Source organism: Tenacibaculum tangerinum (assembly GCF_029853675.1).
In the GTDB taxonomy this organism is placed as follows: Bacteria; Bacteroidota; Bacteroidia; order Flavobacteriales; family Flavobacteriaceae; genus Polaribacter; species Polaribacter tangerinum_A.
This window is the reverse complement of sequence record NZ_CP122539.1, coordinates 1,273,358-1,331,028: the sequence shown is the minus strand read 5'-3', so window position 1 is coordinate 1,331,028 and position 57,671 is coordinate 1,273,358. Positions and strand designations below refer to the sequence as shown.

49 protein-coding genes and 1 pseudogene (2 of these 50 running past the window's edge) are annotated in these 57,671 nt (G+C 37.3%); 18 read left to right on the top strand and 32 right to left on the bottom strand.

All coding sequences use genetic code 11. The features are described 5' to 3' along the window. Window positions 1–1,186, bottom strand: partial view of a RecQ family ATP-dependent DNA helicase gene (locus P8625_RS05610; RefSeq protein WP_279652500.1) — the 5' portion only. It extends 422 nt beyond the left edge of the window; the window shows 1,186 of its 1,608 coding nt (coding positions 1–1,186); the start codon lies at window positions 1,184–1,186; its stop codon lies off the left edge, out of view. Next, entirely contained in the window at window positions 1,179–1,721 is a 543-nt protein-coding gene (locus tag P8625_RS05605; RefSeq protein WP_279652499.1) for an ATP-binding protein, read from the bottom strand. Before P8625_RS05605 ends, P8625_RS05610 begins: the two co-directional genes overlap by 8 nt. 107 nt (window positions 1,722–1,828) lie before the next feature. Here P8625_RS05605 and P8625_RS05600 point away from each other — a divergent pair, with 107 nt between their 5' ends. From P8625_RS05600 to P8625_RS05580, 5 genes are all read left to right on the top strand, one after another. Further along, on the top strand, window positions 1,829–2,110 hold the full coding sequence (locus P8625_RS05600; RefSeq protein WP_279652498.1) for a DUF493 family protein: 282 nt from the start codon (window positions 1,829–1,831) through the stop codon (window positions 2,108–2,110). Between the two features lie 69 nt (window positions 2,111–2,179). Continuing rightward, window positions 2,180–3,037 carry a hypothetical protein gene (locus P8625_RS05595; RefSeq protein ID WP_279652497.1) on the top strand — a complete coding sequence of 286 codons (858 nt, stop codon included), beginning with the start codon at window positions 2,180–2,182 and terminating at the stop codon, window positions 3,035–3,037. Continuing rightward, the gene (locus tag P8625_RS05590) at window positions 3,000–4,373 is read left to right on the top strand and encodes a peptidylprolyl isomerase (protein ID WP_279652496.1); all 1,374 of its coding nucleotides are present in this window, start codon (window positions 3,000–3,002) and stop codon (window positions 4,371–4,373) included. Before P8625_RS05595 ends, P8625_RS05590 begins: the two co-directional genes overlap by 38 nt. Before the next feature lie 98 nt (window positions 4,374–4,471). Then, a complete protein-coding gene (locus P8625_RS05585; RefSeq protein ID WP_279652495.1) occupies window positions 4,472–5,425 on the top strand; it encodes an AAA family ATPase in 954 nt (317 codons plus the stop codon). Window position 5,426: 1 nt separating this feature from the next. Beyond that, entirely contained in the window at window positions 5,427–5,861 is a 435-nt protein-coding gene (locus P8625_RS05580; protein ID WP_279652494.1) for a YybH family protein, read from the top strand. Between the two features lie 81 nt (window positions 5,862–5,942). Here P8625_RS05580 and P8625_RS05575 read toward each other — a convergent pair whose 3' ends face one another. The 5 genes from P8625_RS05575 to ruvX all read right to left on the bottom strand — a co-directional run bounded on the left by P8625_RS05575 (window position 5,943) and on the right by ruvX (window position 9,366). Continuing rightward, window positions 5,943–6,668 (bottom strand): (S)-benzoin forming benzil reductase, encoded by a 726-nt coding sequence (locus tag P8625_RS05575; RefSeq protein WP_279652493.1) that lies wholly within the window; start codon window positions 6,666–6,668, stop codon window positions 5,943–5,945. A gap of 370 nt (window positions 6,669–7,038) precedes the next feature. After that, window positions 7,039–7,818: a nucleoside triphosphate pyrophosphohydrolase gene (gene mazG, locus P8625_RS05570; protein WP_279652492.1), complete on the bottom strand. Its 780-nt coding sequence runs from the start codon at window positions 7,816–7,818 to the stop codon at window positions 7,039–7,041. 3 nt (window positions 7,819–7,821) lie between these two features. Then, a complete protein-coding gene (locus P8625_RS05565) occupies window positions 7,822–8,250 on the bottom strand; it encodes a DUF5606 family protein (RefSeq protein WP_279652491.1) in 429 nt (142 codons plus the stop codon). Between the two features lie 37 nt (window positions 8,251–8,287). Further along, the gene (gene def / locus P8625_RS05560; protein WP_279652490.1) at window positions 8,288–8,872 is read right to left on the bottom strand and encodes a peptide deformylase; all 585 of its coding nucleotides are present in this window, start codon (window positions 8,870–8,872) and stop codon (window positions 8,288–8,290) included. Window positions 8,873–8,952: 80 nt separating this feature from the next. Then, a complete protein-coding gene (ruvX, locus tag P8625_RS05555) occupies window positions 8,953–9,366 on the bottom strand; it encodes a Holliday junction resolvase RuvX (RefSeq protein WP_279652489.1) in 414 nt (137 codons plus the stop codon). Between the two features lie 119 nt (window positions 9,367–9,485). On the opposite strand from ruvX, the gene P8625_RS05550 reads away from it, so the two are divergent. The 4 genes from P8625_RS05550 to P8625_RS05535 are packed head-to-tail and all read left to right on the top strand — an operon-like array spanning window position 9,486 to window position 13,263. Beyond that, the gene (locus tag P8625_RS05550) at window positions 9,486–10,301 is read left to right on the top strand and encodes a 2,3,4,5-tetrahydropyridine-2,6-dicarboxylate N-succinyltransferase (RefSeq protein WP_279652488.1); all 816 of its coding nucleotides are present in this window, start codon (window positions 9,486–9,488) and stop codon (window positions 10,299–10,301) included. 11 nt (window positions 10,302–10,312) lie between these two features. Continuing rightward, window positions 10,313–11,293: a Stealth CR1 domain-containing protein gene (locus P8625_RS05545; RefSeq protein WP_279652487.1), complete on the top strand. Its 981-nt coding sequence runs from the start codon at window positions 10,313–10,315 to the stop codon at window positions 11,291–11,293. Then, window positions 11,283–11,834: an L-threonylcarbamoyladenylate synthase gene (locus tag P8625_RS05540; RefSeq protein ID WP_279652486.1), complete on the top strand. Its 552-nt coding sequence runs from the start codon at window positions 11,283–11,285 to the stop codon at window positions 11,832–11,834. The genes P8625_RS05545 and P8625_RS05540 overlap by 11 nt, the downstream gene beginning before the upstream one ends. A 4-nt stretch (window positions 11,835–11,838) precedes the next feature. Further along, window positions 11,839–13,263 (top strand): CCA tRNA nucleotidyltransferase, encoded by a 1,425-nt coding sequence (locus P8625_RS05535; protein WP_279652485.1) that lies wholly within the window; start codon window positions 11,839–11,841, stop codon window positions 13,261–13,263. Window positions 13,264–13,649: 386 nt separating this feature from the next. Here the strand turns inward: P8625_RS05535 and P8625_RS05530 are convergent, their stop codons facing one another. From P8625_RS05530 to P8625_RS05500, 7 genes and pseudogenes are all read right to left on the bottom strand, one after another. Next, window positions 13,650–13,907, bottom strand: coding sequence for a DUF3781 domain-containing protein (locus P8625_RS05530; protein ID WP_279652484.1), 258 nt, complete (start codon window positions 13,905–13,907; stop codon window positions 13,650–13,652). A gap of 43 nt (window positions 13,908–13,950) precedes the next feature. Next, a complete protein-coding gene (locus P8625_RS05525) occupies window positions 13,951–14,385 on the bottom strand; it encodes a GNAT family N-acetyltransferase (protein ID WP_279652483.1) in 435 nt (144 codons plus the stop codon). Window positions 14,386–14,455: 70 nt separating this feature from the next. Then, window positions 14,456–15,349, bottom strand: a pseudogene (locus tag P8625_RS05520) (IS982 family transposase). 475 nt (window positions 15,350–15,824) lie between these two features. Further along, window positions 15,825–16,382: a hypothetical protein gene (locus P8625_RS05515; RefSeq protein WP_279652482.1), complete on the bottom strand. Its 558-nt coding sequence runs from the start codon at window positions 16,380–16,382 to the stop codon at window positions 15,825–15,827. An 82-nt stretch (window positions 16,383–16,464) separates the two neighbouring features. Beyond that, window positions 16,465–16,839: a hypothetical protein gene (locus P8625_RS05510; RefSeq protein ID WP_279652481.1), complete on the bottom strand. Its 375-nt coding sequence runs from the start codon at window positions 16,837–16,839 to the stop codon at window positions 16,465–16,467. A 285-nt stretch (window positions 16,840–17,124) separates the two neighbouring features. Next, complete coding sequence (locus tag P8625_RS05505) at window positions 17,125–17,541, bottom strand: hypothetical protein (protein WP_279652480.1); 417 nt, start codon at window positions 17,539–17,541, stop codon at window positions 17,125–17,127. A 10-nt stretch (window positions 17,542–17,551) separates the two neighbouring features. Beyond that, window positions 17,552–18,019, bottom strand: a complete 468-nt coding sequence (locus tag P8625_RS05500) for a barstar family protein (protein WP_279652479.1) — start codon at window positions 18,017–18,019, stop codon at window positions 17,552–17,554. A 136-nt stretch (window positions 18,020–18,155) separates the two neighbouring features. Here P8625_RS05500 and P8625_RS05495 point away from each other — a divergent pair, with 136 nt between their 5' ends. Further along, entirely contained in the window at window positions 18,156–18,611 is a 456-nt protein-coding gene (locus P8625_RS05495; protein ID WP_279652478.1) for a transposase, read from the top strand. A 46-nt stretch (window positions 18,612–18,657) separates the two neighbouring features. Here the strand turns inward: P8625_RS05495 and P8625_RS05490 are convergent, their stop codons facing one another. The 6 genes from P8625_RS05490 to P8625_RS05465 all read right to left on the bottom strand — a co-directional run bounded on the left by P8625_RS05490 (window position 18,658) and on the right by P8625_RS05465 (window position 22,992). Continuing rightward, complete coding sequence (locus tag P8625_RS05490; RefSeq protein WP_279652477.1) at window positions 18,658–19,521, bottom strand: hypothetical protein; 864 nt, start codon at window positions 19,519–19,521, stop codon at window positions 18,658–18,660. Between the two features lie 88 nt (window positions 19,522–19,609). After that, window positions 19,610–20,020: a hypothetical protein gene (locus P8625_RS05485; protein ID WP_279652476.1), complete on the bottom strand. Its 411-nt coding sequence runs from the start codon at window positions 20,018–20,020 to the stop codon at window positions 19,610–19,612. A gap of 469 nt (window positions 20,021–20,489) precedes the next feature. Beyond that, window positions 20,490–20,873, bottom strand: a complete 384-nt coding sequence (locus P8625_RS05480) for a hypothetical protein (RefSeq protein ID WP_279652475.1) — start codon at window positions 20,871–20,873, stop codon at window positions 20,490–20,492. Window positions 20,874–21,383: 510 nt separating this feature from the next. Beyond that, window positions 21,384–21,923, bottom strand: a complete 540-nt coding sequence (locus tag P8625_RS05475) for a hypothetical protein (protein WP_279652474.1) — start codon at window positions 21,921–21,923, stop codon at window positions 21,384–21,386. A gap of 481 nt (window positions 21,924–22,404) precedes the next feature. Next, the gene (locus P8625_RS05470) at window positions 22,405–22,806 is read right to left on the bottom strand and encodes a 2OG-Fe(II) oxygenase (RefSeq protein WP_279652473.1); all 402 of its coding nucleotides are present in this window, start codon (window positions 22,804–22,806) and stop codon (window positions 22,405–22,407) included. Window positions 22,807–22,869: 63 nt separating this feature from the next. Continuing rightward, on the bottom strand, window positions 22,870–22,992 hold the full coding sequence (locus P8625_RS05465; protein ID WP_279652472.1) for a hypothetical protein: 123 nt from the start codon (window positions 22,990–22,992) through the stop codon (window positions 22,870–22,872). A 99-nt stretch (window positions 22,993–23,091) separates the two neighbouring features. Here P8625_RS05465 and P8625_RS05460 point away from each other — a divergent pair, with 99 nt between their 5' ends. The 8 genes from P8625_RS05460 to folE all read left to right on the top strand — a co-directional run bounded on the left by P8625_RS05460 (window position 23,092) and on the right by folE (window position 30,868). Next, window positions 23,092–23,220 (top strand): hypothetical protein, encoded by a 129-nt coding sequence (locus P8625_RS05460; RefSeq protein ID WP_279652471.1) that lies wholly within the window; start codon window positions 23,092–23,094, stop codon window positions 23,218–23,220. Between the two features lie 217 nt (window positions 23,221–23,437). Next, window positions 23,438–24,298, top strand: a complete 861-nt coding sequence (gene nadC / locus P8625_RS05455) for a carboxylating nicotinate-nucleotide diphosphorylase (RefSeq protein ID WP_279652470.1) — start codon at window positions 23,438–23,440, stop codon at window positions 24,296–24,298. Between the two features lie 183 nt (window positions 24,299–24,481). Further along, the gene (locus P8625_RS05450) at window positions 24,482–26,584 is read left to right on the top strand and encodes a M3 family metallopeptidase (protein WP_279652469.1); all 2,103 of its coding nucleotides are present in this window, start codon (window positions 24,482–24,484) and stop codon (window positions 26,582–26,584) included. Then, window positions 26,585–27,154, top strand: coding sequence for a pentapeptide repeat-containing protein (locus P8625_RS05445; protein WP_279652468.1), 570 nt, complete (start codon window positions 26,585–26,587; stop codon window positions 27,152–27,154). It begins immediately after the preceding gene. Between the two features lie 135 nt (window positions 27,155–27,289). Then, entirely contained in the window at window positions 27,290–27,667 is a 378-nt protein-coding gene (locus P8625_RS05440; protein ID WP_279652467.1) for a four helix bundle protein, read from the top strand. A gap of 72 nt (window positions 27,668–27,739) precedes the next feature. Beyond that, window positions 27,740–28,675, top strand: a complete 936-nt coding sequence (locus P8625_RS05435) for a YihY/virulence factor BrkB family protein (protein WP_279652466.1) — start codon at window positions 27,740–27,742, stop codon at window positions 28,673–28,675. Between the two features lie 88 nt (window positions 28,676–28,763). Beyond that, a complete protein-coding gene (hisS, locus tag P8625_RS05430; protein WP_279652465.1) occupies window positions 28,764–30,128 on the top strand; it encodes a histidine--tRNA ligase in 1,365 nt (454 codons plus the stop codon). A gap of 47 nt (window positions 30,129–30,175) precedes the next feature. Further along, window positions 30,176–30,868, top strand: a complete 693-nt coding sequence (folE, locus tag P8625_RS05425; protein ID WP_279652464.1) for a GTP cyclohydrolase I FolE — start codon at window positions 30,176–30,178, stop codon at window positions 30,866–30,868. Between the two features lie 65 nt (window positions 30,869–30,933). Here folE and P8625_RS05420 read toward each other — a convergent pair whose 3' ends face one another. From P8625_RS05420 to P8625_RS05365, 12 genes are all read right to left on the bottom strand, one after another. Then, the gene (locus P8625_RS05420; protein ID WP_279652463.1) at window positions 30,934–31,734 is read right to left on the bottom strand and encodes an OmpA family protein; all 801 of its coding nucleotides are present in this window, start codon (window positions 31,732–31,734) and stop codon (window positions 30,934–30,936) included. Beyond that, window positions 31,727–32,914, bottom strand: coding sequence for a hypothetical protein (locus P8625_RS05415; RefSeq protein WP_279652462.1), 1,188 nt, complete (start codon window positions 32,912–32,914; stop codon window positions 31,727–31,729). The genes P8625_RS05420 and P8625_RS05415 overlap by 8 nt, the downstream gene beginning before the upstream one ends. A gap of 11 nt (window positions 32,915–32,925) precedes the next feature. Beyond that, on the bottom strand, window positions 32,926–33,858 hold the full coding sequence (locus P8625_RS05410; protein WP_279652461.1) for a PorP/SprF family type IX secretion system membrane protein: 933 nt from the start codon (window positions 33,856–33,858) through the stop codon (window positions 32,926–32,928). Between the two features lie 29 nt (window positions 33,859–33,887). Next, on the bottom strand, window positions 33,888–49,112 hold the full coding sequence (locus tag P8625_RS05405) for a DUF7507 domain-containing protein (RefSeq protein WP_279652460.1): 15,225 nt from the start codon (window positions 49,110–49,112) through the stop codon (window positions 33,888–33,890). A gap of 857 nt (window positions 49,113–49,969) precedes the next feature. Beyond that, window positions 49,970–50,188 carry a hypothetical protein gene (locus tag P8625_RS05400; RefSeq protein WP_279652459.1) on the bottom strand — a complete coding sequence of 73 codons (219 nt, stop codon included), beginning with the start codon at window positions 50,186–50,188 and terminating at the stop codon, window positions 49,970–49,972. Further along, window positions 50,188–51,090 (bottom strand): lytic transglycosylase domain-containing protein, encoded by a 903-nt coding sequence (locus P8625_RS05395; protein WP_279652458.1) that lies wholly within the window; start codon window positions 51,088–51,090, stop codon window positions 50,188–50,190. Before P8625_RS05395 ends, P8625_RS05400 begins: the two co-directional genes overlap by 1 nt. A 35-nt stretch (window positions 51,091–51,125) precedes the next feature. Then, complete coding sequence (locus tag P8625_RS05390; protein WP_279652457.1) at window positions 51,126–51,791, bottom strand: alpha/beta hydrolase family protein; 666 nt, start codon at window positions 51,789–51,791, stop codon at window positions 51,126–51,128. A gap of 1 nt (window position 51,792) precedes the next feature. Continuing rightward, window positions 51,793–52,533, bottom strand: coding sequence for a DUF6438 domain-containing protein (locus P8625_RS05385; RefSeq protein WP_279652456.1), 741 nt, complete (start codon window positions 52,531–52,533; stop codon window positions 51,793–51,795). A 270-nt stretch (window positions 52,534–52,803) separates the two neighbouring features. After that, window positions 52,804–53,604 (bottom strand): OmpA family protein, encoded by an 801-nt coding sequence (locus P8625_RS05380; RefSeq protein WP_279652455.1) that lies wholly within the window; start codon window positions 53,602–53,604, stop codon window positions 52,804–52,806. A 32-nt stretch (window positions 53,605–53,636) separates the two neighbouring features. Further along, a complete protein-coding gene (locus P8625_RS05375; protein ID WP_279652454.1) occupies window positions 53,637–54,785 on the bottom strand; it encodes a hypothetical protein in 1,149 nt (382 codons plus the stop codon). 61 nt (window positions 54,786–54,846) lie between these two features. Continuing rightward, window positions 54,847–55,728, bottom strand: a complete 882-nt coding sequence (locus tag P8625_RS05370) for a PorP/SprF family type IX secretion system membrane protein (RefSeq protein ID WP_279652453.1) — start codon at window positions 55,726–55,728, stop codon at window positions 54,847–54,849. A 29-nt stretch (window positions 55,729–55,757) separates the two neighbouring features. Continuing rightward, window positions 55,758–57,671: the 3' end of a DUF7507 domain-containing protein gene (locus tag P8625_RS05365; protein ID WP_279652452.1), read on the bottom strand. The gene runs 15,387 nt beyond the window's last position; the window shows 1,914 of its 17,301 coding nt (coding positions 15,388–17,301); the start codon falls outside the window, past its right edge; it ends in the stop codon at window positions 55,758–55,760.

Below are 57,671 nucleotides of genomic sequence, written 5' to 3'. Positions count from 1 at the left end.
TGAAGGTTTTGTTAGGAATAAATTGGTATTGATTGCAAAAGTCTAAAAAGTTAAAATCAAACCCAGTTTCTACCAATTCTCCTTTTGCAATTTGCACATATTGATATAGTTTTTGATGTACAGTTTTTACTTCTTGAATAGAAGGTAAAGATTTTTCTAGCAATGTACTGCTCAAAGAAATATCGCTATTATTGGTTAGCATAACAGCAAAAGACTTCACTCCATCACGTCCGCCACGACCCGCTTCTTGAATATAGTTTTCAATAGAAGAAGGTACGTTTAAATGAACTACGAGACGAACATTGGGTTTGTCGATTCCCATACCAAAGGCATTGGTGGCAACCATAATGGGTGTTTTTTCAGACATCCAGTTATCAAAGGCGAGTTTTTTTTTTATAGTAGAAAGTCCGCCATGATAAAAAGAACTTTTGTACCCCTGCGCATTCAAATAACGGCTAATTTCTTGCGTTTTCTTTCGTGTATTTACATATACGATTGCAGGGGCTTTTGTTTTGGTAAAAATCTGATTTAGTTTACCGAGTTTGTCTTCTGTTTTTATTACTTGATAAGCCAAATTTTCTCTAAAAAATGACTTTCGAAATAGGGTTGGGTTCTCTAATTCAAGAGAAGAAACAATGTCTGTAATTACTTTTTGGGTAGCGGTAGCCGTCAATGCAATTACTGGAGCCGCTGGTTGGAGCTCTTTTAAAATGGTAATATTTCGATAAGAAGGTCGAAAATCATGTCCCCATTCCGAAATACAATGCGCTTCATCAATCGCAATTAAATTTACATGTAGTTGTTTTATTTTTTCTTGAATAAATTGTGATTGTAGTCGTTCGGGCGAAATGTATAAAAACTTGATGTTTCCAAATCTGATATTATCAAAAAGCGTTATCATTTCATCTTGTGTACTTCCTGATGGTAGCAGGGTTGCTTTGATACCTTTCTGAATTAAGTTAGAAACTTGATCTTCCATCAGGGCAATTAAAGGAGAAACAACAATACAAACTCCGTCTTTAACCAATGCAGGTATTTGAAAACAAATCGATTTTCCGCCACCAGTGGGTAGTAAGGCAACAACGTTTTTATTGTTTAAAACTGAGGTAATAATTTCTTGTTGAGGTTCTCTAAAAGAAGGGTGTCCCCAATAATGGGTCAATATTTTTAGAGCGGTGTCATACATTGTTTTTTAACGAATGTAAAATAAAATCACAACGCTCTTGTACAGAACCGAAAGGCACCTCAATTATATGGTATCCAATTTCTTCGTACGCTTCTTTTAAGAAAGTATCAATTTTAACAGATTGTTCAAAAGTTTCGTAGCGTTCGTTATCAGATTTGTAAATATCTTTCCACGGAGCGCACATAAAAACTTTCGTATATAGGTATTGATTGCTCTTTTCTTTGAATACAGGAGGATAGTCTGAGCCTAAATAATTCATATACGCGTGCACATCGGGAATTCCTCTATCAAAAAAAATGATTTCTTCATTGCTTTGATGAGCTTCCAAATATTGTTGTTCTCTACCTTCTAACAGTAGTTGACTAAATAATAGGGGTTGTTCTAAAAAAAGCTGATCGATTCCTTCTTTTTGAGCTTTTAAGGTAACTTCTCTCGATATTTCGGGCATGCACTTGTACCCACGCTTTATAAATTCTTTTAAAATTGAAGATTTACCAGTGCCAGGACCACCTATTAAGACTATTTTTTGTTGCATGGGGCAAAAATAGAAGTTTCAATTTATAAATATAATAAATAGTGTAATTTTGTACTCCATTGTAAAAACGATATTTTATCAATGGTTTTAATAGAAATTATTGAATTATGCAAGATAGAGAAGCTTTTTATAGCAAGTTAAAATCACAATTAGAAGACACCACAACATTTCCTGCTAAATATTTATATAAATTTATTGTTCCTACCGACGGTAATCAGGTGCAAGAAGTTCAAGACTTATTTAATAATGGTGGGGCAGTTATCAATACAAAGAAATCTAAAACAGGAAAGTACGTAAGTGTATCTATACATTTAACCGTAAAGAGTTCAGACGAAGTTATTTCCTATTATAAAAAAGCAGAGTCAATTAAAGGCATTATTTCATTGTAAGATTAAAAAAAAATTAAGAATAAAAAGAGGAACCCTAAGTTTTTTAAAAATCCTCATAAATAATTCAAAGTGAAAAAATACATATTTGTAGTAGTAATATTGTTTATAGTTTCTTGCGACCTTATAACCTTAAAAACTAAAAAGGTAACGTATGAACGCCCCATAGCTACCGTTTACAACAAGCATTTATATAAAAAAGATATTACGGGTTTGCTACCTAAAAACCTTTCTAAAAAAGATAGTTTAGTTATCGTAAAAGGACTGATTAATTCATGGGCAAAGCAAGAGTTGTTATATATAAAAGCGGAAGAGAATATAACGGAAGCACAAAGCGAGGAAATTCAAAATTTAGTTAATGATTATAAAAAAAGCTTGTACATCAATGGGTACAAGGAACGTTTAATAAAACAACAATTAGATACTATTGTAACTGGTGAAGAAATTGCTTCATACTACAACAAAAACAAAGAAAATTTTAAAGTAAATGAAGAATTGTTACAGTTTGAGTATGTGTACTTTGGTACAAATTATTTAGAAAAAACAGAAACTATTAGAGAATTCAAGTCAGATAAAGAAGAAGATAAAGAAGACTTAGAGCGACATTTGTTAAATTTTAAATCGTATCGTTTGCAAGATTCAACTTGGGTTACTCTTGATTTTTTAAAGAAAGAAATACCGCCTTTGCGTACTGAAACCAATGAAAATTTGTTAAAAATATCAAAATTCATACAAAAAGAAGATAGTTTAGGAGTATATTTGGTCGCTGTAAAAAATATGTTACCTAAAAACGCTACGGCTCCGTTGAGTTATGTTAGTCCTAGAATAAAACAAATTATTTTACATAAAAGAAAATTAGAATTAATACGAGATATTGAAAAAAAGCTGATTAATGATGCAATTCAAAATAAAAACTTTAAAGAATATTAGCATAGTATTTACCTTGTTTTTGGGGTTAACCACGCTAAATGCACAGCAAACAAAAATTGATGGGGTTGCTGTTGTAGTGGGGAAAAATATAGTGTTACATTCTGATATCGATAAATTTAAGCAAGAAATTGAGCAACGTAATGAAGGAAGAGTTACAATTTCAGACTGTGAGATGTTAGAAGAATTAATGCAACTAAAATTATTAGCGCATCATGCAATTATTGATAGTGTTACCATCTCTCAATCAGAAATTGATAGCAGGGTAAGTAGAAGTATCGCTTATTTTACACGAGAATATGGAAGTGAAGAAAAAGTGGTGGAAGCTTACGGATTCAATGATATGGAAGATTTAAAGAAAGAGTTAGGCAGAGTTCAACGAGAAAATGTATTAATTGAAAAAGAACAACAAAAAATTACAGAAAACATCGATGTAACTCCAGAGGAAATACGAATTTACTATAAAGGATTAGAGGAAAAAGGAGAACTTCCAGAAATTCCTGCTGAGGTCGAGTTACAACAAATAATACTTAAAGCAGAACCAGCGAAAGAAGAAGAAGAACGTATTATAAATAAACTAAACGAAATAAAAAAAGAGGTAGAAAACGGTGCTAGTTTTAAACTGAAAGCAATTATTAATTCTAACGATCCAGCAGTAGCTCAAAACGGAGGGAAATATATTATTACCAAAGATAGTCAGTTCATTAAAGAGTTTAAAGAAACAGCTTTCTCACTAGATGAAGGGCAAATTTCAGAGCCTATCAAGTCAGTTTTTGGATATCATATCATTCAGCTACATAAAGTAAAGGGGAATCAACGTGAAGTTTCTCATATTTTAATGCAACCAGAAGTATCTGATGAAAAATTAAACGAGACCAAAGAACAAATAGAAAAAATTGTAGCCGATCTTAAGGCAGAAAAAATAACTTTTGAAGAAGCAGTTAAAAAGTATTCTGAAGATGAGGAAACAAAAAATAGTGGAGGCTTAATTATGAATCCTTACACACAAGAACCAAATTTTGAACTCACAAGAATGCCCCCAGAGTTATTTGCTAGAATTAGTGAATTGAAAAAAGGCGAATTGTCTGATGTGTTTTACGATGAAACTCGTGAAGGAGAAAAGATGTATGGAGTAATTTTAATGAAAAACAAAACAGAAACGCATAAGGCAGATTTAGTACAAGATTATGTAAGAATGCAAGAATTTGCATTGGCAAAGAAAAAAGAGGAAGAAATAACGAAATGGACTAAGGAAAAAATACAAGAAACATACTTAAAGCTAAGTAGCGACTATAAGAAATGCAATTTTAATAAAGATTGGAAGAAAGAAAACAAATAAAAACTAATAATTTAGTATATTGTCATTCCCGCGAGAGCGGGAATTTCATTTTACAAAAGTTTGTAATTAATTTTTTAGAATAAAGAAAAACATAATATATGTCTGATGTAAAAGCAGTAAACACGCTAGTAGAAAAATACAGCCAACTACAACAAGAAATAGGTAAGGTTATAATCGGTCAGCAAGAAGCTGTAAATTATACGCTTCTTTCAATTTTTTGTGGCGGACATTCGTTGTTAATAGGAGTGCCAGGATTGGCAAAAACATTATTGGTAAACACTATTTCAAGTGCTTTAGGATTACACTTTAACCGAATTCAGTTTACACCCGATTTAATGCCCTCTGATATTTTAGGGAGTGAGATACTAGACGAAACACGTCACTTTAAATTTATAAAAGGACCTATTTTTTCGAATATCATTTTAGCAGATGAAATAAACCGTACACCACCTAAAACTCAAGCAGCGTTGTTAGAAGCAATGCAAGAAAAATCGGTAACCATAGCAGGGCATCATTACAAGTTAGAACTTCCGTTCTTTGTGCTGGCTACCCAAAACCCTATTGAACAAGAAGGAACCTATCCGTTGCCAGAAGCGCAGTTAGATCGTTTTATGTTTTCGATTTATTTAGAATACCCAAGTTTTGAAGAAGAGGTGCAAGTAGTAAAAAACACAACATCCATAACTGAGCAAACCGTAAATCCGATTTTTTCTTCGGATGAAATTCTTGAAATTCAAAAATTAATCCGTAAAATTCCTGTAGCAGACAATGTAGTTGAGTATGCCGTAGGTTTGGTTGGTAAAACACGTCCTAATTCAGATAAAGCAACCGATTTCATCAACAAATATATTGATTGGGGAGCAGGACCAAGGGCTTCACAAAACTTAATATTAGCAGCCAAAGCACACGCAGCTGTACATGGAAAATACTCACCAGATATTGAAGATGTGCAAGCAGTAGCCATTCCTATTTTATCGCATAGAATTGTAAAAAATTACAAGGCAGAAGCCGAAGGAGTTACTGTAAAAGACATTATTAGCTCATTATTTTAATATGAAGAAACTATTCAGTATTGTTTTTTTAGGAATACTACTCGTTTCGTGTAAGCAAGAAATTTCAGAAGAAACAGAAAAACAACAGATTTTATCGGTGATGGAAAAGCAAGAAAAAGCCTGGTTTAACCACGATTTAGAAGGTTTCATGCAAGGGTATTGGAAAAGTGATTCTTTAAAGTTTTACGGACGTAACGGAATTACTTTTGGTTGGCAGAAAACCTTAGATAACTATAAAAAAGGCTATCCTACAAAAGCACACACAGGTACGTTAACTTTTAAAGTTAATGATATTTCTAAAATTACTGAAGGATCCTACTCTGTAATGGGAGCATATCACTTAAAAAGAACGGTAGGAGATGCTGAGGGAGTGTTTATGATTATTTTTAAAAGGATACGAGGTGAATGGAAAATCATTGCAGATACTTCGTGTTAAATTAAAGCAAAATCAATGAATAAAAAAGCTACCGAAAATAACTTTATGGGCAGCTTAAACAAGATTCACGTTAATTTCAAATTAAAAATCCCGAATGTCTACAATATCCCCATTCTGTAGTTTGTTTTGGGTGTCGATGTTAAAAATGGTTTCCGCGACATATTTTGGGGTATAGAGTTGGTCGTTTTCTTTTAAATCGATAAAACGTTGTAGGTTCTTAAAATCTTTTTTATCGGTGCTTCTAATATGGGTTTGCATGTTGGTATCTACCACACCCGGGTAAATGGCATTGCATTGTACACCATGTTCAAGTTCGTTTTGTTCCGAAGCAATGGTTTTGGTCATCATGTCAATCGCTGCTTTTGAGGTGCAATATACACTCCAACCTTCATACGGTTTTACCGCTGCACCTGAGGAAATACTAATGATTTGTTTTTTACAGATTAGGTGCTGGGTACCTTCTATAAACAAACTCGATAAAATCAGTGGTGTAGTGGTGTTTAGATGGATGCTTTTGGCAATATCTTCCGAAGAAATGTTTTCTAAATTCGCTATCGTACCCAGTCTTCCTGCGTTATTCACTAAGGTAATAGAAGTAACTTCTAGTTTTTTAATGTCATCTAACAACATTTTAAAAGTGTTGTGAGTGGCTTTGGTATCGGATAAATCTACAGAAATTTGTGTCACATTTTGCAAATCTACAATACTCCTAGACAATGAATACACTTTGTAGTCCTCTTGTGCATATTTTTCAGCCAAGGCTTTCCCAATTCCTTTACTTCCTCCGGTGATAATGATGATGTTCATAGAGTAAAAATACGGAAATTCTATGGTATTTGTGCTAAAGAGGATGAGATTCCTATCTAACGTTCTCAATGACAGGGAGCTTCATTGCATGATGTTCATTGAGCGTAGTCGAAATGAACGAAAGGTGTCATTGCGAGTGGTAACGAAGCAATTTTTATATTTATAGTTAGAAATAAACAGATTACTTCAGTCGTTCCTCCTTCGTAATGACGGTAGCGACGAGTGGTGATTTCGAAAATCGTCATTGCGAGTGGTAACTATGCAATCTTTGTATTTATAGTTTGAGAAAAACAGATTACTTCAGTCGTTCCTCCTTCGTAATGACAGAAAGTTTATTTGAAAAATTCCTTTGAATTTTCCCAATTTTATATTATTTGAAAAACTCTTTTGAATTTTCCCAATGCACATCCATTTCAGCGAGGGTCATGTCAGAAAGTTGTTTTCCTTCTTTTTTAACAGCTTCTTCCAAATACTGAAAACGATTGATGAATTTTTTATTGGTTTTTTCCAACGCATTTTCAGGATTCACGCCAATAAAACGAGCGTAATTAATCATAGAGAACAACACGTCTCCAAACTCTTTTTCTATTTTCTCTTGATTGTTGTTGTTGATTTCCTCATTCAATTCAGAAAGCTCTTCTTGAACTTTTTCCCATACTTGGTGTGGTTCTTCCCAATCAAAACCAACTCCCGCTACTTTATCTTGAATACGGTTGGCTTTTATAACCGCGGGCAAACTTTTAGGAACCCCCTCTAAAACCGATTTTTTTCCTTCTTTCAGTTTGAGTTTTTCCCAGTTTTGCTTTACTTGTTCTTCATTTTCAACCACCACATCTCCATAAATATGCGGATGACGGTCGATCAATTTATCTGAAATTGAATTGGCAACGTCGGCAATATCAAAAGCTTGTTTTTCACTACCTATTTTAGCATAAAAGACGATGTGCAAAAGCACATCGCCTAATTCTTTTTTTATTTCTTCTAAATCGTTGTCTAAAATAGCATCTGCTAACTCGTAGGTTTCTTCAATAGTTAAATGACGTAGACTTTGTAAGGTTTGTTTTTTATCCCACGGACATTGCTCACGAAGGTCATTCATGATATCTAACAAACGATTAAAGGCAGCTAACTGTTGTTTACGAGTATTCACGATTTAAGCTTCTTCGGTAGTTGTTTCTTCTGCTTCAGCTTCCGTTAAGGTACTAAAGTCAAAATTAGCTTTTGCTAAGATATTGTACCATTGTATTACTTTTTTAATGTTGGAAGCATATACACGTTCTTCGTCGTAACCAGGTAAAGCTTCAGCAAAATAAGCAGTCAATTTATTGGCACTTTCTTTATGAGAAATCGCTTCTTTACCCTCTTCTTTATCAGCAATGTTCTTGAATACACGTGCTAGAGGCACTTCTTCTTCGTAGGTATAAATAGCGATGTTTTCTAATAAGCTTACATTATGTGTAGCAGTAATAGGAAAACGTTTATCATCAACAATAGATTTTACGATAACTCCTGTTTTAGTTTGTGATAAAATTTCATACAAACCTGGTTTCCCTGTTACAGCTATAATTTTGTTAAATTCCATATTTTAATGTCTTTTTAGTGTATAACTAATTCAATTATTATTTCTTCGCATTAGGAAAACGCATACGATATCCTGCGTTTACTTTTCCTTTTGAAATATTTTCTAATTTCTTTTTAATCAATCGTTTTTTTAATGAAGAAAGCTTGTCGGTAAATAAAATTCCTTCAATATGGTCGTATTCATGCTGAAAAATACGAGCAGGCAATCCGCTTAAAGTCTCTGTGTGCTTTTCAAAGTTTTCATCTTGGTATTCAATAGTCACTTTTTCTTGACGAAAAACATCTTCATTAACGGTAGGAATACTTAAACAACCTTCATTAAAAGCCCATTCATCACCTTCTTCCTTAATGATTTTAGCGTTGATAAAAACACGATTAAAGTTTTTGAAAGCTTCTTTTTCCGCTTCACTTAAATCTTCATCTTCAGCAAAAGGAGAAGCATCAATCACAAACAAACGAATGTCTTTTCCTATTTGTGGAGCTGCCAAACCAAGTCCGTTAGCATTGTACATGGTTTCTCTCATATCGGCAATTAGTTTTTCTAACTGCGGATAATCTTTGTCGATTTCTTTTCCTACTTTACGTAATACAGGATCTCCGTATGCTACAATGGGTAAAATCATCTAATTTTTATTTTTAAAAAGTGCAAAAATACAATATAGAATGACGAATTACGAATTTTGAATTACAATTTTGTGCAAAATTAGTCTTGAGAATATAAATAAGATTGTAGAATAATCGTTGCACTAATTTCATCGACCAATGCTTTGTTTCGACGTTGTTTTTTCTTTAAACCACTATCGATCATGGTTTGAAAAGCCATTTTAGAGGTAAATCGCTCATCGACACGCTTTATGGGAATAGCAGGAATGGTTTTTTCGAGTTTTTGCAAAAAAGGAAGAATAAGCACTTCACTTTCGCTATCTGAATTGTCCATTTGCTTTGGTTTTCCCACTAAAAAGAGGTCAACATTTTCTTTTTGTGTGTATTCTTTTAAAAAAGTCAATAACTCAGAAGTATCAACTGTTGTCAATCCTGAAGCAATGATTTGTAACTCATCAGTTACTGCAATTCCTGTTCTCTTTTTTCCAAAATCTATGGCTACTATTCTGCCCATTAAAAAAGTTTTTGGCAAAGGTAGCTAAATTAAACAAGGAAGAAATATCTGTTTAAAAAATGTATCTTCGCAGTATATTCTTTGAAGCAATTTTATTTTTGCTGAAAAATATTTTTAATATGACAGAATTACAATCAATTATAGAAAAAGCGTGGGATAACCGCGAGTTGTTAAAAGAAGAAACTACGATTAATGCCATTAGAAAAGTGGTTGCTTTATTAGACACCGGAGATTTACGTGTTGCCGAACCAACAAAGAACGGATGGCAGGTAAATGAGTGGGTAAAAAAGGCCGTAGTATTGTATTTTCCGATTCAAAAAATGGAAACTCTAGAAGCAGGCATTTTTGAATATCATGATAAAATTCCATTAAAGCGAGGCTATGAAGCAAAAGGAATACGTGTAGTGCCCAATGCGGTAGCACGTCATGGAGCCTATATTTCGGCAGGCACTATTTTAATGCCTAGTTATGTAAATATTGGTGCGTATGTTGATGAGGGTACGATGGTAGATACGTGGGCAACTGTGGGTTCTTGTGCTCAAATTGGTAAGAATGTACACTTGTCTGGAGGAGTAGGAATCGGTGGCGTTCTAGAGCCTTTACAAGCTGCCCCGGTAATTATTGAAGACGGAGCTTTTATAGGTTCTCGTTGTATTGTTGTAGAGGGAGTTAGAGTAGAGAAGGAAGCTGTTTTAGGAGCGAATGTGGTATTAACGATGAGTACTAAAATTATTGACGTAACAGGGGAGGAGCCAGTTGAAATGAAAGGAGTTGTTCCTGCACGTTCGGTAGTAATTCCTGGAAGTTATACTAAGAAATTTGCTGCAGGTGAGTACCAAGTTCCTTGTGCCTTAATTATAGGAAAACGTAAGGAAAGTACGAATAAAAAAACTTCGTTAAACGATGCTCTTAGAGAGTATGATGTAGCTGTTTAAATACTACTTTTATGCAAATAGATGCCGTAATTACTTGGGTTGATAGTTCTGATGAACTATGGAGAAAGAAGATTAATCAGTATTTAGAGAAAAAAATTGATTGGAGTAATAAAAAGGAGTCTACTCGTTATAATTCCATTAACGAAATAGAAATAACTATTTTATCAATACTTAAGTTTGCGGTATATATAAAAAATATTTACGTGGTTACTGATAATCAGCAACCACGTAATTTCCTTGAACTTAAAGAAAAGGCTTTGAGTAAAGAAGTGAATTTAGAGTTGGTGGATCATACAGTTATTTTTAGAGGTTATGAAGATTTTCTTCCAACCTTTAACTCATGTTCTATAATTTCAATGTTATTTAGAATACCCAACCTTTCAAATAATTTTGTTGTTTTTAATGATGATACTTTTTTAATGAGAGAGACAAAAGAGGAAGATTTTTTCATAGATAATAAACCAGTTATTAGAGGAAGATGGGATTCTTATTATGAAGACAAATTTTTTAGAAACTTGTTTCAAAAAGTAAAAGGAATCTTTAAGAAGAACGATCCAAAGAAAACAGGATATAAATTGGCACAACAAAAGAGTGCCAAATTGTTAGGATTTAAAAAATACATAAGAAGAGATCATACACCAGTATCTATAAAGAAATCTGGACTTGAGAACTACTTTTTGGAGAATCCAAGTTTTTTAGGAAATAACATTAAATATAGATTTAGAGATAACACACAGTTCATAATATCTTCGTTGTCTAACCATATTCAAATAAAGAATAATGATTACGTTTTGGATAGGGATTTTAAGTTAAGTTATTTTCAATCTTATAAAAAGGTATTAATATGGTTAAAGTTATTAATTTTTTCAATTGATAAGAGTAAGCTCTTTATGTGCTTTCAAAGTTTAGAAACAGCAGAAAAGGAGAAACAAAAGTATATTTTAGAATGGATAGATAAAAGACTTAATTCAAATTTTGCTGATGAACTATAAAGAAATTGTAAAACATATCAAGCAAGGTAACACAATTCTTTACCCAACCGACACAGTGTGGGGATTGGGTTGTGATGCTACGAATGAAGAAGCTGTAAAAAAAATATATGAATTAAAGAATAGAGAAGAATCTAAGAGTTTGATTATTCTGGTGGCGTCTATTGAAATGTTACAAGAGCATGTTGAAAATATACCCGAAAAAGCTTTAGAACTTCTGAAAAACGCTGAAAAACCCACGACTATTATTTATAGCAATCCGAATAATTTAGCCGCTAACACGATAGCAACTGACAATACGATTGCGATACGAATTCCACAAGATGATTTTTGTATTCAGCTAATTGAAGAGTTTGGAAAACCTATAGTTTCTACTTCAGCCAATGTAAGTGGAGAATCCACACCCAAATCATTTTCAGAAATAAGTGAAGCAATTTTAAAGAATGTAGATTATGTGGTAAATTTGCATCAAGAGAAAGTAGCAGAAAAGTCTTCAACCATATTAAAAATAGAAGATGACGCTATTATAGTGATAAGAGAATAATGGTATGCAAGAACAATATTTTAAGGAAGCAATTTCCGCAGAAATATTTCAATATATATCCCAAGCAGCAAAAGAGTTACAACTAAAAAGCTATGTAATTGGTGGGTTTGTACGTGATTTCATGTTACAGCGTGGTACCGCTAAAGATATAGATGTAGTCGCTGTAGGCAGTGGTATTGCGTTGGCAACAAAAGTTGCTGAGTTACTGCCCAATAAGCCAAAAGTTCAGGTGTTTAAAACTTACGGAACAGCAATGTTGCGTTTTCAAGATATTGAAATTGAGTTTGTTGGGGCGCGTAAAGAATCGTATTCTGAAGAAAGTAGAAATCCCAAAGTTTCTGAAGGAACTTTGCAAGACGACCAAAATCGTAGAGATTTTACGATTAATGCACTAGCATTGAGTTTAAATGAAGATGATTTTGGGTTGTTATTAGATCCTTTTGGAGGAATTACAGACTTAGAAGCGAAAATTATTCGAACACCATTAGACCCTGATATTACCTATTCAGACGATCCGTTACGTATGATGCGTGCCATCCGATTTGCTACCCAATTGAATTTTGAAATAGAAAAAGAATCGTTGCATGCAATTACTAAGAACGCTTCGAGAATCGATATTATTACTCGTGAGCGTATTGTGGTTGAATTGCATAAAATTTTAGCAGCTCCAGTTCCATCAATTGGATTCTTATTACTTGAAAAAACAGGCTTGTTAAAACGAATCATTCCTGAATTAACAGCTTTAAAAGGTGTTGAAGAGGTAGAAGGGCAACGACATAAAGACAATTTTTACCATACGTTAGAAGTGGTTGATAATATTGCTCAAAATACGAACGATGTTTGGCTTCGCTGGGCAGCATTATTACATGATATAGGCAAGGCACCGACGAAACGTTATCATAAAAAAATAGGGTGGACGTTTCATGCACACGAATTCGTAGGCTCTAAAATGGTGTATAAGTTGTTTAAGCGCTTAAAAATGCCACTGAATAATAAGGTGAAATTTGTTCAAAAAATGGTACTATTGAGTTCTCGCCCGATTGTTCTAGCAAGTGAGGTAACTGACTCTGCGGTAAGACGCTTGATTTTTGATGCTGGTGACGATGTAGAATCACTCATGACCTTGTGTGAAGCAGATATCACAACCAAAAACACAAAGAAATTTAAGCGCTATCACAAAAACTTTGAAATCGTTCGCGAGAAGATTAAAGAAGTAGAAGAACGCGATAGAGTACGTAATTTTCAACCACCAATAACTGGTGAGGAAATTATGAAAACGTTTAATTTACAGCCGTGTAGAGAAATAGGTCAGATTAAAGAAGCTATTAAAGAAGCCATTCTAGACGGTAAAATACCCAATGAACACGATGCTTCTTATCAGTTTATGTTAGAAAAAGGAAGACAGTTGGGGTTGGAAAAAGTAAGTTGATTATTTACTGTATTCTTTTCCCATCTATATTTTTCTTTAAATTAACGTGAGTTCGGGATACAACATCAAATTTAATTTGCTAAAAATCAAAATATTGTCATGTCGATAGAATGAAGTATGAGTAATTATACATCTCAATAACATGATTTACTTGTCTGCATGAGATTCCTCCCTCTGGTCGGAATGACATTTTTAAATAGGATTTAGAGATAAAAATCTTAAAATCAACATAATGATATCCCGAATTCACGTTAAAAGAACAAAATCAGGAGTTAAAATTTTGGTTTAGTTCAAAATAAAGCCTTTATATAGCTTTAAAATGAATTCCATTTTTTGAAATTTGGGGTTCTGCATCAGCTACCAATGTTAGCGGCGGGTATTGTTTTTTATTTAATTCTATCTACTGTAATAATCCTGAATGTATTGGAGTTTATAGTTATTCTAATATTGTTTTCTGTATTTGTTACATAATAGTTTTTACCGATTTTTGCAAAAAAAAATACATCTGTCTCTTTTAAAATGCTAAGTATATAATTTTCTATTTCCTTTTTTGAAAATTTGATATTCAATTTTTTATTTATTCTCTCGTAAACAAGCTCTGTATAACAAATACTTTCTACTATTTCCTGTTTGTTGATATTCATATTATGCCGGTTTTTGAATTTTTATAGTTAATATTCGGCTTGTCTATCTTAGGTTTAACAACATCAGGTAATCTTCATTATTCTCGCTGATTGTTTCAAAGCCAAGTTTCTGATACACTCTAAATGCATAATTGTTTTTTTGAACACTCAAAGACGTTTGTTTGTATCCTTTTTCCCTCAAATCTGAAATCATATTTTTCATTAGTAATGTTCCTATTCCTTGATTCCTATATTCTTTGTACAACGAAATCGCAAATTCAGGCGTTTTATCATCAACATTTCCGAACCCTTTAATTTTGCCTGCTAATACCCTAGTCCAAGCGGCTCCAATTATTTTATTATTCAAATCCGCAACCAAACAATAATCATTCTCTTTTTGCCCAAAATTGTCAATATATAGGCTAATTTCTGGAAGCCTAATTACATCTCTTGAAATGGAATTTGTTTCATCTGGTTGATAAATTGCTTCATAAAGCATATCTTCAAGAACTGATATTTCGTTTGATTTTAATTCTCGAATTATTATTTTAACGTGAGTTCGGGATAGTTTATCCTATTCTTTGTAAGTTATCGATATTGATATTAGGTTTAGTTGGATAAAACGAATAAGCGATTAACCCTGCGACTAAATTTAAGATAAAATTATCGAAGCTTCTGTGTCTTGTGTGCTCTATTTGACATACGTTTTTCAAAATATCATTCACACTTTAAATAACAGCCCTTTTTCTAAGCATAATTTTATCATAGATATGCATAAGAGTATTTTTCATATTCTTTCTAATTTTTGTAACCAAATGTATTCCATCTACAAAAAGCTGTTCAAACAGTTCTTTACCTACATACCCTCTGTCGGCAAATATTTTTCCGAACACACGATTATGAAAGGCTTTATCTTTAAGTGGTTGCCTGTCATCTATATTACCTTGCGTAATTAAAAAGTCAACGATATCGCCCTTTTCATTGATAATAATATGAAGTTTAAAACCAAAGAACCACCCCATGGTTCCTTTCCCTTTTTTTGCGGTGTTTTTAAAAACTTTGTTCTGCTTTTCTCTTTTATAATGACATACTTTAATAGTGGTAGAATCTAAAAAGGAGATCCCTGTACATTGACCTAAACAGTGCATTTGAAGAAACAGTATCATAGGCACTGAACAACGCTTTTTCAATTCAACAAATCGGTTATAGGAAACTAAATCTGGAAATTCTTTTGACAAGTGTTTGCTAACATATTCGATATAAAAGTGTTTAAAACACCTAAAACCACTAAAATGGAAAAGCACCATAATTGTGATTATTTCACTTTGGGTGAGTTTAGGCTTTCTTCGTCTAACTATCTTTGAACAGGTTTCTAAAGCATTTTTATCAATAACTTGATTAATTTCGGCACAAAAATCATCAATTAAACAGAAAAATTCAGTAATTTTAAAATCAGAAATCATAGTGGAAAATTTAGTTATACAATTAAAAATCAGTACTTTAATTTACTAAATTTTTCGCTTTTTTTCGTGTAATTAAAAAACTTTTTTATCCCGAACTCACGTTATTTTATCAATTTCTTTCATAAATCAGATACTATTTTTAGATCTTGTTTGCTGGCCGCTAACGTCTCGGCTATGACTAGTTGCGTGTTGTAGCACCTAATTCTGTAAGTACACACCAAACTGAAAATTTGTTAGGATTTTCAGAAGTAGGCGAGAATAAGCAATTGTTTATAGTCATTGTGCCTGTTGCACAACTCCAATATACGATTTTATTTTTTTCAACAAACGAGCGATTTTCACGTTAAGTAATAAAAGTAGTTTTTTGTCATAAACGATTTGTATATCGCTGTTGGGTGGCTACTATTTGGGCATGTTTTAGTTTGTCTCTTTCGTATCAACCACTTTTCATAGAATACAGTGTTGTATGTAGGTTTTATTCAGTTAAATTTGCTATACATTTTTCTCTTATTTGCCAAATCTGCTCAAATTCAAATTTCGATTTGGTTTCGTTTAACCAAAGTTTTATAAAATTTTTGTGATAATCAACTTTAAATTCCGCAACTTGGTTTGGTTCGATTAGTTTTTCTTTAATTATATCTTTCTCAATTTTCATAAATTCAGATTGTCCACTTGTCAAATCAGTTCGCTTGCCATTTATTTTTAAATAGCAATGAGCTTCTGGAATAAATTCAATTGAGTTTTTGGTCAATTCGTTTCCGATTTTCGGTGTGTTTAACTCGGTCATTCGATAAATTCCGATGACTAAGTCAATATTCGGCACGTTATTCAAGTCTGCAATGCTTTTTAAAAGAGCGTGTTTTGAGCTACAAGTTCCTTTTTTCTCTGACAAGACGAGTCTAAAATCAGTCCTATTCTTATTTCTTCCGTATGGTAAATTTTTTATGAATTCAGTTAGTTCATTCCACGTTTCAATACCATTGCTTTTTGCAAGTTCTGTTAGTTTGTCTTTTGATGTTAATTTATAATCCATATTCATTTGCTCTACTTGTATACAATGGTGCGCGAGTATCATTCAACCGTCATAAATTATAGTTTATTATTGTGTATAGTTTTTATTCTTCCACAATTCCGATGAATATGAAATACTCAATTTCGGTATCATAGATTTCGATTAACTCTTCTTTAGTCAGGTCAACTTTTTCCTCATCAAGAGCGTATTCAACCATTTTATTAACATCCAATTCTAAATTAGATTCCGATTCGTTTTCAGTATTCGAATTTTCAGAAATCAGTCCGATTTTATTCATATAGTTTTCTTCTGCAATTAAAGCACTTTGAATCAATTTTAAGTCAGACTTTTTCTTATTCAGCTTTAATGCAATGAAACAAGTTGCTTCGTCTAAATCATAGATTTCTTTTCCAGCATTATTTTCACTCACGGTACAAATTGGTTCGTTTTTGCAATCGAAAAATGAGAGTAAAATCAAGATCAATATTTTTTTCACGTTTTTTAGGTTAAATGTCAAGCCCCAAAATATGACTACAGGTTAATCTCGAAGCTTCTGGAAATTTTAAACTGTTAATTTGTATACCATATTTGGTGTTTTATAGTATAAAGGTACAGCTAATGTTATTTAGCTGTATAGATTGACAGGATTTTTCGTTACTCTTCTTGTGTACGAAGATTTTCCGAAGGAAAATAAGGGTGACCAAATGCATAATTACCTTTATATTTAGAAATAAATTTAAACATTATTTTTGGAGTTATTTTTTTATAATCCTTCAAATATTCCTCCAATAAAATCTCCAATTCCTTCTAATAGTCCACCAAAAATATCTCCAAAATCTAACCACGAAGCGTCAATGTCCAAATCTGGAATTGTCAACCAGTCAGCAGAAGCACTTGTAGCAAGTCCACTTAACATTTCGGTTTTCATTTCAACATAGTTACAAACTTCTCCATTCATTTCGTGATAAGCGTCAAAGTCAGAATGAGAACAGAAAGTGCACATAGCCCAGCAATACCAATCTATTCCGCTAGAATTATAGTGTTTAGATTTTTTTGATGCTTTTTTGACTTCTTCAGGCTTATAGTATTTTTTCTTTCCGTGTTCAGCGACCAATAGTTTTCCAATATCTGTGATATATTCTTTTTTGTTAGGTGGTGCAGTTGGACATTGAGTATTCATTTTTTGTTTTTTATTCAACGTGTTCTTTTTCAATTATTAGATCAACAAACCTCGCATCTCTCATAAGGCTGATAATAAAATTAAAATCTTCTTTTCCAAAAATCTTTTCAAGTTTTTTAGTTCCTATAATTTCAACTATACAATCTCCAGGAAATCCAGGTCCTTCTGCTGTTATCGCATCGTTGAATGCATCAAGGTTTTTTCCAAAAAGTTTCGCAGACTCAGAGTGAATTTCAGCAACGTATTTATCCCAAAAATCCTCTTTAGTTTCACAAAATTCTCCGTTTATAAAAATCTTTCTTCGGTGTCTTATTTTTCCTTTTTCATCTTCGATAATACTAACAAAAGTGTCTTTTCCATAAGCCATCTTATCAAATACTTTAGAGTATCCATAATTCAGCCATCTTTTGTAAATCAATTTTTCATTGAAGTACAAGTAAAGTTCATTATTGTCTTTAATTTCTTTTCGTATTCTCATGGTTTCTCAAATTACCTACCATATATCGGGTGTAGGTGTGTGCTTGGGTTAGCACCCAATTTAGCAAATAAAAACCAAACTGAAAATCCGTTAGGATTTTCAGAAGTAGGCTAGAACTAGCAATAAATTATACACGGTGTGCCTGTTGCACAACCCCAATATACGATTTGTTTTTTTACAATACGGAAGAGGCTTTTCATGTTATATTAGTGTATATAAATCACCTATTGCCAGACCCAATCGCAACATCGCCCGGGTAAATAGTCTACAGGGAGGTTATATGAAAGCCAAACGGCAAAGCACGGTAGAATCCGATTTTGGAACCCTAAAACACTATGCGGGCTTGCGCAAAGTTAATGTTAGGGGTATTGATGGTGCGAATAAGTGCATGCTCATGGCAGGGGCGGCTTATAACATTAAAAAACTATTAAAATTCTTGGGTAAACCTACTAAAACTGAGGCCAAAGCGGTTGCTTTTGTGTTTTGGTTAAAAAACGTACGATATCACTTAATAAATCTCGTTTTAAGCTCAGAAAAAAAGCAAAATAAGGAGTTAAATTTTGGCTTCGTTCTAAATAAAGCCCTTACATAGCTTTCAAATGAATTCCATTTTTTAAAATTTGGTGGTTGTGCATCAGCTACCGTTGTTGCCTGCTGGCTTTCTTTATAGCTTCTTCTACATTCTTCAACGGGTTAATTTCTGATTTCTGCCAATTCTCATTTTCGTATCCATTAGCTTCTAGCCACTTTCGTAATGTTTCTAAATCTCGTAGGCTGTTCAAATCTGATTGAGCGATAAAAAAAGAAAAATATACTATTTCATTTCTGTCTCCAATATTTAAAATAAAAAGGTCTAAAAGGAACTTTCCTGCTCTTGAAATCATCTCATTTTTTAAATAAGGGGTGAACATTCTGTCAAATCCAAATGCCACTGATTCAATTAAAATATCTCTATCGTCATCACTCCAATTAATGATATCTTGTTTTAAGTCTTCCCAATCCTTGTCGGAAAAACTATTTAGCTTATTCTGAATTTCTTGGCTTCCTCCGCCCAATGCCCAATAATCGCTATCTCTGTATTCATTTTTCAATAGAATGTCATAAACATATAAAACTCGTGGATTTTGGCTTTTAGTTTTAGAATGTACTTTATATTTTTTTTTCCATTTTTTGATTTCAGGATGTGAAAATCCATTTTGCATTCTGGAATATAATTTTTGGGCTAAAAGTCTTTTTTCGTTAGCGTACTTTAGCTCATATACACCATCTATTCCATAAGCGACACAATCAGATACAATGTTCTGTTCTAATTCACTCCAATTGGAAAAGTCAGCGACAAGTGAATTCCAATCATTCTCGGAAAGTTCCATTAGTAAAGAATGTAATTTTATATTTTCCTTTGATTCCCAAGTTTCTGATTCTATATGTTTCTTAACATACGAGTATATTCTCAAAATATTTTGATTTGAACTTTTAGAATTTGAAATTAATCTTTCGGGCATTTTTCAGTTTTAGCTTGCAGGTAACGGTTTGGCTATGCGCAGTGTCCCGAAGGGCATTGCGTATAGGTGTTGTTGTAGGGCGTTTTTTTTAATTCATTTCAGTCATTCTGGGCATCTTTTCTATTCCTACGAATTTCTTTGGTATTACCTGGGATTGACTTATCTCAATTATTTCTTCTTTTCTACCGTCCGCTTTCCATATAGTAAATGCTGATACTTCGAAAACTCTATCTTGCTTATTTTGTTCATGTGGCAAGGTGTTCTTAAAGTCAGTCCAAATGGTGATTTTAAGACTCTCCAGTTTAGTTAAGTCACAGTTATGATTTTTAAAGTGTACAGGTAGCCAACTCGAATAGTCATTTAGTAATTGTCTGCTTTCAATCGATTCGGCTTGGACGTGTTTTATTGTCTTGTTTATAAAGTCAAATGTTGCCTTAGTTTCAAGTCCGAGGTTATACAAGTCAATCAGCACATTAACAGGAAGTCGTCCACTTTTCATATAGTCAATGCTAATGAAAGAGTGAGTGAAATTGTGAATTGCTGATTTATAATTCTTGTACTTCATTGTCTTTTTTCAAATGTCTAGTCCTGAAATATGGCTACATGTTAAAGATTGATTTTACCCTGATAACTCACATACCATATTAGGTGTTTTGAAGTCTAAAGATAAATGTAATCTTGTTTGGTTGTATAGATTGATAGCACTTTTTGTTGCTTTTCATGGTAACAGTTCGAATTTGACCTTCGTAAATTATAATTTATAACTGTCCTGTTTTTGGGGATGTTAAAAAAAACTGAACCCTATTACTTAGCCTCTTTTGTTTTAAGCTTTCTAAAAGAACAAAATAAGGAGTTAAAAATTTTGGCTTCGTTCTAAATAAAGACCTTACATAGCTTTCAAATGAATTCCATTCTTTGAAATTTGGGGGTTGTGCATCAGCTACCATTGTTGTATACCGTATTTTTTTTCATTCCTTTATAGCTTTTTCAGCTCTTTCCATAACAGATTCAGCTAATTCATACATTGAGCAACTTCCTTCACTCATATTCCGTTTTCCTGTCCGCTTTATTTCCGCATTGTCATTCTCCCAATCAAAAACGTAAATTATTTCTCGATAGACTTCGCTCAACTCTTCGTAATTCAATTCGTCATTTTTGCGTCCAAAGTTTTCCTCGGTTTCTATTATTTTAATTGGGTTTCCGTTATTCAAGTAAATTATTGTCCTAATTCGACCGTAAGAGAGTCCGATTTCCTCCACAATTTTACGAATCTGCTTTTCATTCCGCCAGACTTTTAAAATTCCGCCACCATCAGTTGTAATCCCAGTCAGTTCAACCCAGTCAAATACCATTTTCTGCAGAGTTGAATCTGATTCTATTGATTTTACTTCGTTTTCAATTCGGTCAAGATTATGTTCTTGTCCAAATGCTAAAAACCCGATTAAAGTCAATATGATTACGAATGTGTTTTTCATATGTCTGGTCCTGAAATATGGCTACAGGTTAAAGATTGATTTTACCCTGATAACTTACATACCATATTTGGTGTTTTAAAGTCTAAAGATAAATGTAATCTTGTTTGGTTGTATAGATTGATTACATTTTTGTTGCTTTTCATGGTAACAGTTCGAATTTGACCTTCGTAAATTGTAATTTATAACGGTCCTGTTTTTGTGGGATGTCAAAAAAAAGTGCACCCCAGTACTTCACATAATTTGTTGTAAGCTTTCTAAAAGAACAGAATACAGAGTTAAAAATTTTGGCTTCGTTCTAAATACAACCCTTACATAGCTTTAAAAGGAAATCCGTTTTTTGAAATTTGGGGGTTGTGCATCAGCTACCGTTGTTGTACCCAGTTATTTTTAGGAATAATAAGATTCATTAAGTCTTATTATAAATCCGTTCCCCATTCCTCTTGGTCTTTTCTTATCTTCGATTGAATTTCCAAAACTATTTCCAGCTCCCATATTCGTCATATTTCCATTTGAAATAATAGTTATCCAACCAGTTGATTCAAATTTTTCAAATTCAGCCAAGGTTTGAGGATGTAGGGTTGTTGATACTTCGTAAGCTGTCCCTGATTTTATCATAAAAGGAATTTCTAACCCTAAAGCTTCGCCAAACAATAGTGATAGATTTGCTTTAGTTGGTTCCCGTAATTCTGATTCCAAAACTTTAAGGATTTTATTCAAATCAACATTTGATTGTTCAATCCACTCAACCAGTTTTTCATTAAAATTCTGTTGTTCCTTTTCACTCCATAAATTTCCGCTTGCTGCAATTGTTCCACCAACAATTGGTATTGCTCCTAAAGAGTTAAGAATGAATCTTGCTGCTTGTTTTCCTCCAGGTTTAATCAGCATTTCATTAAGTTTTTCAATAATTTCTTCTTTTTCTTCCATTGGTTTTCTGTTGGGTTTAATTGGGTACAACTCGTTTTATACCAAACTTTAGTTTTGTTATCCCGGTAAAATTATGGGATATCATAAAGCTTAGCAATTTTTATATGTTATCAAATATATTAAAATCAATACTTTATCAAAAGTAAAGTTATTAACGAATTTTTGTTTATTAATTATACGATTCCTACGAACCTAAAAAAGATAAGCACATATTCTTACGGAATCCCATAAGCTCCCCTATTTAAGTTATAAAAGTTACTTTTTAGAGTAGGAACGATTTTTATATCCCAAAAATGGGTCGCAGCTATCACGGCGTGCTCCGAAGACACTACGGCACTGGTATCTGATATCATGGCATGCTCCGCAAACAATGCGGCACAGACCTTTATATCAAAGCCAACTGCCGTAACACTGTAGAAGCATCTTATAAAATCAACCGCTAACTCCCAAGAACTAATAACTAAGCATTAAGAACTAATTTCTACCTATAAGGAGGCCCCGCAACCCAACCCACTATAGATTTACGAACCCCTTTGGTGATGGGCGTCACACGGTGCATCATAAATGACGGAAAAACAATAATGGTTCCCTTTTCTCTAGGAGCAGTTACAATGTTTTGATTCATCATAAACTGTAAGTCGCCACCTTCATAGTCATCAGAATCCGATAACTGCATAGAAATGCTGAGTTTTCTATCAGAAATTTCTCCCGCTCCGAAATCCAAATGCCAGTCAAAGAAATCTCCTTCCGTGTAGCTAGCCAATTGCAAATTGTTGTGAAAACCCAATAAATCAAACCCATACCGTTCGTTGTTGCATTGAATCGCCAAACCAGCTAATCGGTTGTAAATCCATTCGTTTTCTGGAGTGTTTTCAATAAACACCACAGTACTTTTTCGCAGCTCATCATCATAGGTGTCAGCTCCGCTAAGAGTAGCTTTAATTTTTTAATTTTCATCCCATAAAGTAAGAATTCTAGCTGTTTCATGCGGAAGAAATAAGCCATTGTAATACACAAACTCTACAAAATTATGCTTTAATGGAAGTCCAAAAGGATAGTTTATTGCCATAGTAGTATCGTAGTTGTAAGAATATTTGCTATGCGTTACAACTTTAGGTTTTAAATTCAGTTAGTTTTTTGATAGCAAAATATAAAAAACAAAGAAGATATGAGAGAAGTTGTTCATGAAAGTACTTATTTTAATAAAGAGCGTTGTAAGGTTGGTCATGATTTTAAGTTTTTACCCTGTAAAAGTGTCATTCCGAACGACGAAGGAGGAGGGATCTCATGTACATAAGTAACTCTTATCATTGAGATGTCTCCTCACTCATGCTTCGTTCTATAAACATGACCTAATTCTTGATTTTAGTGGTTGAATGTTATGAGGTTAAACCCCTTACTTTTCGTTCAGTTACTCAGTAGGTAACAACGATACCAACTATCAGCAGAATAAAAAGTGAACATAAAACAGAGAACTAAAAATAATTGTATTTTTACGTCAACAATTCAATACTATGATTTCAAAAGAACAATTTAATAAAGAGTTAGACATCATTATAGCCAACGCCATTAGAGAAGATATTGGTGACGGAGACCATACGTCCTTATCATGTATTCCTGCCGATGCCACAGGAAAAGCAAAATTATTGGTAAAAGATGAAGGAGTAATTGCTGGGGTAGAATTTGCGAAAATGGTGTTTGCTTATGTAGACCCAGATTTAGAAGTAGAAACGTTGATTAATGATGGAGAACAAGTAAAATATGGCGATATTGTGTTTTATGTTTCAGGAAAATCACGATCTATTTTAATGGCAGAACGCCTAGTGTTGAATGCCATGCAGCGTATGAGCGCCATTGCTACCAAAACAAAATCTTTTGCCGATTTGTTAGCAGGTACCAAAACCAAGGTGTTAGACACCCGTAAAACCACTCCTGGAATTCGTGCTTTAGAAAAATGGGCAGTAAAAATTGGCGGAGGCGAAAACCACCGCTTTGCCCTATACGATATGGTTATGATTAAAGACAATCATATTGATTTTGCTGGCGGAATTACCCAAGCCATTACCAAAACTAAAAAATACTTAGCCGAAAAAGGGCTGGACATTAAGATTATCGTGGAGGCTAGAAGCTTAGAAGAAATTGAAGAGATTTTGCAAAACGAAGGGGTGTATCGTATTTTAATAGACAATTTTAATTACGAAGATACCCGCAAAGCAGTTGCTTTGATAGGAGACCAATGTTTAACAGAATCTTCTGGAGGAATTAACGAGAAAACGATTCGAAAGTATGCCGAATGTGGGGTAGATTTTATCTCGTCGGGAGCCTTAACACACTCAGTATACAATATGGATTTAAGCTTAAAAGCAGTTGATTAATTAAAAATCGTCATTACGAGTGAAACGAAGTAATCTTAGCAATCAACTACGTTCACTTTGTTTATATATTAAAAACAAACGCATGAAACCGATATATTTTAAATAATCATTACATACTCAGTGGAATGATTATTTTAAGTATCAAAGGTTACATCTGACCAATTAAAAACAATAAAAAAACAGATGAAAAAACAATTAGTACTCATAGCAATATTAGTAGTGGCTATGTCTTGTAAAACAGAACAAACAAAAGAAGAAACAGTTTCAACCGTGTCTGAAAATCCGTTATTGGTTGAAAGTACCATCGACTATGGTGCGCCAGATTTTACAAAAATAAAAGACGAACATTTTATGCCCGCTATTATAAAAGGGATGGAAGTTCAAAATGAAGAAATAGCAAAAATCATCGCAAACAATGAAGCAGCAACTTTCGAAAATACCATTTTGGCTTTAGAAGAAAGTAGCAAAACCTTAGACAATGTAACAGCAGTTTTTTACGCATTGGCAGGAGCACATACCAACGATGTCATCAAAGAAAATCAAAAAGAGCTAGCTCCAAAATTCTCCAAGCACAATGACGCTATTTTATTAAATACACCACTGTTTGAAAGAATAAAGACAGTGTATAACAATCTCGATAAATTAGACGTAGATGCAGAATCGAAACACTTGGTAAAAGAGTATTATAAAAAGTTTGTCAAAGCAGGAGCAAACCTTTCCGAAGAAAAGAAAAATGAGTTAAAGGAAATCAATGCAGAACTCGCAAGTCTATCAAATGATTTCGGAAAAAAGCTACTCGACGCAAGTAAAAAGGGAGGGTTAACAGTGACTGACAAAGCGCAATTGAAAGGACTTTCCGAAGAAAAAATAAAAGGATTGGAAAAAGAGGGGAAGTATGAAATCCAACTCATTAACACCACGCAGCAACCATTGTTACAAACCTTAGAAAATAGAGACGTACGTAAAGCATTGTTCGAAAAATCAATCCACAGGGCAGATGCAGGAGCGTATGATACCAGCGATTTAGTGAAGAAAATGGCATTGTTGCGATTGAAAAAAGCACAAATTTTAGGATTTGACAACTATGCGAGCTGGAGTTTACAAGGAACGATGGCAGCTACTCCAGAAAAAGTGTTTCAAATGTTTGAAAACTTAATACCTGGGTCGTTGGCAAAAGCAGCGTCAGAAGTTAAAGAAATTCAAGAAGAAATTCATAAAAGCGGAAATGATTTTACCTTAGAACCCTATGATTGGAATCACTATGCAGAAAAAGTACGTAAATCAAAATACAACCTAAATGAAGAAGAGGTAAAACCCTATTTTGAATTGACAAATGTATTGGAAAAAGGAGTGTTTTACGCAGCCACGAAGTTGTACGGAATTACCTTTAAAAAACGTACCGATATCCCTACCTATCATCCCGATGTTGTGGTATACGAGATTTTTGAAGAAGACGGAAGCAAGTTAGGTTTGTTTTATGGAGACTTTTTTGCAAGAGATAGTAAACGTGGAGGCGCATGGATGAGTTCGTTTGTAAAACAATCAAAATTACGCAACCAAAAACCCGTTATTTTCAACGTATGCAATTACCCAAAACCAACAGCAGGAGAACCTGCATTGATTAGTTTTGACAATGTAGAAACCACTTTTCATGAATTCGGACACGCCCTACACGGCTTATTCGGAAATCAAAAATATGCATCAATCTCAGGTACGAGTACCGCAAGAGACTTTGTAGAATTTCCATCGCAGTTCAACGAAAATTGGGCAACACACCCCGAAGTGTTGAATAACTACGCATTGCACTATAAAACAGGAGAAGTAATTCCCGATGCGCTCTTGCAAAAAATTAAAAATGCAGGAACTTTCAATCAAGGGTATTCGATCATAGAAAACTTATGTTCTTCTAATTTAGACATGCAATGGCATACCATTTCTGCAGACACAACAATAGAAGATGTAGCAAGTTTTGAAGAAGATGCCTTAAAAAAGATGAATTTAAAAGTAGCTCAAATTCCGCCACGATACCGTTCTACTTATTTTGCACATGTTTTTAGCGGAGGATATTCAGCAGGATACTATTCGTATTTATGGACAGAAATGCTGAGTCACGATGCCTACAATTGGTTTAAAAATAACGGATTACTAACCCGAGAAAACGGACAAAAATTTAGAGAACAAATATTGTCGAAAGGAAACACGATGGATTATGCAACAATGTACAAAACATTTGCAGGACGTGACCCCGAGGCAACACCAATGTTACAAGCAAGAGGTTTACAGTAAATGAATGTTTTTTTTGATAGTGAAGTCTTCACAAAAGTCGACTTTACAGCCACCAAAATAACCAAAGGAACTTATGATAGCTGTACGTTCGAGAATTGTAATTTCGAGAACGTACACGCTTCAGCTATCGAGTTTTTAGAATGCGAGTTTGTCGACTGTAATTTTAGCAATACTATTGTGAATCAAACCTCATTTAAAGAGTGCGTTTTTGAAAAATGTAAGATAGTCGGGGTAAAATTTAACGAATGCAATCAATTTCTTTTAGCCATGAGCTTCCATAATTGTCAATTGAATTTGTCTTCGTTCTACCAACTCAAAATACCCAGAACAAAATTTGTACATTGTAGTTTGCAAGAAGTCGATTTCACAGAGGCAGATTTGAGTAAAAGTTCTTTTGAAAATTGTGATTTAAAAGAAGCCATTTTTGAAGAAACCAATGCAGAAGAAGTCGATTTTACCACAGCGATAAATTTTAGAATCGACCCCGAACAAAATAAGATTAAAAAAGCAAAATTCTCTCATGAAAATGTAGAAGGACTATTGTACAAATATGATATTGTGGTAGCGTAGTTTTAAAATGAAAAGCGAAAAGTGAAAAGTGGAAAGTGGAAAGTGGAAAGTTAAAAGTTAAAAGTGAAAAGTGAAAAGTGGAAAGTTGGAAAGTAGCAAAGTAGTGAAGTAACAGGCAACGTTAAAAATCAAATAATGAAAAAGGAAAATAATATTAAAACATTTAGAGATTTGTTAGTATGGCAAAAATCAATGGTGTTTGTAACAGAGGTGTATAAAGTATCGAATGATTTTCCTAAAGAAGAAACATTTGGATTGACTTCTCAAATAAGAAGAAGTGCAGTTTCAATACCAAGTAATATATCAGAAGGATACGGGAGGCAAAGTTTAGGAGATTTTATACGTTTTTTAAAGATTGGAATCGCTTCTTTATTTGAACTGCAAACACAACTTGAAATTTCTTTAAATTTAGAATATATTTCAAGAGAACCTTTTGATCAACTTTATGAAAAATCAAGAGAAATAGAAAGAATGTTGTCAAGTCTAATAAGAAAGTTAAAAGAAAAACGATGAGTATTTCTTAAAAACTAGTAGTACTTTGCATCTTTGAAACTAAAAAAACTCTGCATCTTTGAAACGAAAAAAATGACAAAACATATAGAAGAAAACCTTGAGAAAATACCAGTAATTAACTGGTTGGTAGCCTTCGGGAAAAACATAAAAATTCCGGGGTTAGAAGGTATGTCTTTGTATGATGTACTCGAAATGTATATAATTGGTATTGTAAAAGGGGCATTAACCACACGAGCAGGAGGTATTGCTTTTAGCTTTTTTATGGCCATTTTTCCGTTTCTATTATTTATTTTAACACTCATACCGTACATTCCGATAGAAGGATTTCAAGAAGGACTATTTTCATTAATGCAAGAAGCACTGCCACCAAAAACCTTCGAAGCGGTAGATTTCGTCATAAAAGATATTATCAACAATCAATATGGCGGTTTGCTGTCTTTCGGATTTTTCGCGTCTATCTTTTTAATGACCAACGGAGTCAATGCCATCTTTGGAGGATTTGAATATTCATACCATATAACTGAAGTAAGAAATGTGTTGCGGTCTTATTTTGTATCACTTGCCGTATCCTTATTAATGTCTTTTTTCTTAATCGTAACCGTAACCTTAATTATTTTTTATCAAATAGCATTGACAAAAATTCACAAATTCGGATGGTTACAAACAGGAGATTTAGATTTGTTTTACTATGGAAGAGCTTTTCTGTTTTTAGTAATGATTTTCACCATCGTTTCCTTACTTTTTAGATACGGAACCAAGCAAGGAAAAGAAGTCCGTTTCTTTTCTCCTGGGGCTGTTTTAACGACAGTAGTATCGATGTTTTCATTTTATTTATTCGGAATTTATGTAGTAAAGTTTGCCAAGTACAATCAATTATATGGGTCTATTGGAACTCTCTTAATATTAATGCTTTTTGTGTGGCTAAATTCCATTATCTTACTTTTAGGATTTGAGTTAAACGCCACAATTTCCAGTTTAAAACGCAAAAATAAAGCCTTAGCTGAATAACCATTTTCTTCATATTTTTTCAGATATTTGCAGGCTAAAACGCAAATCAATTCCGAATTAAAAATTAACAATTTATAATTAACTAAAAATGAAAGTAGGCATCCCAAAAGGAACAAGAGATTTTTCATCAACTGAAGTAGCCAAAAGAAACTATATTTTCAATACGATTAAGCATGCATTTGAAAATTTCGGATTTCAACCCATTGAAACACCCAGTTTTGAAAATTCAGATACCCTAATGGGAAAATATGGTGAAGAAGGAGATCGCTTGATTTTTAAAATCTTAAATTCTGGGGATTATTTAAAAAAGGTTGATGAGCACTTACTTTCTGAAAAGAACAGTTTAAAGGTAACTCCCAAAATTTCCGAAAAAGCCTTGCGTTACGATTTAACCGTACCGTTTGCACGGTACGTCGTACAGCACCAAAACGAAATCACCTTTCCGTTTAAACGCTATCAAATCCAACCCGTTTGGAGGGCAGACAGACCTCAAAAAGGACGTTTCCGTGAGTTTTATCAATGCGATGCCGACGTGGTAGGCAGCACTTCGCTATGGCAAGAAGTAGAGTTTGTACAATTGTACGATACAGTTTTTAGTAAGTTAGGACTTAATGGTACGACTATCAAACTCAATAACCGAAAAATCTTATCAGGAATTGCTGAGGTCATTGGAGCATCAGATAAATTGATTGATTTTACAGTTGCGTTAGATAAGTTAGACAAAATAGGGAAAGAAGGGGTTGTAAATGAAATGCTTTCTAAAGGAATATTAGCAACAGCCATAGAAAAAGTAGATCCCTTGTTCCACTTTTCAGGAAGTAATCAAGAGAAGTTAGCTTCTTTAGAAGACTTGTTGCAAGGTTCAGAAGAAGGATTGCAAGGAGTGGCAGATTTAAAAACGGTCGTTGATAGGGTAGAAGCGTTGGGCTTAGATTCGGCAACCTTAGAATTGGATGTAACCTTAGCACGCGGATTGAACTATTATACGGGAGCTATTTACGAAGTAGCAGCACCCAAAAGTGTACAAATGGGTTCTATCGGAGGCGGTGGTCGTTACGATGATTTAACAGGAATCTTTGGTTTAAAAGACGTTTCAGGAGTAGGAATTTCCTTCGGATTGGATAGAATTTACCTAGTAATGGAAGAGCTAGCGTTGTTTGAGGCAGTAGCACTACCAAAACCCAAAGTATTGTTTTTAAATTTTGAGGAGAACGAGAGTTTAGAAAAGGTTAAAATGATAAAAACCTTGCGAAATAATGACATAAAGGCAGAGATGTACCCCGATGTAGCTGGCAGTAACAATCAGCAAAAAAAGCAATGGAAATACGCTACCAACAGAGAAATTGAATTTGTGGTAACCACTGTAGAAAATGGTACACTTGTTGTAAAAGAGATGTCATCAGGAGAGCAAACTACTTGTTCTTTAGAGGAATTGATAAATAAAGTGCAGTAGATTACCAACAATGTTGTAAATTTGCGCCCTACTAATTTTAGATAGAAATGTTTGAAGTGAACAACAACAAAATGAATGACGATAGATTAGACGAAATAGGAGAGAACCATGTAGGTACGTCGGCTAAAACGCCTTTACGTGCAGACGCTTTCGATATTTCTGACACCGAAAAAATAGAAAAAATTCAAGAAAATGTAAAAGAAATTCTTGAAACATTAGGAATGGATTTAACAGACGATAGCTTACAAGGAACTCCTAAAAGAGTCGCCAAAGCGTTCGTGAACGAGTTGTTTATGGGGTTGAACCCTAAAAATAAACCAGGAGCATCCACCTTCGAAAACACCTATAAGTACGGAGAAATGCTGGTTGAAAAAAACATCATTGTATACTCAACTTGTGAGCACCATTTATTACCAATTATTGGTAGAGCTCACGTAGCGTATATTTCAAATGGTAAAGTAATCGGTTTGTCTAAAATGAACCGTATAGTAGAATACTATTCAAAGCGACCACAAGTACAAGAACGCTTAACGATGCAAGTAGTTCAAGCCATGCAAGAAGCGCTGGGTACCCAAGATGTAGCTTGTGTTATTGATGCGAAACATTTGTGTGTAAATTCACGTGGAATTAAAGATATTGAGAGTAGTACAGTAACGGCTGAGTTTGGTGGAGCGTTCAAAGACAAAGAAACCAAACGTGAATTTTTAGATTATATAAAATTCAACACTGATTTTCAGTAAAAACGACAGGATATAAGAAAACCAAAAGCTCATTCGAAAAGAATGAGCTTTTTTGTGTTTAGACATTATTTATAATCACATTTATTTCCTTTAAAGCTGGTTACGATAAACTCGCTTCTTCTGTTCGCTTGGTGTTGTTCTTTAGAGCAATTGGCATTTTCGTTTTTACAATCGCAGTTGTTGAGCAATCGGTATTCACCATATCCTTTGGCGGTAAGCCTTTTGGGGTTGATTCCATTATCAATCAAGTATTTTTTGGTCGATTGTGCTCTGTTTTCGGACAAGACTTCGTTATAGGTATCAGAACCTCTACAATCGGTATGACTTCTAATATCAATTTCCATACTAGGATATTTATTCAGAACCGCTAAGACTTTTTGGAGTTCTAATTGCGCATCGGGTCTTATGTTATATTTATCAAAGTCAAAATGAATGATAGGGATGTCTAATAATTTGGCTAAGTCATCACAAGGATTGAGGATTATTTGATCGCGTTTCAATTCAAGATCTATGATATTTTTCTTGTTTGAAGAGCCTGTTTTGATTCTTTTTTCTTGGGTAGCATATTCTTCTTTCGACGCCCTTACTAAATACTGTTGTTCGCAATTCAAGTCATCAAAGGTATAGCCACCTTTAGAGTCTGACACCACTTGTTTTATCACGTTATTGTCTTCGGTTAGCAAGGTTACTTTTGCTTGAGAAATAGGATTTTTAGTATCTACATCGTACACAGTACCTGCAAGTATTTGTTTGCATTTTTGAATATAAAATTGATAAATGTCGTCGTATCCTTTTCCTCCCTCACGATTAGAAGTTAGATAGCCCACCTTACTTTCTGAGTCTTCAAAATAAGCAAAATCATCCATAGGACTGTTGATCGGTTTGGCTAGATTTTCTACTAAGTAGGGTTGTTTTTTCTCTTTTAGATTCAAATCCTCTAACGACATAAACGTCTAAGCCTCCTAAACCGTTAAAACCATTGGAAGCGTAAAATAAATCTCCTTTTGTATTTATAAAAGGGAAAGATTCTCGGACTTCGGTATTGATTTGTTTTCCGAGATTAACGGGATCTCCTAAAGAACCATCTGGGTTTATTTCTGCTACAAACACATCAGACTGTCCTACAGTTCCGTCCATATCAGATGAAAAATAGAGTTTGGTTCCTTTGGCATTAATGGTTGGATGCGCTACACTATAGCTGTTGCTATTGAATCGAACCGATTGTATATTACCCCACTTTCCGTTTTCATTTAAGGAGGCTCTAAAAAGTTTTAAATGATTGGTTCCTTTTTTATCTTCTTTGTATTTTCCTTTGTAATAATTACTTCGGGTAAAATACATAGTTTTCCCATCAGGAGTAATGGCTACGCTAGATTCATGATATTTTGTGTTAACACCTTCTAGTTCTTTTACCTGTTGGTATCCTTCTGTTGTTTTTTCAGCGGTGTATAGGTTGAAATAGGGTAGTTCGTTCCATTTGTATTTTTTACCATTTCCTTTTGAAGAAGAGAAATACAATTTATTGTCAAAAATAAAGGTTCCAAAGTCTGATAATTCGGTGTTTATTTTTAAGTTTTCCAGTTCAAAGTCTTTGCTAGCATTTTTAATATTTGATAAATAATCTTGATTTGTTAAAAAAGCTTTGGCTCTCAAATCACTACTGTTTAGTTCGGCAAATTTTTCCATCCATCGATCAGATTCTTGATAGTTTTGTATAGACTTCAGGGCTTGCGCATACCTAAAATAATATTCAGTATCTATTTTTTCTTTGTCTAATGTAAAGAGTTCTCCATACCATTTAGCGGCTTGTTCCATGTCGCTATTGAAGTAAAAAGAATCGCCTAATTTTTTTAGTACATCGACCGATTTGTATCCTTTTTCTACGACTTCAAGTAAAATTTCACTTGTTCTTACGTATGCAAAATCTTTATATTCTTTATTTGCCTGCTTTATTTTTGCTCTTTGAGCCACTAACCATGTAGGAAATAGACAAATAATGATAAGAAGAGTGACATGTAGTAGCCGTTTATTTTTTTGAGTATTCATACTTGTTTATTTTAAAAGAATCTAGGAGAAACTTGTCTTCCTTGCTTAATGATTTCATATCTTAATAACACTTCGTGTGTCCCGGTATTGTAGTTATTCAAATTAGTGGTAGTCAAATCGTACCCATACCCTATGTACAGATTTTTATTAATCTGGAATCCAGCCAAGCCAGCAAAAGAGTCGTTCCATCTCCACGCCAATCCAAGGGTAAACTTATCATTGAATAAAGCATTAGCAGAAACATCAGCAATTACAGGAGACCCAGAAGTTGCTTTTACTAAAAAAGCGGGTTTAAACTTCACAGTACTGCTTAAGTTGAATACATATCCTCCAATTAAAAAATAATGCAGTCTTTCGGTAGCCAAAGACTCTTGAAAGTCATCATAATGTTTTGTAGTTAGGAAATTAGGTATAGAAACCCCCAAGTACCAATTATCATTACTTAAATACAAACCTGCTCCTATGACAAAGGAACTAAGATTCACATTTTCTTGAAATAGGGGGTTGGATAGAGTTTGAAACTGTCCTTTGCTCCAATCGGTTGTTATTATATGCCATCCTGCTTTCATACCAAAAGAGAGTTCGGTGTTGTGCTCATTTATAAGTATGGAATAGGAGAAATTAGCATCCACAAAAGATTCATTAGCGGGTCCTAAAGCATCCATAACTGCGTTGAATCCAATAGCGAGCTGCTGATTTCTCAAAGGAGAATGAATACCTAACGATTGGGTTTGTGGAGACCCTTCAATACCCACCCACTGTGTACGGTGCAAAGCTACAATACTTAAATTATTTCTTTGTCCGGCATAAGCAGGGTTAATACTCAATGTATTATACATATAATGAGTGTATTGAGGGTCTTGCTGTGCATAACTAAAATTTATTGTTAATGCGCAAAGCATTAAGAATACGATGTTTAATAGAGATGATTTTTTTATGCTCATTTTAATAATTTTTATCACGTATTATTCAATTATCGATGTATGTATAACCATCCCACTCTTGGTTTAGAGTTATCTCCTAAATCAAGTACATAGTAGTACGTACCCACAGGTAAATCACTTCCAGTATTCAAAACAGCTTTTACATTAGCGAACCCATTCCAATCATTTCTATATCCTTTGGTTTTAAATACGAGGTTCCCCCATCTGTTATATACTTCTAGCGTGTTGTTTGGGTATTGTTCGATACAATTAATCACAAATGTTTCGTCAATACCATCTCCATTAGGAGTAAACTCATTAAAGATCTCAAGACATCCCAATGTTATTTCGGTAGGGTCATCGACAGTGTTTCCATCAAAATCGTCTCCGTCGTCGCTGACGTCTTCGACTATTTCTCCGTTATTGGCATCTGCAGTAACAAGCACAGTATTAGACACTGTAGAAGAATTCAGCGCCTGTTGTGTAATTACAAAGGTAGCGGTGTACTCAGCAATTTCTTTAGGTAGTAAAGTTCCTTCAGGACTACCAAGAGTAGCATATACAAATGTAGGCTCGGTAGTTAAGCTGATTACATCACCAAATCCGTTTGTTAAGGTGTCTTCTAAGCTCAAATTATCAAGTGTCATATTTCCTGTATTCTCCACGCTAATTGTATAGGTAATTAGGTCTCCAACATTTACACCCGATACCTCCATGGTTTTAGTAACCTCTATTGCAGGCTGTTGTTGTAAAGTTGACACCGTTGGGTCATCGGGATCACCATCAGCATCAGGGTCATCATCAGTAGGGTTATTAGGGTCATCAGAATTATCACTAATGGTATTGTTATCAGAATCAGTAGCCGTAACCACAGCGGCATTGGTAACACTTCCAGTATCTACATCAATTTGGGTAATACTGTAGGTTGCCGAGCAACTGGTATTAACTTCTCCTATGTTTAAGGTAGGTATGGTACACACTATTCCGCCTAATAAATCGTCGTTGATACTGATGTTATTCAAAGCCACATTTCCAGTATTAATAACTTCAAAACTATAAGTAATTGTTTCACCAGACTGTGCAATGCCATCACCATTTTCATCATTGAACGTTGCAGTTTTTAATAAACTAATGCTAGGTCGTTTACAATTTTTACTCGGTACGGTCACCACGGTATTCTCTGCACACCCTGGGAAGCTTACGGTAAGTACGACTTCGGTTCCACTAGGAATGCCGGTTACCACGCCTGCACCTACGGTTCCTACCGAGGCAGTTACCGTGGCACCCGCAGTAGCGGTAAAGGTAACATCGTAAGTAGCGCTTCCATCGGTAGCACACGAGGTACCTCCGATACTAATGGCTGTATTTTCACAAGGATCGTCACAGGCTACGGGACTGGTTACTGCGAGTGAGAGTTCACAGTTTCCATTGGTAGCTGTTATGGTCATATTGGTACCGATGGTACCAGTAATGGTTCCGTTGTTATTATCGGTACCGCCTACCACCAGTAGGGTAGCCCCTGTATTTTCGGTATAGCTTACGGTATAGGTTGTTGCACCCACTCCGTCACATACGGCTTGTCCTAGGCTTAGGTCTGGTTGCACACAATCTGTCGGACAGGTATCAGGACCTGTCACACTGATGGTGGTATCACATCCAGCGCCATTGCTTGCGGTAATGGTAATATCATCGCCTAAGGCAATACCTGTAATGGTATTGGTAGTGGCATCAACCGTACCCCCCGAAGCGGTAATGGTAGCTCCATCTGAGAAGTAATTCACAGTATAGGTAGTGGCATCACAGGTGATCTCGCCCACAGTCAGTACAGGTAAATCACATAGCGGACAATCTGCACTCGGTACAGTCACCACGGTATTTTCTGCACACCCTGGGAAGCTTACTGTTAAGACTACGTCTGTTCCACTAGGAATGTCGGTTACCACGCCTGCACCTACGGTTCCTACCGAGGCAGTTACCGTGGCACCCGCAGTAGCGGTAAAGGTAAGATCGTAAGTAGCACTTCCATCGGTAGCACACGAGGTACCTCCGATACTAATGGCTGTATTTTCACAAGGATCGTCACAGGCTACGGGACTGGTTACTGCGAGTGAGAGTTCACAGTTTCCATTGGTAGCTGTTACGGTCATATTGGTACCGATGTTACCAGTAATGGTTCCGTTGTTGTTATCGGTACCGCCTACCACCAGTAGGGTAGCCCCTGTATTTTCGGTATAGCTTACGGTATAGGTTGTTGCACCCACTCCGTCACATACGGCTTGTCCTAGGCTTAGGTCAGGTTGCACACAATCTGTCGGACAGGTATCAGGACCTGTCACACTGATGGTGGTATCACATCCAGCGCCATTGCTTGCGGTAATGGTAATATCATCGCCTAAGGGAATACCTGTAATGGTATTGGTAGTGGCATCAACCGTACCCCCGGAAGCGGTAATGGTAGCTCCATCTGAGAAGTAATTCACAGTATAGGTAGTGGCATCACAGGTGATCTCGCCCACAGTCAGTACAGGTAAATCGCATAGCGGACAATCTGCACTCGGTACAGTCACCACGGTATTTTCTGCACACCCTGGGAAGCTTACTGTTAAGACTACGTCTGTTCCACTAGGAATGTCGGTTACCACGCCTGCACTTACGGTTCCTACCGAGGCAGTTACCGTGGCACCCGCAGTAGCGGTAAAGGTAAGATCGTAAGTAGCACTTCCATCGGTAGCACACGAGGTACCTCCGATACTAATGGCTGTATTTTCACAAGGATCGTCACAGGCTACGGGACTGGTTACTGCGAGTGAGAGTTCACAGTTTCCATTGGTAGCTGTTACGGTCATATTGGTACCGATGTTACCGGTAATGGTTCCGTTGTTGTTATCGGTACCGCCTACCACCAGTAGGGTAGCCCCTGTATTTTCGGTATAGCTTACGGTATAGGTTGTTGCACCCACTCCGTCACATACGGCTTGTCCTAGGCTTAGGTCTGGTTGCACACAATCTGTCGGACAGGTATCAGGACCTGTCACACTGATGGTGGTATCACATCCAGCGCCATTGCTTGCTGTAATGGTAATATCATCGCCTAAGGCAATACCTGTAATGGTATTGGTAGTGGCATCAACCGTACCCCCCGAAGCGGTAATGGTAGCTCCATCTGAGAAGTAATTCACAGTATAGGTAGTGGCATCACAGGTGATCTCGCCCACAGTCAGTACAGGTAAATCACATAGCGGACAATCTGCACTCGGTACAGTCACCACGGTATTCTCTGCACACCCTGGGAAGCTTACTGTTAAGACTACCTCGGTTCCACTAGGAATGTCGGTTACCACGCCTGCACCTACGGTTCCTACCGAGGCAGTTACTGTGGCACCCGCAGTAGCGGTAAAGGTAACATCGTAAGTAGCACTTCCATCGGTAGCACACGAGGTACCTCCGATACTAATGGCTGTATTTTCACAAGGATCGTCACAGGCTACGGGACTGGTTACTGCGAGTGAGAGTTCACAGTTTCCATTGGTAGCTGTTACGGTCATATTGGTACCGATGTTACCAGTAATGGTTCCGTTGTTGTTATCGGTACCGCCTACCACCAGTAGGGTAGCCCCTGTATTTTCGGTATAGCTTACGGTATAGGTTGTTGCACCCACTCCGTCACATACGGCTTGTCCTAGGCTTAGGTCTGGTTGCACACAATCTGTCGGACAGGTATCAGGACCTGTCACACTGATGGTGGTATCACATCCAGCGCCATTGCTTGCGGTAATGGTAATATCATCGCCTAAGGCAATACCTGTAATGGTATTGGTAGTGGCATCAACCGTACCCCCGGAAGCGGTAATGGTAGCTCCGTCTGAAATGTAGTTCACACTATAGGTAGTGGCATCACAGGTGATCTCGCCCACAGTCAGTACAGGTAAATCACATAGCGGACAATCTGCACTCGGTACAGTCACCACGGTATTTTCTGCACACCCTGGGAAGCTTACTGTTAAGACTACCTCGGTTCCACTAGGAATGTCGGTTACCACGCCTGCACCTACGGTTCCTACCGAGGCAGTTACTGTGGCACCCGCAGTAGCGGTAAAGGTAACATCGTAAGTAGCACTTCCATCGGTAGCACACGAGGTACCTCCGATACTAATGGCTGTATTTTCACAAGGATCGTCACAGGCTACGGGACTGGTTACTGCGAGTGAGAGTTCACAGTTTCCATTGGTAGCTGTTACGGTCATATTGGTACCGATGTTACCAGTAATGGTTCCGTTGTTGTTATCGGTACCGCCTACCACCAGTAGGGTAGCCCCTGTATTTTCGGTATAGCTTACGGTATAGGTTGTTGCACCCACTCCGTCACATACGGCTTGTCCTAGGCTTAGGTCTGGTTGCACACAATCTGTCGGACAGGTATCAGGACCTGTCACACTGATGGTGGTATCACATCCAGCGCCATTGCTTGCGGTAATGGTAATATCATCGCCTAAGGCAATACCTGTAATGGTATTGGTAGTGGCATCAACCGTACCCCCCGAAGCGGTAATGGTAGCTCCATCTGAGAAGTAATTCACAGTATAGGTAGTGGCATCACAGGTGATCTCGCCCACAGTCAGTACAGGTAAATCACATAGCGGACAATCTGCACTCGGTACAGTCACCACGGTATTTTCTGCACACCCTGGGAAGCTTACTGTTAAGACTACCTCGGTTCCACTAGGAATGTCGGTTACCACGCCTGCACCTACGGTTCCTACCGAGGCAGTTACCGTGGCACCCGCAGTAGCGGTAAAGGTAACATCGTAAGTAGCACTTCCATCGGTAGCACACGAGGTACCTCCGATACTAATGGCTGTATTTTCACAAGGATCGTCACAGGCTACGGGACTGGTTACTGCGAGTGAGAGTTCACAGTTTCCATTGGTAGCGGTTACGGTCATATTGGTACCGATGGTACCAGTAATGGTTCCGTTGTTGTTATCGGTACCGCCTACCACCAGTAGGGTAGCCCCTGTATTTTCGGTATAGCTTACGGTATAGGTTGTTGCACCCACTCCGTCACATACGGCTTGTCCTAGGCTTAGGTCTGGTTGCACACAATCTGTCGGACAGGTATCAGGACCTGTCACACTGATGGTGGTATCACATCCAGCGACATTGCTTGCGGTAATGGTAATATCATCGCCTAAGGCAATACCTGTAATGGTATTGGTAGTGGCATCAACCGTACCCCCCGAAGCGGTAATGGTAGCTCCATCTGAGAAGTAATTCACAGTATAGGTAGTGGCATCACAGGTGATCTCGCCCACAGTCAGTACAGGTAAATCACATAGCGGACAATCTGCACTCGGTACAGTCACCACGGTATTCTCTGCACACCCTGGGAAGCTTACGGTAAGTACGACTTCGGTTCCACTAGGAATGTCGGTTACCACGCCTGCACCTACGGTTCCTACCGAGGCAGTTACTGTGGCACCCGCAGTAGCGGTAAAGGTAACATCGTAAGTAGCACTTCCATCGGTAGCACACGAGGTACCTCCGATACTAATGGCTGTATTTTCACAAGGATCGTCACAGGCTACGGGACTGGTTACTGCGAGTGAGATTTCACAGTTTCCATTGGTAGCTGTTACGGTCATATTGGTACCGATGTTACCAGTAATGGTTCCGTTGTTGTTATCGGTACCGCCTACCACCAGTAGGGTAGCCCCTGTATTTTCGGTATAGCTTACGGTATAGGTTGTTGCACCCACTCCGTCACATACGGCTTGTCCTAGGCTTAGGTCTGGTTGTACACAATCTGTCGGACAGGTATCAGGACCTGTCACACTGATGGTGGTATCACATCCAGCGCCATTGCTTGCGGTAATGGTAATATCATCGCCTAAGGCAATACCTGTAATGGTATTGGTAGTGGCATCAACCGTACCCCCCGAAGCGGTAATGGTAGCTCCATCTGAGAAGTAATTCACAGTATAGGTAGTGGCATCACAGGTGATCTCGCCCACAGTCAGTACAGGTAAATCACATAGCGGACAATCTGCACTCGGTACAGTCACCACGGTATTTTCTGCACACCCTGGGAAGCTTACTGTTAAGACTACCTCGGTTCCACTAGGAATGTCGGTTACCACGCCTGCACCTACGGTTCCTACCGAGGCAGTTACTGTGGCACCCGCAGTAGCGGTAAAGGTAACATCGTAAGTAGCACTTCCATCGGTAGCACACGAGGTACCTCCGATACTAATGGCTGTATTTTCACAAGGATCGTCACAGGCTACGGGACTGGTTACTGCGAGTGAGAGTTCACAGTTTCCATTGGTAGCGGTTACGGTCATATTGGTACCGATGTTACCAGTAATGGTTCCGTTGTTGTTATCGGTACCGCCTACCACCAGTAGGGTAGCCCCTGTATTTTCGGTATAGCTTACGGTATAGGTTGTTGCACCCACTCCGTCACATACGGCTTGTCCTAGGCTTAGGTCTGGTTGCACACAATCTGTCGGACAGGTATCAGGACCTGTCACACTGATGGTGGTATCACATCCAGCGACATTGCTTGCGGTAATGGTAATATCATCGCCTAAGGCAATACCTGTAATGGTATTGGTAGTGGCATCAACCGTACCCCCCGAAGCGGTAATGGTAGCTCCATCTGAGAAGTAATTCACAGTATAGGTAGTGGCATCACAGGTGATCTCGCCCACAGTCAGTACAGGTAAATCACATAGCGGACAATCTGCACTCGGTACAGTCACCACGGTATTCTCTGCACACCCTGGGAAGCTTACGGTAAGTACGACTTCGGTTCCACTAGGAATGTCGGTTACCACGCCTGCACCTACGGTTCCTACCGAGGCAGTTACCGTGGCACCCGCAGTAGCGGTAAAGGTAACATCGTAAGTAGCACTTCCATCGGTAGCACACGAGGTACCTCCGATACTAATGGCTGTATTTTCACAAGGATCGTCACAGGCTACGGGACTGGTTACTGCGAGTGAGAGTTCACAGTTTCCATTGGTAGCTGTTACGGTCATATTGGTACCGATGTTACCAGTAATGGTTCCGTTGTTGTTATCGGTACCGCCTACCACCAGTAGGGTAGCCCCTGTATTTTCGGTATAGCTTACGGTATAGGTTGTTGCACCCACTCCGTCACATACGGCTTGTCCTAGGCTTAGGTCAGGTTGTACACAATCTGTCGGACAGGTATCAGGTCCTGTCACACTGATGGTGGTATCACATCCAGCGCCATTGCTTGCGGTAATGGTAATATCATCGCCTAAGGCAATACCTGTAATGGTATTGGTAGTGGCATCAACCGTACCCCCCGAAGCGGTAATGGTAGCTCCGTCTGAGAAGTAGGTGATGCTATAGGTAGTGGCATCACAGGTGATCTCGCCCACAGTCAGTACAGGTAAATCACATAGCGGACAATCTGCACTCGGTACAGTCACCACGGTATTCTCTGCACACCCTGGGAAGCTTACGGTAAGTACCACTTCGGTTCCACTAGGAATGTCGGTTACCACGCCTGCACCTACGGTTCCTGCCGAGGCAGTTACCGTGGCACCCGCAGTAGCGGTAAAGGTAACATCGTAAGTAGCGCTTCCATCGGTAGCACACGAGGTACCTCCGATACTAATGGCTGTATTTTCACAAGGATCGTCACAGGCTACGGGACTGGTTACTGCGAGTGAGAGTTCACAGTTTCCATTGGTAGCGGTTACGGTCATATTGGTACCGATGTTACCAGTAATGGTTCCGTTGTTGTTATCGGTACCGCCTACCACCAGTAGGGTAGCCCCTGTATTTTCGGTATAGCTTACGGTATAGGTTGTTGCACCCACTCCGTCACATACGGCTTGTCCTAGGCTTAGGTCTGGTTGCACACAATCTGTCGGACAGGTATCAGGACCTGTCACACTGATGGTGGTATCACATCCAGCGCCATTGCTTGCGGTAATGGTAATATCATCGCCTAAGGCAATACCTGTAATGGTATTGGTAGTGGCATCAACCGTACCCCCCGAAGCGGTAATGGTAGCTCCGTCTGAAATGTAGTTCACAGTATAGGTAGTGGCATCACAGGTGATCTCGCCCACAGTCAGTACAGGTAAATCACATAGCGGACAATCTGCACTCGGTACAGTCACCACGGTATTCTCTGCACACCCTGGGAAGCTTACGGTAAGTACGACTTCGGTTCCACTAGGAATGTCGGTTACCACGCCTGCACCTACGGTTCCTACCGAGGCAGTTACCGTGGCACCCGCAGTAGCGGTAAAGGTAAGATCGTAAGTAGCACTTCCATCGGTAGCACACGAGGTACCTCCGATACTAATGGCTGTATTTTCACAAGGATCGTCACAGGCTACGGGACTGGTTACTGCGAGTGAGAGTTCACAGTTTCCATTGGTAGCTGTTACGGTCATATTGGTACCGATGTTACCAGTAATGGTTCCGTTGTTGTTATCGGTACCGCCTACCACCAGTAGGGTAGCCCCTGTATTTTCGGTATAGCTTACGGTATAGGTTGTTGCACCCACTCCGTCACATACGGCTTGTCCTAGGCTTAGGTCTGGTTGCACACAATCTGTCGGACAGGTATCAGGTCCTGTCACACTGATGGTGGTATCACATCCAACGCCATTGCTTGCGGTAATGGTAATATCATCGCCTAAGGCAATACCTGTAATGGTATTGGTAGTGGCATCAACCGTACCCCCCGAAGCGGTAATGGTAGCTCCATCTGAGAAGTAATTCACAGTATAGGTAGTGGCATCACAGGTGATCTCGCCCACAGTCAGTACAGGTAAATCACATAGCGGACAATCTGCACTGGGTACGGTCACCACGGTATTTTCTGCACACCCTGGGAAGCTTACTGTTAAGACTACCTCGGTTCCACTAGGAATGTCGGTTACCACGCCTGCACCTACGGTTCCTACCGAGGCAGTTACTGTGGCACCCGCAGTAGCGGTAAAGGTAACATCGTAAGTAGCGCTTCCATCGGTAGCACACGAGGTACCTCCGATACTAATGGCTGTATTTTCACAAGGATCGTCACAGGCTACGGGACTGGTTACTGCGAGTGAGAGTTCACAGTTTCCATTGGTAGCTGTTACGGTCATATTGGTACCGATGTTACCAGTAATGGTTCCGTTGTTGTTATCGGTACCGCCTACCACCAGTAGGGTAGCCCCTGTATTTTCGGTATAGCTTACGGTATAGGTTGTTGCACCCACTCCGTCACATACGGCTTGTCCTAGGCTTAGGTCTGGTTGCACACAATCTGTCGGACAGGTATCAGGACCTGTCACACTGATGGTGGTATCACATCCAGCGCCATTGCTTGCGGTAATGGTAATATCATCGCCTAAGGCAATACCTGTAATGGTATTGGTAGTGGCATCAACCGTACCCCCCGAAGCGGTAATGGTAGCTCCATCTGAAATGTAGTTCACAGTATAGGTAGTGGCATCACAGGTCATATCTCCTACGGTGAGTATGGGCTTGTAAATTACCGAAACCGTTGCGCTAACACCTGTTAAGGGTATACTACAACCCGTAATTGGATTGGTACTATCCGTTACGTTAATGGTAGTTTCTGAAGATACACTAGGAACTGTAATTGTTGCTGTTCCTCCTGCACCTAGAGTTACTGTACCTGTAGCGGCACCGTCGTAACTTACAACAGCTCCAGAGTCTCCTGACACTGTAAATACGGCGTCATCTCCTGCACATATAGTCGCATTAATAGGATTTATAGTTGGTGCTGTGGGTAATGGGTTTACTGTTACGGTAATGGTTTGTTCAAGCCCACAACCGGTATTGTCTGCACTAAAAGTATTATTATTAGTACTTACTTCTACGGCGTATGTGCCATTTGTTGTGACATTGGTTAGATCTAATGTGCTTGCCGTACTTAATGTAGTGGCAGGTGCTGTGGTATCGTACCAACGGTACACATAATCTCCAGCAGGAATAGGAATGGTCGTATCGTCTGTGGTGGCTCCGGTAGGTCCAAAATCGGTTACGCGAAGGCCTGTAGGTGTGGCTGTGAGTGTAATATCACTGCCTGTACAAACCGCTGCAGGGCTGGGGGCTATGGCAACATTCGAAATGACATCACTTACCGTTTCTGTACCATTAGCACCATTGTAACCGCCAGTACCGTTGGTTACCTGTCCATTTCCATCTACTACTACGGCTGGGGGTGTGGTGCTTCCGTCATCCAAAATACCATCGTTATTACCATCTAATCCACCAGATTCTACCACATCAAAACAACCGTCGTTATCGGAGTCGAGGTCCAGGAAGTCAACGATGCCGTCCCCGTCCGTATCGGTAGCTGGACAAAGATTTATAAAATATACTGGTGTGCCATTACTTGTACTAGATACCTCAAAATCAAAACTATAAAGAATATTATCTGATTCCCAACTAATGTCACCAGCAAAGTCGACGCCACTCAGGGCTTCTACATAGTAGGTATTAGTAGAAGCCTCATATCCATTTACAAACTGCGTATTCAAACTACCAGTAAATGTAAACTCTCCAGCAGATAGACCAGGATGAAAATTGTCTCTTCTACCTGATCCTCCTATAATAAACCCTCCATGGATAAATTCAAATCGAAGTGGGTGGGTAGAACTTACTGTAAACTTGGGCATATCACCTATAGGTGATATTAATGCTCCACCTGAATTTGTTCTCACACCACTATAATCTACTATAACCGTTCCAGCAGGTAAGCCCAATGCTGAACTGATATCTTGCGTTCCGCTTACGTTGGTTGAATTAGGAGGTATATTCAGAATTGTGCTTGTGATATCTACATAACTACATTGTATCTCAACCAAGTCCAATATCCCATCATTGTCGTCGTCTAAATCGCAAATATCTGATACGCCATCGTCATCGGTGTCGGTATTGCCTGAGGCAATAGGATCGCAAGGATCGACAGCTATAAGGGTATCGCGATAGTCAAAATCAGTAATCGTTGGTGAAGCATCGCTACCATTTGCAGCGGTGTCATTATCAGTATCGAGTAGTGCAAATGCACTACCACCATAGGCATTACCATTTACATCGGTATAGTCATCGGCCGTCTCGGTGTTATCATATAGGCCGTTTGTGCCTTCTGTACCAGCGGGTAGTGTAGCAAAACTTTCGTTTATATCGAGAATACCATCTTCGTCACTATCGGTATCTAAATAATCGGGCTCGTCTCCCAATGTATCGGTATTAACAGGGGTAAGGCCAATGCTGTTTGTAGTGGTAGTAGAGCCAGTGTCTGCATCGTAGTTATCGTCTAGACCGTCGCTGTCTATGTCTGCAAATCCTGCTCCGGGTGCTCCAGAGGGAACAATATAACCCTGAGTCGTTTGTGCCTCTATATTATCGGGAATACCGTCGTTGTCGGAGTCTAAATCCAATCTATTTACAATACCATCCATATCTGAATCAATATCTCTAGAGATTCTTATATCATCCATAGCCACAAACGATTCTTGAGCTATTGTCGCTACATTATAAATCGTAAAATGCGACGTTAGGGATGGGGCTGTATAGACAATTTCTGATAGAGTCCATTCTGATGTCGTAAGAACCTTACTGGTGCCCACAGGAATTGTTTCGTCTCCAAAACTGGTTCCACCGCGTATATAAATATTACAAGGTGCATCCCAATTTCTTAATCCATCCTCCTTTACTCGTCCTCTAAAACTTATCGTTACCGTTTCTCCTGCATTAATTGGTTGATTCAATAGTATGCTCCAAGTCTCTAACCTACTTCCAACGGGACCTGCACCTACACCACCATAACCAGGATAATTTGTGTGGAAAATTATTGTTTTGCTACCTTCAAAAGGAGTCATTGTAGGAGAGGAAGAAAAGAGTGTACCATCACCAACATTGCAGGTTGCAATTATATTCTGAACAGTACTTGAAGAGGGAACGCTTCCAGTGGGTAAAGCTTCTATTTCAGCATTCAAATCACTTATAGAAAGTCCTTCGTTTACATCCAAAATCCCATCGTTATCGTCGTCTATATCACAGATATCGGTTACATTATCACCATCGGTATCAATATTAAATGAGATACTAGCGTCGCACTCGTCGTTACTGGCATCGCGGTAGTCGAAATCTACACTGAGAGGTATTGCATTGCTGCCATCGGTATTGGTATCGTTGTCGCTGTCGAGAATTAGAAATGTACCACCGCCATAGGCATTACCGTTTACATCGCTATAATTATCGGCAGTTTCGGAGTTATCATACAATCCGTTTGTACCTTCTGTACCAGAAGGCAGTGTGACAAAGCTTTCGTTTATATCTAGAATACCGTCTTCGTCACTATCGGTATCTAAATAGTCGGGTTCGTCTCCCAATGTATCGGTATTCACAGGGGTAAAGCCAATACCATTAGGGGCTCCGCCTCCAATCACACCAGCATCGAAATTATCATCCAAGCCGTCGTTGTTGGAATCTATAAATTGTGCTGTACCACCTGCTCCTGATGGTGCTATATAATTACCTGTGGTTTGTGCCTCGATATTGTCTGGAATTCCGTCGTTGTCGGAGTCGAGATCTAAGGAATTTGGGATGCCATCGTTGTCACTATCTTCGAGTAAGTCAAAAAGAATATTGTCTACAAAAATTCCTGTACCGCCACCACCAGTCACCGTGCTTCTTATAACAATAGTTACCGACGTACCTGTTGCAACACCTTGATATTCGAATGTTTGCCAATCACATGTAAACAGAGTTTGTCCAGCCACATCGCCATTATTTACACAACTAGGAATTAGGTTTAACGTGGTTACTACCGTTCCGTCAATTACCACTTCAGCTTGTGATCCTACAAACCGACTAGAATAATCAAGTGAAAACACATACGGGTCTCCTGCATTATCGACTACAAAAGTTTGTTCTATTATGCCGTGCGCACCATTTCCATATAAATCGATTGTTTGAATACCATCTGTAGCATTAACATAATCTTGATAGATGTCAATATTTCCTGAAGTTACATTCCATCCTGAAATTGAATTAAATCCGCTGACCCAATTGGTCTCACCATCGCTACCTGTAGAAGATGGTAATGGACCAGAATATCCTTGTATGTTGGGTGTTTCAAAAGAACCATTGGCGGATACATTCGGAGATTCTACCACATCCAAAATCCCGTCGTTATCGTCATCGAGATCACAGATATCTGCAACGCCATCGCCATCGGTGTCGGGTTTTAAGTCGGATGCCAATACGGTTATGGTGTTAGTTTGTTCTGAGACAAGGCCATCGCTTGCTACAGCGTAATAATCTCCCGCGGTTGTAGGCACATAGTCTTGTGCGGTTGCACCACTAATAAGTACCCCATTTAAATACCAGGAATAGATGGACCAAGGACCATCGCTAACTCTTAAGGTTGCCCCACAGATATCACTCATTTTTTCTATTATGGGAATATTGCTAAACCCTGCATGATAACTACTAAAACCGAGAAATCCACTTGAACCAAGGCTGGAAACCTGTATGGGGCTATTACTGCTAAATGCGTAGTGACTTCCAACTGTAATAGGACTAACATTGTAGTAAATCCAATCAGATGTTCCAGGAATAGAAATGGGAGAAACCAAACTAACTGGAGTTCCAGAATTTTCGGTGTATTCCACAGTAGCACCAGCATAGGCCAAAACACGAAATCGAGAGGTTGAAGCGCTAAGATTTAAAGTTCCTATTGTTGCGGAAAAGGGAATATTATCAATATAATTGGAAGCAAATCCGTTTAACCTAGGCACGAAAACCAACCCTTGCCTATTAATGTTACCTGACGTGATGGCGTGCAGTGCATATATAGGGTTGGTAGTTTCCACGTACATAGCATTATTAACACTGTTATTACCATCTATTTTTACATAATCGCCATCGTTTAAGGTAACCAATGGCGTAGCTGAGCCATTGAGGTAAACCTCAGTATTGTCTGTTGTAGCAATAAGAAAAACATTATCATAATTCACATCCCTAATTACAAAAGCATGGCGTGACCCGAGATAATCAACAGGGACTATTTGGTCTATTCCCATATCAGATGCTGTGTTCGTATTGATTTCATTAACCGATGTAATGTTAAACCCCCCAACTGCCACTGCAATTTTTCCAGTAGATGATATATTTGCACCTATCATACCCTCGCGGTTGGCGGCAGTATTGTTAGCGGTTTGGATATTATAAATAACGCTCTGCCCTGCATTTAATGAAACTGTTATCGTACCCGTATGCGTAACCCCTGTAATCTCTGTTGCAGGATCAATTCCGGTTATAGTAACATCCGCATTTTCTGTAGCAAAAATGGAGAGCATATTATTTGTATTATTATTTAGGACATAATTAGACGCACTGGCCCACCTAAAATTTGTACCTAAAGCATAGTTACCCTTTGCAGAGAGTGATGCCCCATGATGTCCGGTTTGATTGGCAAATCTATATTCGGCATAAAACAAATCCGTAGAGGTCGCTATGAGCCCTACCCCAGTCATGGGGCTCCCAAGTGCTGCACTACTTACAGAAACTGGCAAAGACGTGTTGCCATCTCCAAAATCGATGTAAGTAGGACTGCTATTTGAGATGGTGAAAGGACTACCTGTTATGGGATTTCCAGCGCCATCGGTTACCGCAACGGATATATTAGTTAAAGAAGGCGTAGACAGATAAAGATATTGCTTATAGGTTAGAGGCCCATAAACTGGATTTAGGTAATGCACATTATCCAGTTGTAGGTTATATGGATAAGCGATTTGAAGTAGGTTGGTATTGGAGTCATTGGTTTCAAGTAACCAATCTCCATCTTTACCTGTAATGTTTGTGGAAGCGGCAATAGCAATACCCAGTTCTTTTTCGAGATAGGCAACTGCTGCTTTACCTTTTTCGCCTTTAGCGAATTCACAACCGTAGATGTTAAGGTGTTTACTGCCTTTGATGAGTTGTGTTTTACGAACCCACCGAACAATTTCTTCGGGGTTTCTCCATTGCCCTTCAATAAAAAGTGCTCCTGAACGACCATGCGAAAAAAGGTGAGTGGTTGTAGTATCTGTATGGTCAGGAGCACTGGTTAATATTTTTGCCTCTGGCAAGGCATCGTCTACATAGATGCTTGTACTCGGTTCATTGCTTGTAAACGCTGCTGCATGTAATGATAGGCTCAATAAAAGTACATACAGAAAGGCTATTTTAAATATCCGTATTGAAAACGTGTAATTATTTTCCATTGTTTGAGTCTGTTGATTTATTTAGACTCATTGAGAAGAATAGTATAGGGGGAACTTTTCTTTAGTTAGGATGTTACAAATGCGTTGATTGTTAGCATTGATTAGAAAGTTGTTTATAGTATTGTTATCTCAATAGTCTATTGATTATTTTTTAGGTTGTTTATTATTCATCAAGGACAACTCAGAAATTCAATAAGAATAACTGATTTGATATATTAAATATAAGTTAGAGATAATTATTTTTGCCTTTGAAATAAACCAAAGGCAGCTTCTTTTTATCTAAAGGTCGTTTTACTTGATAAAAGGTAATAGTGGCTAAAAAAGAGTAATTAGTGAATAATTCGTGTGTTAAGTACTTTTAATAATGCTGTTAACTTTAGTGGTTGAGATTTCTCTCTGTTGTTTGGAATGAGGGGTTTTTTCGCTTTGGTGGGAATGATGCTTTGAAATGATTAAAAGTTAAGCAACATAATGTCATGTAGATAGCGAGAAGTATGAGTGATGATGCATTTCAGTTTGGGGAGTTACTTATATGTATGAGATTCCTCTCTGTCGTTCGGAATCCCGACAGAGGTAGAAGGCGTACGATTCAGCAGCGCCATCGAGAACCATGCTATCACTTTTCGATAGCACTGTTGAGTCTAGCCGAAGTACAATTTTCATTTCATTCAACTCATTTTACTCGAAGATACAATAGAACAAAATACGAAATAATAAGCTATGAATTATATACTCTCAGTTCGACTTTATAGTTTGATATATCAAATTCCGAATGAGGTATAAGATAGATTCCCTTTTATATCGAAATCACGTTCTGTAGGATTCACATAATTGAAAACTTATAATTCATAATTGAATTACTGTTGTTCAGTAGTATTTTGTTGAAGTTTTTTAATGCCATCTACAATAAACCAAGAGGCAAATAACAAGCGAACTCCTACGAAAACATATTTGTTTTCTGTAGTAAAGCTAAAAAGGACTCGATAAATTGTTTTCTCTTGAAACAAAGTATTAAAGGTACTCACTAAAATAACGATACCAATAACCAGATATAAAAATGGAAGTACTTTTTTCATTATCGAACAGGAATTTTAATTTCATATAATTTTCTACTACGATTATTTAGCTTGTTTTCTCGCAACCACGAGTTGTGTAGTTTCAAATCTTTGTAAGTAGTTCCGAATTTCTTAGCAAACAACGCAATGTTACTAATAGCAGTATCTACTTTTACCGTATAGGTTTCTGGTAGTGTATACAAATCTTCCTTGTCGAAAACAAAACCATATTTTTCAGGGTTAGAAATAATTTCTTTTAAAGCCAATATTCTAAAAACATAACGTTCGGTTTCGTCAGGTAACAAGGCGTCGTAGTAATTCGTAACTCCTTGAGCATCTAATCTTTTAGAAACTCCATAATTACCAGCATTGTAGGCAGCAGCTGCAAGTGTCCAAGAACCAAAGCGTTCTTTCGATTCTTTTAAATATTCAGCAGCTACTTTGGTAGATTTTTCTATGTGATAACGCTCATCTACATTATCATTAATTTCTAAGCCGTATTCTCTTCCTGTCTGTTTCATAAAATGCCACATACCAGCAGCTCCAGCATGTGAGGTTTCATCAATAAAACCACTTTCTGCCAACGCTAAAAATTTAAAATCATCGGGCAAGCCATATTTTTTTAGCAGAGGTTCTAAAATAGGGAAGTATTTATTGGCACGCTTTATCAGTAACAACCCGTTAGACTGCCAATAGGTATTCACCAACAACTCGCGGTCCATTCGTTCTCTAATATCAGGTTTTTCTATAGGAACGCGTTCTCCTGCCAAGTTTAGGTTTTCGGGTAGCTTTACTGCTTTCACTTCATAAGTTTCTGCTACATTTTTAATGGTTGGCTCGTTAGATTTACTAATGGTATTTGTAAACAAAATAGCTACAAATGCGATGATTAAGATTGATAAAAAACGTATTGACTTGTCCATTACTATATTTTTTTTGTTGAAGTTGTGCATTCGTACTAATTTATCAAAAAACATTCCTTTTTTAGTATTTCAGAAATAGTTTTTGCCTTATTTAAAATCATTACATGTGTGCCATTTTCAACTTCAATGCTGTTATGTATGTGTTTTATAGGAAAAACCTCGTCCTTTTTTCCGTGTATATGTACAATATCAGCAAGTGGTTCTTTTTGCTGCCAATGCAGTACATTATATATAGCCCATTGTAGGTACTCTTTGTCTCTTATAGATAAATATATCTTGTATAACTCTGCTCTTTTTTTTAAATAATCATTAAAAAAATAACGCTCATAACTTTCAATATTGGCAATAATCTTTGTAGGAAAAAGCTTATATACCTTGGTTACTTGGGCTAGTTTTAAGCGTTTAGGAAGTTCTTTGTTACTTTTAATGCTTGAAATGATAATCGTTTTCTTACAATTAATTAACTTACTCATTTCTTGCACTATAATTCCACCAAAAGAAACTCCCACCAGTATCGGTTTTTCATGTTGAATTCTTTCGCACATTCGTCGCGCGTATTCTTCAATAGTTTCGTTTATAGACTTGGGTACGATCCAATCTAAAAAATGCAACTCAAATTGTTCTTCGGGTAGAGTAATATACTCAAATATTTTGACATTTGCAGCCAAACCAGGAACAAAATATACGTGAATTTTAGACATTTTACTCAAAGAATTTTTTGTCATACAAAATACCGTCTACATATTCGTGTATGTCAATAAGTTCCTTTGGAATATCTTTCCATAAACGAACGGTAACTTGCTTGCCGTCATATACAATATAAGTGCTCCCTAAATCTAGCACCTCAGGATTATCGTATACTTTTTTAAAGCTAGAAAACTCTTTTTTAAGAAGTTTATCATTCAACTCTTGAAGCTGTTCTTTAGAGAGTTTAAATTCTTGAGCTCCTTGCACAAGTACGTATTGAATACCGTTGTAAACTACATTTCCCTCTTTATCGATGGCAACTGTGTATACTGGGCAATCACCGAAACACGGAGTTTTGGTTATTCTTAAAAGGTTATTTTTTTCTTCGGAAATAAGATCAGTTAGTTTCTCTTCGGTGTTTTTTTCTATGAATCTAAACTCGTTACTTTCTTGTAATTTGTTCTTCCAAAAATCCCGTTTTCCGTCAGGAACCTTAATAATTCCTATCGTGGTTGCTTCCGTATTATAAGGAGTGTTATTCCATGTTAAGCCACTATTTCTAATTAGTTCCTTTACTTCGTTAATGTTGTCGGTATTTTTAAGAACAACGATTAATTCATTTTCAGTAGTCGCAGGCATTACAACTTTTTCAGGGGTAATTTCTTTTAGAGGAGGTTCTGCCGATTCATTTTCAGAACTTTTTGGCGTATTGCACATTGAAAGTAAGGCTAAAAAAGCGTAAAATAGGTACTTCATGAATAATGATTTATGAGTGAAAGTATTTTTAGACTATAAAAATACGCTATTATTTATCTTCAAAAATAGGTAAAACCGAATATTTTGTCAAGCACCCAAAAAAAGGAAATCCTATTTCACAATTCAACAATAGTTAGAATCATTTTAGAAATAGGATTTCCCTGAGAAAAAGTTAAAAGGTTCATGCGTATTTGTTCAACGCTACATAATTGCTTACAGAATTTTTTGTATACAATTCACTGTCGTGAGCGGTATCTGTTTATTATAATCTTATTTATAATCGCATTTATTTCCTTTAAAGCTGGTTACGATAAACTCGCTTCTTCTGTTCGCTTGGTGTTGTTCTTTAGAGCAATTGTCATTTTCATTTTTACAATCGCAGTTGTTGAGCAGTCGGTATTCACCATATCCTTTGGCGGTAAGCCTTTTAGGATCGATTCCATTATCAATCAGGTATTTTTTGGTCGATTGTGCTCTGTTTTCGGACAAGACTTCGTTATAGGTATCAGAACCTCTACAATCGGTATGACTTCTAATATCAATTTCCATACTAGGATATTTATTCAGAACCGCTAAGACTTTTTGGAGTTCTAATTGCGCATCGGGTCTTATGTTATATTTATCAAAGTCAAAATGAATGATAGGGATGTCTAATAATTTGGCTAAGTCATCACAAGGATTGAGGATTATTTGATCGCGTTTCAATTCAAGATCTATGATATTTTTCTTGTTTGAAGAGCCTGTTTTGATTCTTTTTTCTTGGGTAGCATATTCTTCTTTCGACGCCCTTACTAAATACTGTTGTTCGCAATTCAAGTCATCAAAGGTATAGCCACCTTTAGAGTCTGACACCACTTGTTTTATCACGTTATTGTCTTCGGTTAGCAAGGTTACTTTTGCTTGAGAAATAGGATTTTTAGTATCTACATCGTACACAGTACCTGCAAGTATTTGTTTGCATTTTTGAATATAAAATTGATAAATGTCGTCGTATCCTTTTCCTCCCTCACGATTAGAAGTTAGATAGCCCACCTTACTTTCTGAGTCTTCAAAATAAGCAAAATCATCCATAGGACTGTTGATCGGTTTGGCTAGATTTTCTACTAAGTAGGGTTGTTTTTTTCTCTTTTAGATTCAAATCCTCTAACGACATAAACGTCTAAGCCTCCTAAACCGTTAAAACCATTGGAAGCGTAAAATAAATCTCCTTTTGTATTTATAAAAGGGAAAGATTCTCGGACTTCGGTATTGATTTGTTTTCCGAGATTAACGGGATCTCCTAAAGAACCATCTGGGTTTATTTCTGCTACAAACACATCAGACTGTCCTACAGTTCCGTCCATATCAGATGAAAAATAGAGTTTGGTTCCTTTGGCATTAATGGTTGGATGCGCTACACTATAGCTGTTGCTATTGAATCGAACCGATTGTATATTACCCCACTTTCCGTTTTCATTTAAGGAGGCTCTAAAAAGTTTTAAATGATTGGTTCCTTTTTTATCTTCTTTGTATTTTCCTTTGTAATAATTACTTCGGGTAAAATACATAGTTTTCCCATCAGGAGTAATGGCTACGCTAGATTCATGATATTTTGTGTTAACACCTTCTAGTTCTTTTACCTGTTGGTATCCTTCTGTTGTTTTTTCAGCGGTGTATAGGTTGAAATAGGGTAGTTCGTTCCATTTGTATTTTTTACCATTTCCTTTTGAAGAAGAGAAATACAATTTATTGTCAAAAATAAAGGTTCCAAAGTCTGATAATTCGGTGTTTATTTTTAAGTTTTCCAGTTCAAAGTCTTTGCTAGCATTTTTAATATTTGATAAATAATCTTGATTTGTTAAAAAAGCTTTGGCTCTCAAATCACTACTGTTTAGTTCGGCAAATTTTTCCATCCATCGATCAGATTCTTGATAGTTTTGTATAGACTTCAGGGCTTGCGCATACCTAAAATAATATTCAGTATCTATTTTTTCTTTGTCTAATGTAAAGAGTTCTCCATACCATTTAGCGGCTTGTTCCATGTCGCTATTGAAGTAAAAAGAATCGCCTAATTTTTTTAGTACATCGACCGATTTGTATCCTTTTTCTACGACTTCAAGTAAAATTTCACTTGTTCTTACGTATGCAAAATCTTTATATTCTTTATTTGCCTGCTTTATTTTTGCTCTTTGAGCCACTAACCATGTAGGAAATAGACAAATAATGATAAGAAGAGTGACATGTAGTAGCCGTTTATTTTTTTGAGTATTCATACTTGTTTATTTTAAAAGAATCTAGGAGAAACTTGTCTTCCTTGCTTAATGATTTCATATCTTAATAACACTTCGTGTGTCCGGTATTGTAGTTATTCAAATTAGTGGTAGTCAAATCGTACCCATACCCTATGTACAGATTTTTATTAATCTGGAATCCAGCCAAGCCAGCAAAAGAGTCGTTCCATCTCCACGCCAATCCAAGGGTAAACTTATCATTGAATAAAGCATTAGCAGAAACATCAGCAATTACAGGAGACCCAGAAGTTGCTTTTACTAAAAAAGCGGGTTTAAACTTCACAGTACTGCTTAAGTTGAATACATATCCTCCAATTAAAAAATAATGCAGTCTTTCGGTAGCCAAAGACTCTTGAAAGTCATCATAATGTTTTGTAGTTAGGAAATTAGGTATAGAAACCCCCAAGTACCAATTATCATTACTTAAATACAAACCTGCTCCTATGACAAAGGAACTAAGATTCACATTTTCTTGAAATAGGGGGTTGGATAGAGTTTGAAACTGTCCTTTGCTCCAATCGGTTGTTATTATATGCCATCCTGCTTTCATACCAAAAGAGAGTTCGGTGTTGTGCTCATTTATAAGTATGGAATAGGAGAAATTAGCATCCACAAAAGATTCATTAGCGGGTCCTAAAGCATCCATAACTGCGTTGAATCCAATAGCGAGCTGCTGATTTCTCAAAGGAGAATGAATACCTAACGATTGGGTTTGTGGAGACCCTTCAATACCCACCCACTGTGTACGGTGCAAAGCTACAATACTTAAATTATTTCTTTGTCCGGCATAAGCAGGGTTAATACTCAATGTATTATACATATAATGAGTGTATTGAGGGTCTTGCTGTGCATAACTAAAATTTATTGTTAATGCGCAAAGCATTAAGAATACGATGTTTAATAGAGATGATTTTTTTATGCTCATTTTAATAATTTTTATCACGTATTATTCAATTATCGATGTATGTATAACCATCCCACTCTTGGTTTAGAGTTATCTCCTAAATCAAGTACATAGTAGTACGTACCCACAGGTAAATCACTTCCAGTATTCAAAACAGCTTTTACATTAGCGAACCCATTCCAATCATTTCTATATCCTTTGGTTTTAAATACGAGGTTCCCCCATCTGTTATATACTTCTAGCGTGTTGTTTGGGTATTGTTCGATACAATTAATCACAAATGTTTCGTCAATACCATCTCCATTAGGAGTAAACTCATTAAAGATCTCAAGACATCCCAATGTTATTTCGGTAGGGTCATCGACAGTGTTTCCATCAAAATCGTCTCCGTCGTCGCTGACGTCTTCGACTATTTCTCCGTTATTGGCATCTGCAGTAACAAGCACAGTATTAGACACTGTAGAAGAATTCAGCGCCTGTTGTGTAATTACAAAGGTAGCGGTGTACTCAGCAATTTCTTTAGGTAGTAAAGTTCCTTCAGGACTACCAAGAGTAGCATATACAAATGTAGGCTCGGTAGTTAAGCTGATTACATCACCAAATCCGTTTGTTAAGGTGTCTTCTAAGCTCAAATTATCAAGTGTCATATTTCCTGTATTCTCCACGCTAATTGTATAGGTAATTAGGTCTCCAACATTTACACCCGATACCTCCATGGTTTTAGTAACCTCTATTGCAGGCTGTTGTTGTAAAGTTGACACCGTTGGGTCATCGGGATCACCATCAGCATCAGGGTCATCATCAGTAGGGTTATTAGGGTCATCAGAATTATCACTAATGGTATTGTTATCAGAATCAGTAGCCGTAACCACAGCGGCATTGGTAACACTTCCAGTATCTACATCAATTTGGGTAATACTGTAGGTTGCCGAGCAACTGGTATTAACTTCTCCTATGTTTAAGGTAGGTATGGTACACACTATTCCGCCTAATAAATCGTCGTTGATACTGATGTTATTCAAAGCCACATTTCCAGTATTAATAACTTCAAAACTATAAGTAATTGTTTCACCAGACTGTGCAATGCCATCACCATTTTCATCATTGAACGTTGCAGTTTTTAATAAACTAATGCTAGGTCGTTTACAATTTTTACTCGGTACGGTCACCACGGTATTCTCTGCACACCCTGGGAAGCTTACGGTAAGTACGACTTCGGTTCCACTAGGAATGCCGGTTACCACGCCTGCACCTACGGTTCCTACCGAGGCAGTTACCGTGGCACCCGCAGTAGCGGTAAAGGTAACATCGTAAGTAGCGCTTCCATCGGTAGCACACGAGGTACCTCCGATACTAATGGCTGTATTTTCACAAGGATCGTCACAGGCTACGGGACTGGTTACTGCGAGTGAGAGTTCACAGTTTCCATTGGTAGCTGTTATGGTCATATTGGTACCGATGGTACCAGTAATGGTTCCGTTGTTATTATCGGTACCGCCTACCACCAGTAGGGTAGCCCCTGTATTTTCGGTATAGCTTACGGTATAGGTTGTTGCACCCACTCCGTCACATACGGCTTGTCCTAGGCTTAGGTCTGGTTGCACACAATCTGTCGGACAGGTATCAGGACCTGTCACACTGATGGTGGTATCACATCCAGCGCCATTGCTTGCGGTAATGGTAATATCATCGCCTAAGGCAATACCTGTAATGGTATTGGTAGTGGCATCAACCGTACCCCCCGAAGCGGTAATGGTAGCTCCATCTGAGAAGTAATTCACAGTATAGGTAGTGGCATCACAGGTGATCTCGCCCACAGTCAGTACAGGTAAATCACATAGCGGACAATCTGCACTCGGTACAGTCACCACGGTATTTTCTGCACACCCTGGGAAGCTTACTGTTAAGACTACGTCTGTTCCACTAGGAATGTCGGTTACCACGCCTGCACCTACGGTTCCTAC

Excerpts from the sequence above, each read along its gene's own strand:
- P8625_RS05580 (WP_279652494.1), top strand. The coding sequence starts at position 5,427 with ATGAAGAAACTATTCAGTATTGTTTTTTTAGGAATACTACTCGTTTCG.
- P8625_RS05600 (WP_279652498.1), top strand. The coding sequence starts at position 1,829 with ATGCAAGATAGAGAAGCTTTTTATAGCAAGTTAAAATCACAATTAGAA.
- P8625_RS05585 (WP_279652495.1), top strand. The coding sequence starts at position 4,472 with ATGTCTGATGTAAAAGCAGTAAACACGCTAGTAGAAAAATACAGCCAA.
- P8625_RS05545 (WP_279652487.1), top strand. The coding sequence starts at position 10,313 with ATGCAAATAGATGCCGTAATTACTTGGGTTGATAGTTCTGATGAACTA.
- P8625_RS05505 (WP_279652480.1), bottom strand. The coding sequence starts at position 17,541 with ATGAATACTCAATGTCCAACTGCACCACCTAACAAAAAAGAATATATC.
- P8625_RS05515 (WP_279652482.1), bottom strand. The coding sequence starts at position 16,382 with ATGGATTATAAATTAACATCAAAAGACAAACTAACAGAACTTGCAAAA.
- P8625_RS05530 (WP_279652484.1), bottom strand. The coding sequence starts at position 13,907 with ATGAATATCAACAAACAGGAAATAGTAGAAAGTATTTGTTATACAGAG.
- P8625_RS05395 (WP_279652458.1), bottom strand. The coding sequence starts at position 51,090 with ATGGACAAGTCAATACGTTTTTTATCAATCTTAATCATCGCATTTGTA.
- P8625_RS05480 (WP_279652475.1), bottom strand. The coding sequence starts at position 20,873 with ATGGTATTTGACTGGGTTGAACTGACTGGGATTACAACTGATGGTGGC.
- P8625_RS05485 (WP_279652476.1), bottom strand. The coding sequence starts at position 20,020 with ATGAAAAGTGGACGACTTCCTGTTAATGTGCTGATTGACTTGTATAAC.
- P8625_RS05450 (WP_279652469.1), top strand. The coding sequence starts at position 24,482 with ATGAAAAAACAATTAGTACTCATAGCAATATTAGTAGTGGCTATGTCT.
- folE (WP_279652464.1), top strand. The coding sequence starts at position 30,176 with ATGTTTGAAGTGAACAACAACAAAATGAATGACGATAGATTAGACGAA.
- P8625_RS05565 (WP_279652491.1), bottom strand. The coding sequence starts at position 8,250 with ATGGAATTTAACAAAATTATAGCTGTAACAGGGAAACCAGGTTTGTAT.
- P8625_RS05540 (WP_279652486.1), top strand. The coding sequence starts at position 11,283 with ATGAACTATAAAGAAATTGTAAAACATATCAAGCAAGGTAACACAATT.
- hisS (WP_279652465.1), top strand. The coding sequence starts at position 28,764 with ATGAAAGTAGGCATCCCAAAAGGAACAAGAGATTTTTCATCAACTGAA.
- P8625_RS05435 (WP_279652466.1), top strand. The coding sequence starts at position 27,740 with ATGACAAAACATATAGAAGAAAACCTTGAGAAAATACCAGTAATTAAC.
- P8625_RS05535 (WP_279652485.1), top strand. The coding sequence starts at position 11,839 with ATGCAAGAACAATATTTTAAGGAAGCAATTTCCGCAGAAATATTTCAA.
- P8625_RS05370 (WP_279652453.1), bottom strand. The coding sequence starts at position 55,728 with ATGAGCATAAAAAAATCATCTCTATTAAACATCGTATTCTTAATGCTT.
- P8625_RS05460 (WP_279652471.1), top strand. The coding sequence starts at position 23,092 with ATGAGAGAAGTTGTTCATGAAAGTACTTATTTTAATAAAGAGCGTTGT.
- P8625_RS05380 (WP_279652455.1), bottom strand. The coding sequence starts at position 53,604 with ATGGATGATTTTGCTTATTTTGAAGACTCAGAAAGTAAGGTGGGCTAT.
- P8625_RS05445 (WP_279652468.1), top strand. The coding sequence starts at position 26,585 with ATGAATGTTTTTTTTGATAGTGAAGTCTTCACAAAAGTCGACTTTACA.
- ruvX (WP_279652489.1), bottom strand. The coding sequence starts at position 9,366 with ATGGGCAGAATAGTAGCCATAGATTTTGGAAAAAAGAGAACAGGAATT.
- P8625_RS05390 (WP_279652457.1), bottom strand. The coding sequence starts at position 51,791 with ATGTCTAAAATTCACGTATATTTTGTTCCTGGTTTGGCTGCAAATGTC.
- P8625_RS05575 (WP_279652493.1), bottom strand. The coding sequence starts at position 6,668 with ATGAACATCATCATTATCACCGGAGGAAGTAAAGGAATTGGGAAAGCC.
- P8625_RS05410 (WP_279652461.1), bottom strand. The coding sequence starts at position 33,858 with ATGAGCATAAAAAAATCATCTCTATTAAACATCGTATTCTTAATGCTT.
- P8625_RS05590 (WP_279652496.1), top strand. The coding sequence starts at position 3,000 with ATGATGCAATTCAAAATAAAAACTTTAAAGAATATTAGCATAGTATTT.
- P8625_RS05420 (WP_279652463.1), bottom strand. The coding sequence starts at position 31,734 with ATGGATGATTTTGCTTATTTTGAAGACTCAGAAAGTAAGGTGGGCTAT.
- nadC (WP_279652470.1), top strand. The coding sequence starts at position 23,438 with ATGATTTCAAAAGAACAATTTAATAAAGAGTTAGACATCATTATAGCC.
- P8625_RS05500 (WP_279652479.1), bottom strand. The coding sequence starts at position 18,019 with ATGAGAATACGAAAAGAAATTAAAGACAATAATGAACTTTACTTGTAC.
- P8625_RS05490 (WP_279652477.1), bottom strand. The coding sequence starts at position 19,521 with ATGCCCGAAAGATTAATTTCAAATTCTAAAAGTTCAAATCAAAATATT.
- P8625_RS05415 (WP_279652462.1), bottom strand. The coding sequence starts at position 32,914 with ATGAATACTCAAAAAAATAAACGGCTACTACATGTCACTCTTCTTATC.
- P8625_RS05525 (WP_279652483.1), bottom strand. The coding sequence starts at position 14,385 with ATGCTTTATGAAGCAATTTATCAACCAGATGAAACAAATTCCATTTCA.
- P8625_RS05375 (WP_279652454.1), bottom strand. The coding sequence starts at position 54,785 with ATGAATACTCAAAAAAATAAACGGCTACTACATGTCACTCTTCTTATC.
- P8625_RS05465 (WP_279652472.1), bottom strand. The coding sequence starts at position 22,992 with ATGGCAATAAACTATCCTTTTGGACTTCCATTAAAGCATAATTTTGTA.
- P8625_RS05385 (WP_279652456.1), bottom strand. The coding sequence starts at position 52,533 with ATGAAGTACCTATTTTACGCTTTTTTAGCCTTACTTTCAATGTGCAAT.
- P8625_RS05550 (WP_279652488.1), top strand. The coding sequence starts at position 9,486 with ATGACAGAATTACAATCAATTATAGAAAAAGCGTGGGATAACCGCGAG.
- P8625_RS05605 (WP_279652499.1), bottom strand. The coding sequence starts at position 1,721 with ATGCAACAAAAAATAGTCTTAATAGGTGGTCCTGGCACTGGTAAATCT.
- def (WP_279652490.1), bottom strand. The coding sequence starts at position 8,872 with ATGATTTTACCCATTGTAGCATACGGAGATCCTGTATTACGTAAAGTA.
- P8625_RS05405 (WP_279652460.1), bottom strand. The coding sequence starts at position 49,112 with ATGGAAAATAATTACACGTTTTCAATACGGATATTTAAAATAGCCTTT.
- P8625_RS05440 (WP_279652467.1), top strand. The coding sequence starts at position 27,290 with ATGAAAAAGGAAAATAATATTAAAACATTTAGAGATTTGTTAGTATGG.
- P8625_RS05475 (WP_279652474.1), bottom strand. The coding sequence starts at position 21,923 with ATGGAAGAAAAAGAAGAAATTATTGAAAAACTTAATGAAATGCTGATT.
- P8625_RS05400 (WP_279652459.1), bottom strand. The coding sequence starts at position 50,188 with ATGAAAAAAGTACTTCCATTTTTATATCTGGTTATTGGTATCGTTATT.